Origin of the sequence: Gracilibacillus salinarum (genome assembly GCF_022919575.1) — a bacterium.
GTDB lineage: Bacteria > Bacillota > Bacilli > Bacillales > Amphibacillaceae > Gracilibacillus > Gracilibacillus salinarum.
Genome location: NZ_CP095071.1, coordinates 2,422,202 through 2,479,872, shown reverse-complemented (window position 1 = coordinate 2,479,872; position 57,671 = coordinate 2,422,202). Strand labels below are relative to the sequence as shown.

The following is a 57,671-nucleotide window of genomic DNA, read 5'->3' as shown; positions in this document are numbered from 1 at the left end:
TTCCATTACTCTGACTTTTGGGCAGATCCAGCTAAGCAACAAGCGCCGAAGGCATGGACTTCCTTAAACTTGGATGAGAAGAAAACGGCATTACATGATTATACCAAAAACAGTTTGCAGGCGATTCTTGAAGCAGGTATTGATGTCGGTATGGTGCAAATCGGAAACGAAACCAATAATGGTATAGCAGGTGAAAAGGACTGGACGAATATGGCTCAATTGTTTGATGCCGGCAGCCAGGCAGTTCGAGAGATCGACAGCGAGATTTTAGTTGCCTTACATTTTACCAATCCAGAAAAAGGTACGTATCAAGGCTATGCACAGACATTAGCGGATAATCAAGTTGATTATGATGTATTTGCCAGTTCTTATTATCCATTCTGGCATGGCACATTAGCTAATTTAACCACGGAACTTAAAAATGTAGCAGACACGTTTGATAAACAGGTAATGGTCGCAGAGACTTCCTATACGTATACAGAAGCGGATGGAGATGGCCACGGTAATACGGCACCGAAGGACTCTGGTCAAACATTGAATTATCCGGTCTCTGTTCAAGGACAAGCTACAGCAGTCCGTGATGTATTTCAAGCAGTTGCAGATGTTGGGGAAGCAGGTATTGGTGTGTTTTACTGGGAGCCAGCCTGGATTCCGGTTGGTAATCCTGATGATATAGAATTGCAACAGAACAAGCAATTATGGGAACAATATGGGTCAGGATGGGCGACAAGCTATGCAGCGGAATATGATCCTGAGGATGCTGGTCAATGGTACGGCGGAAGCGCAGTGGATAATCAAGGCTTATTTGATTTTAATGGACACCCGTTAGCGTCGCTGAATCTATTCAACTATATTGATACGGGTGCTGTGGCGCCTTTGGAAGTAGATCAGATCCAGAATGTAGTGTTAACCGTAACATTAGGTGAAGAGGTTGTATTACCTGAAACGGTAACTGCTACCTATAACGACGGCAGTGAACAGGATGTAGCTGTTACGTGGGACGAAAATCAAATTAATGATGCGGTAGCGTCAGGAGAAGGTACGTATCAAATTGATGGCCAAACCAAGGACGGAAGCAAGGTGACGGCAACTTTGACCATTGCACCGCAAAATTTTGTTATGAATCCAAGCTTTGAAAATAGCGATATAAGCATGTGGAATCTCACTTTTCCGGACGGATCGGGGCCGCATGCTGAGGTAAAACAAAACAAATCCAACTCTAAATCAGGAGAGTATTCCTTGGATTTCTGGAATGATCAGCCGGTGAATTTCGAAATATCACAAACGATTACAGGTCTGGAGACGGGTTATTATCAATTGTCGATGTTCATTCAAGGTGGTGATGCCGAGGATGCTAACATGGAATTATTTGCGGAGACAGCGGATCAATCTAATGCAGCAGAAACGTCCGTCGATGGCTGGGTCAACTGGCAGCAGCCGGAGATTGATCAAATTTTGGTTACCGATGGCAAGCTTACGATTGGTGCGAGTGTTAAGGCGCCAGAGAATGCCTGGGGAACATTGGATGATTTTTATTTGAAACGAGTTGGCGATTATGAGGAACCCAATACTAAGCCAGAACCAGAGCCAGAAGATCCTGATCCAAATCCAGATCCAAAACCGGATGAAAAAGAGCCAGATATGTCTGCCTTACAAGAAGTAGGAGATCAAGTTTATTTGCTAAAGAGTGAGACACGCGATATTTCAGTGAAACAAGCGGTGATCGATCACTTGTCAGACGAAGCTATACTTATCTTTTCATGGCAGGGCATACGGGTGGAAATGCCAGTCTCGATTTTGAAAGGGAAAGGAGATATCTCTTTCCACTTCGGTGAAGTAGCAGATGCTGTTGAACATAAGCATGAAAATCGATTAAGTGATGTGATTGATTTTACTTTGAAGGGGAATAATGAACCAATTATTTTTGAGCATGCTATCAACGTTACATTCCCGATTGATACCGATCGTGTGCAGGATTGGGATCATATTATCGTCCATTATATAGATGAAAATGGAGAGATTCAAGAGCAATTAGAGCCGAATTTTTATAACAAGGAAGCTGGAGAAGTGACAGCCGCAGTCAATCATTTCAGCATATACGGAGTCTTTGAACAACTGGCTGCGGAGGAATCAGAATCATCAACAGATGAATCAAATCCGTTACCAGATACGGCGACGAACCAATATGATTACCTCATTGCAGGACTGCTCTTTCTTGTTCTCGGATCTGTGTCTATGTGGTACGTAAGAAGGAAAAAATACCAATAAATAACGAAGCCACTTAGTCGAACTAGACTAAGTGGCTTTTGTCAGTCAAGAAAGTATAATAGTGCAGTCACAGCAGTGAACATATTAAACATGAAGTGGAGTTCCTGTAATATGGATTATGTAATGCTAGCCATCACTAGCCGAGCATGCATATTGAGATATTTAATGTGCTGGGATACCGCTCCGGCCAACCACTTCCTGCGGGGCACGGCTGAAGCTAGGCTACTACTCGAGCTACTTCTTTGCTGCCTTGCACCGAGGAAGCCTACTTCGAAGCATTACTAGTAGACACAGGTGCAGACGTTGTGGATCTTCAGCGCCTGCCTGTCCCGCGGGAGTCTACGTGGTTGACCTACGCTATGTACAACTTTTGTAAGAGGTAGCATATTGATCACTGTATACATAACAGGAATGGAATGAATAACATAATACCTAAAACCACTGCTTTTAGCTGTTCCATACGTTGTAGCACTTCCTTCAAGCGTAGGAAATAGGCGGAGACTCTCGTGGAATCAGCGCGAACTGAAGATCCACTTGGTCTGTGCCTGTGTCTTCTAGTATCGCTTCGAGGTAAACTTCCTCGGCACAAGGCAGCCCAGATGTTATTTCTAGTAGTAGCCTAGCTGAAGCCGTGCTCCACAGGACGCGGAGCCTTTTTCCGGAGCTATGCTAAGTAGATAAAATATATCAAAATGACCATTCTGCAATACAGCCTTTGTTGACATAATCCATATTAAAGGTAGTTGTATATTATTTGTTAGTTAGGACCGGGTGGGCTTTCCCGGTTTTTTTAGTAAGTCAAGAAAGTATAAATTTTGGGCTATATGATGTTCGCTGACAGAAACGGCCACGTCCGGCTCCAGTACCCATAGACTAGGCGACTTCGCGAAATCGCCCTACGATAAGTCATCATCGATTCGCAAGCTCACCGTGATTCCTTTATCTCAGTTGATTCGCTCCATTCGCTACGTCTCTAAACGGACGCTTGCGCCTTTGTTCTTTTTCTTATGTGAGAACATCTAACAAGATGCAACATCCGTCAATGTCTTGTTAAATAAGGGCTTAGCTTTGTTAGATCAGAAAATAGTCTGAATTATTTGTCAATAGTGTCTAATGAACATGGATTATTTATCGAAAATGACCAATGACAGTCGTCCTCATTTCACTTAAGATAATCGTAACAATAAATAACGTCTCATGTTAAATATTATTACACTATCAAAATGGAATCAGCGAAAGATAGAAATATGTCAAATATATAGGAGTTGTGAGAATGCGAGTGACAAGATATCAAGGGGAAGCATTTGAAAACCGCTTCTTACCAAGATTAACAACAGAGCAAGTCAAGCAGTTATCCAAGGAGGATGCGCTCGTCGTGTTGCCTGTAGGTGCAGTAGAACAGCATGGACCGCATATGCCAATCTATACCGATACGTTAATTGCAGAGGGAATCTTAACAGAGGCATTTGAGCATTTTTCTGAGAGAGATAATATCTGGTTATTGCCACCAATACCATACGGCAAAAGTACCGAACATCTAAAGATGGCTGGAACGATGACTTTGTCAGCTTCAACCTTGCAGGCAGTCGTCATGGACATCGCCAGAAGTGTCAGTGAAAGTGGTTTTAAACGACTTGTCTTGTTTAACTCACATGGAGGAAATCACGATTTGTTAAATATGATTTCTCGGGAGATAAGAATTGAGACGGGCATGATGGTCTTTCGTTTGAATTCTTCAGATGGAGGCTTGATCACGGATTTGGTGTCAGAGAAAGAGCGAGTGTTTGGTATCCATGGAGGTGACGTAGAAACCTCGATGGTGCTGGACATGAAAGAGAACTGGGTGCACCCCGCATTAAGTCCCAAAGAGTTTCTTGGATTACCTGAAGATAACAAGCATTTATATTTGAAGGGCAGCTGTTATTTTGCATGGGTCATCAATGACATATCTGAAACAGGAATGGCTGGAGACGCCACGCAGGCAACATTAGAAAAAGGAGAAGAGATTAATCGCAGATCCGCTCAGTATGTGGCAGAAGCCTTGGTTGAAATGAGTAAGTTTAATATCGATCAATTACAAAAAGGGGGATCCTAATGAATACAACATTAGCAGAAGATACGGTGAAGCAGCAAGCAATCGAAAATGTAGTGAGAATGTCTGGTGTCAGCAAGGTATTTCCAAATGGAAATGTGGCAGTCGATAATGTCAACATCGACATTGCAGAGGGAGAATTCATCTCTTTTGTCGGTCCATCAGGATGTGGAAAGTCTACTATTTTTAAAATGATATCAGGGTTGATCGATAACACGCAAGGCAGTATCGAAATCCTCGGCTCACAGATGAATCCGATGCAGCAGAAAAGAACCAATGTTGGATTTGTGTTTCAAGATTCAACGCTTCTGCCGTGGCGCTCTGTATTGGAAAACGTCATGCTGCCACTTGAGTTTCAGAAAAAGTCAAAAAAAGAAAAAATAGAAGAAGCTGCTCAAGCACTGGAATTAGTAGGGTTAAAAGATTATACAAAATCATTACCACGACAATTATCAGGTGGGATGAAAATGAGAGTATCGATTGCAAGAGCGTTAGTAGCGAAACCAAAATTATTGTTAATGGACGAACCTTTTGGAGCGCTTGATGAAATAACAAGACAAAGCTTGCAATCGGAATTATTACGAATCTGGGAATCGCAAAAAATGACCGTTCTATTTATCACTCATAATGTGTTTGAGGCAGTCTATCTATCTACCAGAGTAGCGGTGATGACTCCTAGCCCTGGTAAAGTTGCTTCTGCATTAGACGTCAGACTTCCTTTTCCTCGTAATGATGAAGTACGTACAACCCATGAATTCAGTGATATCGTTGCACAAGTTTCGCGCGATCTAAAATTTTAATGAGGTGATCATAATGTGGAAAGACAGGCTGATGCAGTTGATAGGTGAAGAGAATGTCATTGTGAAAGAAGCGGCGGTCGATCGGTTATCGAAAGATTTCTACTGGTATTCCCCGGTACTACAGGAGCAATTGCGAGATAAGGTTGCAGATTGTGCAGTAGCCCCAAAAACAATCGAAGAACTAAAAACGCTTGTACGATTTGCGGTGGAAAACCGTATTCCATTGACGCCAAGGGGAGCGGGAACTGGTAATTACGGTCAAGGTGTGCCGTTGTTTGGTGGGATTGTGCTTGATCTGACTAAGTTAAATCAGATTGTGGAAGTGAATGATACTAAGGTTAGGACCCAAGCTGGAGTCAAAATGGGAATGTTAGAGAAAACATTGCGACAAGAAGAGAAAGAGCTTCGAATCTTTCCGAGTACGTTTATGAAGTCGACGGTAGGAGGCTTTCTTTGCGGGGGATCAGGAGGGATTGGTTCGATTCGCTGGGGGAACTTGTGGGATGGCAACGTCTCGGAAGTTACGATCATGACCATAGAAGAAGAACCGCGAATCCTTACTGTTTCAGGTGAAGAAATGCATGATTATATCCACAATTATGGAACGACAGGTATATTGGTTGAAGCGGTTCTCCCGGTAGAGTCGAAGACAGAGTGGTCGCAATTTATCGTTTCTTTCACGACTTTTCAGCAGGCAGTTCTCTTCTGTGACGAACTAGCACATGATGAAGCGATCACCAAAAGGCTCGTATCTGTCTGTGAGTGGCCAATTCCAGCCCATTTTCAACAACTTAAAAAACATCTAACAGAAGATAAATCAATCGCTATGCTGGAAATAGCAGAACCATCTGTTCCGCTTTTACATGAACTGATTGATAAATATAAAGGGGATGTGAGCTTCACGATTCCAGCTGATAAGTATCATAAAGGCTTGAAGGTGTCAGACTTCACTTGGAATCACGCCACATTGTGGGCGCACAAACATGGAGAAAACATCACATATTTACAAGCAAGGTTCGATCCGAAGAGAGTATTCGAACAAATGCGTCTGATCAGGGAAAAGTTTGAATATGAGGTGCAATTTCACTTTGAATTTATGAAAATCAAGGGGGAGGTAACACCTGGTTCCTTGCCGATTGTGGAATATAAGTCGAAAGAGCGGTTGTATGAGATTATCGACTTTTTTCAAGAGAATGGTGTCAGTGTTAACGACCCCCATACGTATCTACTCGGATCTGGCGGTTATGATCTGCGAATGAAAGAAATTGAAACATTGAAAAGGCAAAATGATCCATATGATCTGTTGAACAAAGGAAAGATTCCAAAAGATGAAAAAATGGAACTTATGAACTGAGGAGGCTCAATATGGAGAATGCACAAACAAAACAATTAGAAGTGAAAAGTGAAACGGTTAAAGCAAAGAAAGTAAATTTGCAGTTTCTTCAGACCTGGCTGCCCCCGATTATTGCGCTGGTTCTCTTTATCGCTATTTGGCAATTTGGTGCGCTATTGATGCAAATACCTCCGTACATTTTGCCGAAACCAACTGACGTACTATCCGCAACAGTAGAGAATTGGGACAGATTATGGGCATCAGCATCCACTACGATTCTTGAATCAGTGCTCGGATTTGTCTTTAGTGTCTTCATTGGGGTATCAGCGGCGATTGTGATGGCAAGTTCCAAAATATTAGAAAGAAGTTTATACCCTTATGCGATTCTGTTGCAGACGATTCCGATTGTTGCTATTGCGCCGATCATTGTGATCTGGTTCGGTTCGGGGATGAATGCAATCGTTATTATCGCATTTACCATCGGCTTCTTCCCGATGCTGTCGAATACATTGATTGGTCTAAATGCGACAGATCGAGGAATGATGGATTTAATGAGTCTGTATCATGCATCTAAATGGCAAATCATGTGGAAAATTCGCATTCCGGCAGCATTGCCATATATTATTGCCGGTTTGAAAATATCCTGTACGTTAGCGATTATTGGCGCTATTGTTGGTGAATATATAGCAGGTATTGGGGGAGGTGATGGTGGTCTGGGCTATGCGATCACCGTAGCATCAACAACGATGGAAATTCCATATTTATTTGCTTGCGGGATAGCAGCATCCTTGCTGGGAATTATATTTTTCTTATTGGTCAACCTGCTTTCCAAAATGTTATTGGGTTCATGGCATGAGTCTGAAATGAAGAAGGATAGTTAATAAAGGGGGAAAAGGGATGGGTAAACGAAATTGGAACAAACTGTTTTTCGTGTTTATGATAATGGTTCTTTCGTTGCTGGCGGCTTGTGGAGAGGATGAAAGTTCAGAAGCAGAAGCAGATACAGAGCCTGCTGAGGAGACGGTAGATACTGTGGAGGAAGAGACTAGTGACTTAGGGGAAGCGTCTTTAGTAACGAACTGGTTTGCTCAGCCTGAACATGGCGGTAATTATGCCGCATTAGAAGAAGGGTTCTATGCAGAAGAAGGAATCGATATGACCATTGAACCGGGTGGTCCACAGATTTCGGCAACACAGCTGGTATCCTCAGGCAAAATGGATTTCGGTTATACATCTGGTGAAGATATTCTGAACGCTCGCGACAAAGGCATTCCGTTAGTAGCAATCGGAGCTATTTTTCAAGTCAGTCCATACGTACTTATTTCACATGCGGATGCTGGCGTAGAAGATTTCGAAGATCTAGAAGGAATGACGACGATTACCGCTCCAGGAGTTGGCTACTGGGAGTATATAAAAAAATCATATGAACTGGAAGAAGTGAAGGAATTGTCTTATACCGGACAATTGAGTACTTTTATCGAAGATCCTGATGCTGTAACGCAAGGCTACATCACTTCAGAGCCTTATGTATTAGACCAGCAAGGGGTAGAAAATAATTATTTACGTATTCATGATTCCGGATTCCAGCCGTATTCCAATGTTATTTTTACGACAGAGGATGTTATCGAAGAAAAGCCAGAGCTGGTTAAAGCGTTTATGGCTGCGACGGTCAAAGGCTGGGAAGCATATCGTGACGATCCCGCAGCATACAAAGAAATATTAAAAGAATATAACCCTGATTTAACGGAGGGATTAATGGATTTTGGTGCTAAAGAACAGGAAGAACTTATATTCGGTGGTGATGCCGAAGAACATGGATTTGGCTATATGACGGAAGAACGTTGGGCGGCTTTACAAGAACAAATGCTAGATTTAGGCATCATTACGAATGATGAAGATCCGACTAATTTCTTTACGACAGAATTCTTACCAATGGAGGAATAGGCATGAGCCAGTCGATCACTTTGTTTAATGCGTCAGTGCCATTGCGGAACAACGGACAGTTGTACAGTATAACTATTCGTGATGGCGTATATCAGCAGGTGAAAGAGCAAACAGGTTATGTGAAGTGTGAAGGCTTGTCGTTTCAGGAATTAGAAAATAATTTCTCGCAAGCGATGGATGTTGATCTAGAGGGAAGAATCGTTCTTCCCTCTTTTGTTGATATTCACACTCATTTGGATAAAGCCTACTCATTGAAAGAGGTACCTAATAAATCGGGTACATTATTGGAAGCCATCGAAAACTATCATCAAAAAGCACATACGTTTACACCGGAGATGATTAAACGTCGGGTATATCGCCAGGCGCTTGAATCATTATCATACGGAACCACTCACATTCGCACGCATGTTAATTTTGAGATGAATATAAGTCCGAAACTAGCATTGGATAAGCTTGCGGCAGTGATAGAAGTGAAAGAGGCATTGCGGGATCTGTTAACCATACAAATTGTTCCGATGTTGTCTGATGTTGCGTCTTATACAAAAGAACAATACGCAGTGATTCAACAGGCTATGGAACTAGGAATTGATGGAATTGGAGGTGCTCCACACCTGAGAGCGAATCCAGAAGAAAATATCGATGCGCTGATTCGCCTGGCTGTGGAAAATGAAAAATTTCTGGATTTGCACGTCGATGAGAATGATGATCCTGCGGTTTGTACGATTGAAACGTTGATTGAAAAGACCATTGCATACGACATGCAAGGACAGGTTACGGCAGGTCACTTGTGCTCGTTAGCGGCGATGAACCATGAAAAAGCCGCTAGATTAATAGAGGGGATGGCGGAAGCGTCGATTCACGCTGTTACATTACCTGGCGCCAACATGTATTTGCAAGGAAGGTTTGATCAGGGAGTGATTCGCAGGGGAGTAACGAGGATTAAAGAGTTAATAAATGGCGGTGTTACGATTGCCACGGCATCTGATAATGTTCATGACCCGTTTCACCCTTTTGGTCGAGGAGACCTCGTTCAAATTGGTTTGTTGACCGCTTATGCCGGGCACTTGGCGAGTGAAGCGGAGCTGTTGCATTTACTGCGCATGATGACAACGATACCTGGCAGTATTTTTGGTTTGGAGCATGAAATCAAGGAAGGGGCGGTTGCTGATTTAGTTGTAATAGATTCCGTTGATATGTATGACTTGTTTGCCAGTATGGCGCCAACGCGGTATCTCTTTACAAAGAATCGCTGGCTGAATGGTTTTAAAACTGTTCGGATGATGAATGATCCGTTTTTGCAAGAAGCATGGAGGTCTTTGACGGCGACCTCCATCAAGATTTAGTAAAGAAGGTGCTATGCTATGTTTGATAAAGTAATCAAGAATGTTCGTCTATTGGAAAAAGATGAACTAGTTAATGTTGCGATAAACGCTGGTAGATTTGCCAGCATTACAGAAGGTGAAATGACTGGGCAAATAACGTGGGATGGGCAGGGTGGTTATTTGTTACCGCCCTTTGTTGAAACACATACCCATATGGATACCGTGCTGACTGCGGGTTCCCCTCGTTTTAATCAATCGGGAACATTATATGAGGCGATTGAAGTGTGGCAGGAGCGTAAACAAGATCTGTCGATAGAAGATGTTTTCCAAAGAGCTTGTCAGGCGCTGCAGCAATTATTAGCACATGGGGTGCTGTTTGTTAGAGCAGCAGTCGATATTTCCGATCCGGAGTTAACCGCATTGCGAGCGTTGATAAAAGTGAAGAAATATTATGCCGGAAAAATTGATCTGGAAATCATCGCGTTCCCACAGGACGGGTTATTGGCATCTCCGAAAAATCAGGAGCGAATGCGAAAAGCATTAGAATGCGGTGCTGATTTAGTAAGTGCCGTCCCGCATCTGGAGCCGACAAGAGAAAAAGGAATAGCGTCCTTGCAGTTTTGTTTTCAACTAGCACAAGACTGGGATAAAGCGATTCATATTTTTTGTGATGAAGTGGATGATGAGCATTCGCGTTTCTTAGAAGTGGTAGCAGACCTGGCTATCCATATGAATAATAAAAGAGTAACAGTCAGTCATGCCAACGCATTAGCCTATTATAATGATGTCTATGCCGATAAAGTGATCCGTCTGGTCCAACAAGCGAAGATATCAGTAGTGGCTTGTCCGCTTGTGAATAGTATGATGCAAGGTCGTGCTGATCCTTTTCCTAAAGGTCGAGGATTGACCAGAGTAAAGCAACTGCATGAAGCAGGTGTAAATGTCTGTCTGGCACACGATGATATACGCACACCATTCTATCCGCTCGGTACGGGCAATATTCTGCAAGCAGCCCATCTAGGCTTACATTTAGCGCATATGTCTGGACAAAAGGATCTACGCGATGTTGTGGAAATGATTACGACAAACGGAGCGACGTGTCTTGATATTCATAATCATTATGGTATCGAAGCGGGAAAGCCAGCTAACGGAATTGTGTTACCTGCTGCGAATTTAGCGGATTTACTAAGTGAGCAGCCGAAGCCAATGTATGTATTCAGAAATGGCGAGTTGCTGGCAGAGACCGCTCCCGTCGAAACAACATATCATCATGAAAAAATCACAACTTGAGCCAAATGGTCAAATGATGACCATTTGGCTGTTTAATAGAAATTATATAAAATTCATTGTTTTATAGGGTAACCCCTTTTTTTATGAGGTAAGTATGGATTATGTTAACAAAGGCTTTATTGCAAAAATAGTCATTTTGAAATAGATTATCTGCTTAGCAAAGCTCCGGAAATAGGCTCCGCGTCCTGTGGGCACGGCATCAGCTAGGCTACTACTTGAACTACTTCTATGCTGCCTTGTGCCGAGGAAGCTTACCTCGAAGCGATACTAGAAGACACATGCACAAATGAAGTGGATCTTCAGCTTGCGCTGAGGCATGAGGAGTCTCCGCCTATTTCCTACGCTTAAGGAAAGTGCTACAACGGATGTAACAGCAAAAAGCAGTGGTTATAGGTATTGTTCAATAGCTACAATATATGCATCCGATCAATATGCTAGCTCTTACAAAAATTGTAGAGTCCCAATTCTAGCGTAGGCCAACCACGGAGACTCTCGCGGGATTATGCAGGCGCTAAAGATCCACTTTGTGAAGCGCCCTTCTTCACAAAGTTAGCTTCAGCCGTGCCCCGCAGGACGCGAAGTGGTTGGACGGAGCGGTATCATACCACACATAATATTTCAAAATAACCACTAAGCTGTTAGTTGACATAATCCATATTATAGGAAGTTGTTTATTAATTAAGTCAATTGGAACCGGGCGGGTTATGCCCGGTTTTTCTAAATGACTGAAGTAAAAAGTGCAGGTTCTGTGAATGTAATTATTTATTCAAAATGTAGCTCAATTGAAACTGTCCAGTCATTTGCCCGAGACAAACTAAAGAGCTAAGCCAAGTATAAGAAAAACTACGACACTCGCTAAAAGCCGAAACAAATGCTGAGTTTTTAAGAGGGATCAGATGAAAACATGGCTAAACGGTTAGGTCATTGCTTTCTGGCTTTCTGTTGCTGATTCACGGTCTGCGACAAATTCTTCTTCGTCGTAGGAAAAGAAAGCGTCCAGTGATTGCTGGTGATGGTCTTCGAATAGCTGGTCAGCGACCGCTGCTGCCAGTTTTGGGATGGCGTAGCGCAGTCCAGATATTGCCGATGCGGAAAGCCCGCAGCTGATTAATGCCGCGTAATTAAATGAAAATAATCCGTGTAACTGTTTTTGGCCCTTCAATGCTTTACTTTGAAATGCGAATCCGGGACTAAGGTAAGGGTGCGCGTCCAGCTGTTCATTGCAGAGGTGTTGTGGTGCCTGATAATAGTCTCTCCATCTGAAAATATATGGTTCTATCAAGCGGAGTTCTGGTCGAAGTGCAGGATCTGAACGTAGTCCTGTACTAATGATAAGAAAGTCAAACGTGTAGTCTCTTTTACCGGTTGAAACGGTTACCCCGTCACCGTCTTCTTCGACCGCAAGCCATGGTTCGCCCGTATGTAACGAGAATCCTGGCCAAACACTTGCTTTTTTGAAGGTGTCGTTAGTTGGTGGTTGATTATGAGTAAAGAAATGTGCCATCACCTGATATTTTTGAGCGTCGGTAAACGTATGGAAACGATCGATCATACCGGATCCTTCCATTTGCCTGATCGGATTGATTCGAGGCATTTCGGACCGGCGGACAAAAACGTGAGCCTCTTTAACGCCTTTTTTTAGAGCGTGATTTGCATTATCAAAAGCAGATGCTCCGCCTCCAAGAATAGCAACCTTTTTATCTTTTAGTGTAGAGAAATCAATAGATTCAGAAGTGTGAGCAAATACATGTTTGGACAGGTGGTTTTTAATAAAAGAAGGCACGAACCATTGTCCGCCACCCTGAATGCCAGTAGCTAAGATAACTTTTCTTGCTATTACTGTATCTGTCTCTTCATTCGTGGTGAGGTGCAGTTGGTGCAGTTTATCTTGCTGCAGTGGTTCGATTAGCTGTAATTGTGTATTGTTTTGTACGGGTAAGTTCAAAATCTTGCGATACCAACGTAAATAATTCATCCATTCGCCTTTAGGTATTTTGTCTAGTGCATTCCATCCTGTTTCTCCGTATTGTGCTTCCCACCAGGATCGAAATGTTAAGGAAGGAATGCCGGTGTCGATAGAAGTTAAATGTTTCGGTGTTCGAAGTGTAGTCATTCTGGCATACGTATCCCAAGGTCCTTCGAAGCCTTCTGGGTTCTCATCAATGACGAGAATATTGGTGATTTTTTCACGAATTAGACCGAATGCTGCCCCCAGGCCGCTCTGTCCAGAACCGATGATGATAACATCATAGATATGTTTGCCATTATGTTTGGCAGAGGGTAACCATGTTCTTTCTGGTATATTAAGGTAGGCTAGATCCTGCTTTACCTGATTATCAAGTGCCTCTAAACTCATTCCATCTCACCTCTTCAAAAATATTGTCAGCTTATTTTACATTAAATGTTATGTTAACGATGTTATCATGTATGATATCTATATAACATAGCTGAAATAACCAAAAAATGTTTTTTGTATTAGTAATTTTAGCCAATATATTTTCTGTGAGAAATTAGTTTGATAAGTTTCTTAACAGCAATTTATGTCTTATTGGTGATAGTTGCTAATGATTGTGATGAATATATGCCAGATTGTACAATGACTTTCATTTAATAGTAGCTTAGTATATTAATAACTAAGATAACTATTGTCAGATAATATAACAAAAGTGATTCCGAGGAGGAGGAAAAGGAAAATGGATGATATTCATGAGATTTTACAAGCCATTAGTACTCATGATGTCGAAGGATCAGTCATTGCAACGATCGTGGATGTGCAAGGCTCTGCTTACAAAAAGGAAGGAGCTATGATGCTTTTTTCACCTGAAGGATTACAAACTGGCATGTTAAGCGCTGGTTGCCTGGAGGAGGATCTGGCTGAAAGAATTAAGCGTTTTGGCGTAGGAAGGCAAGCAGAATTGTTAACCTATGATATGCGAGCAGAGCATGACTTGTTGTGGGGACAGGGGTCAGGGTGTAACGGTGTCATTCAAATTTTAGTAGAACCTGTTAATCGTGCCTTGCTTTTTCATTTAAATAAAATGAAAGACCTTTTAAATAAAGGAAAGGCAATAACGGTTTGGAAGGAGCTTCCTGAAGGCGATAACCGAATGAATTACCTGTATCAATCGGGTACAGAACACTTTGGCCATGTTAAGCAGGATGACGGGTTTTTGCAAGTGATAAAAACTGCCTCGTATTTATCTGGTGAGAAAGGTGTTCATAAATTGGGAGAAATGAAGAAACGTATTTATTGTGACTGCTATAAACCGAAGCCTCGTCTTGTTATTTTTGGTGCTGGTGATGATGCAAAACCATTAGTATCACTTGCTGATCAAAGTGGCTTTAACGTTGAATTAGCAGATTGGCGTGAAGGGTTATGCAATAAACAGCGATTTCCCGAAGTTCAACAAGTCTATGTAGGATTTCCCCATGAATTACAGCAGCAGATAACACTGAATCCTTCTGATTTTGTCATATTATTAACTCACAATTTTCTGCGAGACAAAGAACTGTTAGCTTACCTTAAGAACGAACGACTGCGATATTTAGGAATATTGGGGTCGACCAAGCGAACGAAAAGATTGCTTGGCGGACATGAAGCACCAGCGAATTTGTTCTCGCCTATCGGAATATCGATTGATGCAGAAGGTCCTGACGAAATAGCCGTTAGTATAGTGGCAGAGTTAATTCAGCAAAAGAAAAAACAATGGAATGAAGAGGTAACGATTCGTGAGAGCAGTTAATGTAACGGGAATATTTTTAGCGGCAGGAAATAGTAAGCGGATGGGAGAAAGCAAGCTTCCTTTACCAATTGGCGAAAGCACAGTTGGGAGTGCATCACTCCTGAAAGCATTGTCTTCACACGTGGATTCAGTTCTTGTGGTAGTACAGGAACAGGATTGTCTTGATTGGATGACAGAAGCAGTGAAAGCGCAAGCGGATAAATTTCAAATTATACGCTGTAAGGAAGCTTTCCTTGGGCAATCCTATTCCATTAAAGCAGGTATTCGCCAGGCGAAGCGTCATCAGGCGGATGGAGCTGTAATCATGTTAGGGGATCAGCCGTTTCTGCAAGTGGAAATTATTAATGATCTGGTGGATACATTCAAGGCGAACCTAGAACGCCATTTAGATATGCAATATATTGCTGCTAGTTATGAAGATATATTGCGGCCACCTATCTTATTCCGATCCACCTTGTTTAAAAGTCTGTTAAGTATTCAAGGTGACCAAGGAGCAAGATCGATTCTAAGGGCCATACAGCATCAAGGAGATCGGATACAATATCAGGATTGGAAAAGTTTTTATGATATCGACACGAAGGATGATTATCAATGGGCAAAGAAATTGGCGGAGAAACATTAACAGAACCATCTGTAACAAAGGTATGGAAGCCGGCGACAGTCGAGGAAGCGACGATGATAAAAAATAAAAGGAAGCAAAGTGCGGCCTACATCGCCGGTGGTACGCTACTTCAATTACAAAAAGAACAAGGTACGCCGCTTCCTTCACACCTGATTCGACTAGATCAATTAACAGCATTCTCAAAAATCCAGGAAAAAGAAGACAGTGTCGAGGTCGGTGCTTTTGTAACATTGGCAGAATGTGTGCATCACCCACTGCTGGAGGGGCAAGCCAGATTGTTACAGGAAGCAGCTCTTGCTGTGGCTTCTCCAGCCGTCAGAAATAGAGGAACCATCGGTGGGAATATCGCTTATGGTATCGGTGATACGATTCCCGCTATGTTAGCACTTGACTGCGATATTACCTGGATGGACGAAGATCAAAAACTTACGACTTCTTTATGGTACTTTTTGCAGTATGCTCGGAAGGAAGAGGCGCTGATTCTCTCTATTCAGATTCCGAAGCAATTTTCCAGTGATAAACGGTATGCCTTTTATCAAAAAGTAGGTAGACGTGAATCGTTTATTCCTTCATTAGTTACTGCATCAATTGTTTGTGACAAGAATCAGCGAGGTGAGATTGATCATATCCGGATAGCGGCTGCAGGCGGAAGCAGTCAACCGGTTCGGCTAGAAAATTGTGAGGCGTTTTTAATTGGACGATCTCTTACAAACCGATGTCTGGATGAGCTTCATGAACGCATCGTCGATGAATTTTTGCCAGCATCAGATCCATTTGTGTCAAAGCAGTATAAGCAAATCGTTGCTGCTAATTTAATGACAGCAGAATTGGCCAAGTTTATAGAGAAATAGAGGTGTAAGAATGTATCAGAACAGAGACAGAATCAGACAAGATGGAAAGGGTAAAGTCACTGGAACATTAAAATATTTAACAGATTTAACATGGCCGGATATGCTATACGGAAAAATATTAAGAAGTCGTTTCCCGCATGCTAAAATTGTATCTATTTCTACAGAAAAGGCAGAGAGCTTACCAGGAGTTAAAGCAGTGATCACGCATCAAGATGTTCCAGGGTTAAACCGGTTTGGGATCGTGACGCCTGATCAGCCTGTGTTATGTGAAGATATCGTACGCTATGTCGGTGATGCAATAGCAGCGGTAGCGGCAGATTCGTTAGAGATTGCCACCGCTGCTATCGATTTAATTGAAGTAAACTATGAAGAACTGCCTGTATTAGACTCCCCGGAAAAAGCATTAGTGAATAATGCTCCTCAACTGCATCCTGATGGTAATGTATTGCACACGGCTAATTATCACGCAGGCAATATCGACCAAGGCTTTGCAAACTGTGAAGTCGTGGTGGAAGAAACCTATCAGCTTCCAAGACAGATGCATACGTATATGGAAACAGAAGGTGGCGTCATCGTGCCAGAAGATCACGGTGGTGTGACGGTATATGTCGGCACACAGCACGGTTACAAGGATCGTTTTCAATTATCAAGGATATTAAATATCGAAGAAGAAAAAATCAGAATCGTCTCAAGTCCGATGGGTGGTTCCTTTGGCGGGAAAGATGAGTTGAGTATTCAGCCGTATGGTGTCCTGTTAGCGTTGAAGGCGGGCTTGCCGGTGAAAATTCATCAAACAAGAAAAGAGTCCGTTATCTCCGGTCTTAAACGGCACCCGATGAAAATAACGATGAAAACTGGAGTAGATAAGGCTGGAAAATTGCTGGCGCACAAAGTAGATATTCTGGCAGATACAGGAGCCTATGCAACATTAGGCCCGGCTATATTGGATTTTGCTGTTGAACATGCTACCGGCCCTTACCGGTTTGAACATGTGGCCGTCGAAGGTATATCTGTTTTTACTAATAATGGTGTATCGGGTGAGTTCAGAGGGTTTGGAGGTAACCAGGTAACGTTTGCACTCGAAGGACAAATCGATCGTTTAGCGGCGAAATTACAGGTCGACCCAATCGAATTCAGAAGAATCAATATTAGAAAAACAGATGATCCAGGACCGATGGATCATCGGATTGTGGCTACAAATGGTGCATCACAGGTGCTAGAGCATATCGATGTACACAGGCAATATCACCAGAACATGATACCTGAGATCGATGATTTCAAAGTGCGAGGCATGGGAGTTGCTATATCAATGCACGGCGGTGGTCTTGGATATGGCAGACTCGATCCTTCAGGCGGTCAATTAACATTGGCAGATGATGGAAAAATAGAAATAGCATTCGGATTTGAAGAAGCCGGTCAAGGTATTATTAATGTGATTGAAACGATTGTAACCGAAGAATTGGGGATTGCAGCCGAAGATTTTCGTATTGTAATAGGCGATACCGATAAAGTGCCATCATCGGGCTCCACCACAGCTTCACGTGGCACCAGTATGGTGTGGCATGCGGTGAATCTGATGAAAAACGATTTTCGCAATGCTTTGCTCGATCAAGCAGTTGCACTAACCGGCCTATCGAAAGAGAGTTTGGAACTCGGTCCAGGTGGTGTATTTCAGTCTACGCCTCTTTATGAAAGAGTGATAGATTATCAAAAGCTTGCGAATGAAGTGTCCAAACCTGTTGCTGTTTCAACGCAATTCGATTTTCCTACCACGCCGGATGCTGTGGATGGCGGACATTACCTTTACACTTTTTCCTCTACATTTGCCCAAGTAGAGATTAATCTGTTAACAGGCAAGGTATCAGTGCTTGATTTGGATCAGGCAGTAGCTGCAGGTCCGGTTGTCAGTATGAAAGGCTATACTGGCCAGATTGAAGGCGGGGGAGTCATGTCTTTAGGTTACGCTTTGATGGAAGAAGCGGTCATGAAAGAAGGGAAATACATGACAGAGAATTTGGACGGCTACCTTATTCCGGGTATACGAGATGTTCCTTTTTCAATGGGGGTTACAGCCATTGAAGATCTGGAAAAAGGTGATCCATTCGGACCACGTGGTGTCGGTGAAATCGGAACAGTTGCCGTAGCACCTGCGATTGCCAAAGCGATCCATGATGCAATTGGTTATTTCCCGAAGAAACTGCCGATATCTTCTGAGGAAGTATTAATGGCGATTACAGCAGGGGGGAAACGAGCATGGAACGAAGCAAAGCAATTCCGGTAGAAGAGACAGGGAGCGTGAAGGAGACGGTTAGCTTCACGTTGAATCAAAAACAAGTAGCCATAGAGGTTGACGCTACCGCTCGATTGACGGATATTATCAGAAACCAGCTTAACCAGACAGGGACGAAACTGTCATGCGGAATTGGCAGATGTGGTGCCTGTTCCGTTATCATAGATAGTAAACTAGTAAACTCCTGCCTCGTCATGGCCTATCAAATAGATGGATCAACCATTTCGACAATAGAAGGAATTTGGGAGGAGGAGTCGCTTCACCCGATCCAGCAGGCCTTTCTCGAGGAAGGCGGCTTCCAATGCGGTTACTGTACACCCGGTATGATCCTGGCAACCAAAGCATTGCTAGATCAAGAACCAGATCCAACTGATGAACAGATTAAAACGGCATTGTCCGGTAATTTGTGTCGGTGTACTGGATATGGAGGAATTATTCGTGCGGTAAAGAAGGCAAGAATAATGCTTAAATAAAACATAAAAAGCAGCTGCTCTATGAGTAGTTGTTTTTTCTATATGAAGAAGCTTTGGTTTTTATAATGCGAAATATGTAAACTAGTGTTGAGATCATTTTGAAATATTGTTAGTAATATAAAACCATCTGCCAACCACTTCACGTCCTGTGGGAGTACACGTGGTTGGACTACCCTCGCTGAAAGCTTTACAACAAATGCGTCAAGTAGAATGTGGAATGTAATCAGCCGTATTTAAAAATTAAATAATATATTTTAGAACTACTGTTGTTAACTGTTTCAAACGTTGTAGCACTCTGCTATAGCGTAGGAAATATGTGGATACTTGCAGTCTACAAGTATCGTTTCGAGATACCTCACTGACACAAGACAGAGGAATAAGCACTGCTAACAGATAAAATCAATCAAAATTACCACATAGTCATATGGGAACACTTTGCTTAATCCGTATTATATGATACTGGTGATAATCAGGAATGAACGTGTTACTCATGTTATCTACACGATTGTTTTTAATTTGCCAGCTTCCTTTGTTAAAGTTTCTGAAATAGATGAAAGGTGTCTATAGTCTTCAGAGGTCTGTTGGATTTGTGTTACGCCTTGCTGTAAGTCCTTTTGAATTTGTAGTGTACCTTCTGAGATATTACGTATCTCATTCGTAATACTTTGGACGTTAGTATTTACCTCTGTTATCGAATGTTGAACTTTACTGGAAAGCTTACGAACTTCTTGTGCTACTACTGCGAAGCCTTTGCCATTTTCACCTGCATGTGCTGCTTCAATTGCTGCATTCAAGGATAACAAGTTCGTTTGTGAGGCAATGTTTTTGATTGTCTGGACAACGCCTTGTATTTCCTTTGTTTCTGCTTGAAGTCCTGTTAAAGTGTCTGTGTTTTTTGTAGAAATTATTTCTATTTGAGCTATCATTTCTTGTAACTGCTGTTGATTGACTTGTCCGTTATCTGCGCGTTCATTCAAGTGATGGGCAGTTTTTTCAAGGCGATTAACAAAATCCTGAATAGTGTTCTGTCTTTCTGTAATGTCAGTAGCAACTTTCAGCACGCTTGCTACTTTTCCTTCTTGAAAAACGGGCATATATGTAGCTTCTAGCCAAATTGAATTTCCTAGTGCATCCTTACGATTGATTTTATCTTGGTGTGTTTTTCCGATTATTAACTTTTTCCAAAAACGTTCATAGTCTAAGCTTTCTGTGAAAGATGGAAAACAGAAAGCTTCGTGATATTTACCGATCATCTCTTCTCTACTATTATACCTCATTGCCAGTTGGAATAAACGGTTCACATTAACAACTCTACGATTAATATCGAATTGAATAATGGCAAGGTTTTGATTAATAGCATTAAATATGGATCGATCTCGAATCTCTAATTGTGTTGTATGATTATTCATGCAGTTCTCCTTTTGTTAAATATGAATAAGACTTTTGTTCTATTTAATTACCCTGTTAAATTTCGTTAAAACATAATACATAAAACTTTTTTATGTGGTTTTTGTTTTTTTGTAGGCTTAAAATACTATTTATGGTCTTGATGAGAAAATGCAGGAAAATAAAAAGTAGCACACGTAAGTATCATGTTTTCTTAGGTGTGCACTTTAAAGTCACCATATTATCTTATTCAAATAAAACACCCCAATGATTACATTAGGGTGTTACAGGCATAAAATTATGTGAGGAAGCATCATAGATAATCCTTCCGTTTTGGAACGTTTGATTAATTTGGCAAGGGAAATGGTGATCCATATAAATGGAGTTGGTATGTTTAGCAAAATAATTAGCAGGGCTTACAACCGTCTCCATACTGGTATCGATAATTGTGAAATCTGCATGATAGCCTAATGCAATTTTACCTTTACCTGATAAATTAAAGCGCTCTGCCGGATGACTTGCCGTCCACGCTGCGACTCGATGAAAAGGGAGGTCATAGTCTATCGCTAATTCAAGCATGGCCAATAATGTGAACTGTCCACCACTGATTCCGCCCCAGGCACTAAATAGGTCATGATTATCTGGATCCTTTAGTGAAAATGGTGAGGGAGAATGATCAGATGCTATCATATCAAATTTATTTGCTGCCAGCAGTGCTATTAATTTCTGTCTTTCCTCTTCTTCCCGAAGTGGTGGTGCGCACTTGGCAACAGCGCCTTTCGTTTGTAAATCCTGATGAGAAAACAATAAATAGTGTGGACAGGTTTCGACGGTAACATCAAGTCCGTTTTGTTTAGCTTCCAGTATTTTTTCTACGGCACGCGCACTGCTGATATGAACGAAATGGAGGGGACAGCCTGTTAGTTCTGCGTAATACAAAGCACGCTGTACTGCTTCCACTTCTGCTATAATCGGTCTCGAGGCTAAATAGTCATCAGCTGTCCGTTTATTTTGCGTTACTTTCTCGGAAGCTAGAAAATTAGTAATGGTTTTGCTCTCTGCATGTAATGCCAGAATCTTGCCTAAACGGGCAATTTCTTTCATTCCTTCTAATAGTGTCATGTCATCGGCAGCTTCAAACTCTTTGTTGCCAGATTCGGAGATGAAGGCTTTATAACCAATCACCCCAGCTTCTGCTAACGCTTCTAAGTCATCAATGTTTCCTGGAACAAGCCCACCCCATAAGCGATAATCGATCAAGGATTTCTCTTTGGCGATGCTGTCTTTTTGGCGAAATGCGTCTAAAGTGGTGGTCGAGGGAATTCCATTTAGTGGCATATCAAAAAAAGTAGTCATACCACCGGCCGCAAGCATTTTGGATCCTGATGTGAATCCTTCCCAATCAGTTCGTCCTGGTTCATTTAGATGCACATGTACATCAATTGCGCCAGGAAATACATAGTTCCCTTGGAGATCTTCTGTTTGTGTTGCTGTACCAGAAACGGAATCGGCGATGCATACGAACTTCCCATCTTTGATCGCAATATCCTGTTTTTTTACACGGTCTGGCAGCACGACTTGACCATTTCTAAGAATGACATCATAATCCGTATTCATCTTCACTCCACCTTTTGTATCGTTTTCTGTATCAAACGGATAGAACGGTTGCAGCAGCTTGTTCTGTGTAATATTCCAGGGCAGCCACTGTTGCTTTTCCAATGTGGATTGGTGCACCGTGTTGCAGGAGTACTGCTTCTAGTGCACCAAGTAGAAATAAAATATTTTCCTTGCGGCAGCTGTAGCCCATTGTACCGATGCGCCATATTTTTCCTTCTAACGGTCCAAAGGATTTGGCGATTTCAATGCCGAATTGTTCCAACAGCATGGATCGTACGGATTCAGGGTCAATACCTTCGGGAATCTCAACACACGTAACGGTTGGTAATTTAGATTGGGCATCCCCGAATAAGGATAATCCCATCGCTTCTAGCCCTGTTATTAATGCTTTTTCGTGATACAAATGCCTAAGAAAACGTTGATCTAAACCTTCCTCCAGAATGATACGCAGGCCTTCTCTTAAGGCATACAACATGGAAGTCGCCTCAGTATGGTGGTTTAAGCGACGTGGTCCCCAATAATCCTGTAACATACTAATATCGAAATAATTACTTTTAATGTAAGGATGTTTTCTCGTTTCGTCCAATTGGTGATCTTCTTCTGTTGATATACCTCGTTCGACTTTCTTTCGTGCTTGAATAACTGCTTCAACACGGTCGTTATAAGTGATGGGTGCTAATCCGGAAGGGACTGATATACATTTCTGTGTACCGCCAATTAATGCGTCGATCATCCACTCATCAACCTTCATCTCGACCCCGCCGATCGAAGCTACAGCATCAACAATCAGCAGTGCATCGCGATCACGGCATGTTTTTCCGATCTGGTCAAGTGGCTGCATGCATCCTGTTGATGTTTCCCCGTGGACAATTGCCACTATCTTTGGTTTTATCTCGTCTATTTTTTGATTGATGGTCGTTTGTTCGAAAACAGTGCCCCATTCGCATTCGATTGTATGCACATTCGCCCCGTATCGCTCGCATATTTCGGTAAGTAAATAGCCAAAACGGCCAAAAATGGGTACTAATACCGTATCACCAGGTTCGATAACACTGCATAAGACAGCTTCAATACCAGATCTGGAAGTACCATCAACAGGAAAAGCCCACTGATTTTTGGTTTGAAAAAGGATTCTAAGCATATCCATCACTTCATTCATAATCGTAGTAAATGATGGATCGAACTGACCGACGATCGGGTTGCTCATCGCTCGCAGCACTCGAGGGTCTACTTCGACAGGGCCAGGTGTCATGATTGTACGAGTCGGTGTGGATAAGTCCGTATATTGCATGTTATTACTCCTCCTTAAGCGTAGGCTAATTCGTACAAATAATCGACTAATATTCGTACGCCATTTTCTAAATCTTCTTTTTTAGTAAATTCTTTCGGAGAATGGCTGATGCCTTTCTCGCTTGGAACAAATAATAGTGCTGTTGGACAATATTCACCAAATACTTGCGCATCATGGCCGGCACCACTGGCTAGGGAACGATAGGAAATATTATTAGTTATTGCTGTTCTCTTAGATAATAATGTCAGCTTCGGATCCATTGCGACGGGTTTTACTTCCATCCAAGGTTCCATCCTTATAGTCATGCCAAGCTCTTCCGCGCTCGATGAAAAATAAGATCGAAACTCTGTGCAAAAGTGATCGAGTACGTTGTCGTTATAATGGCGGACATCTAATGAAAATTCCACTTCTCCTGCAATGACGTTAGGCACATTTGGTTTTACTTGTAATTTACCTACCGTCACAACCAGGTCAGGATCGACACGTTTGGCAGTTTCGGTTAAGTAATGAATATACCGGGAGGCGAGACATAATGCATCTTTTCGAAAAGGCATTGGCGTTGTACCAGCATGATTACTCTCGCCGGTAATCTGCACGGTGAATCTTCTTTGACCAACGATGTGATCGACAATACCTAGTGATTGTTTACTTTCTTCCAATACAATTCCTTGTTCAATATGCATTTCAATGAACGCGTCTATATCTGTGCGGTGCGGTGATTGATAATGAAGCGGGTCGAAACCAGCTTCTTTCATCGCGGATGTGAATAAGACGCCATTTGCATCAGTAATCTGCTCAGCGTCTGTAAGGCTGTATTTTCCAGTAATACTGCCAGATCCCCAAAAGGTTAGTGGGAAACGGCTGCCTTCTTCTTCACAAAGAGATACAACCTCAATCGATTTTTTGGGCAGACCATATTTTTGATAAAGTATCTGAGTAGCGAGAAAACTGGCGATAATGCCATAGGCTCCATCATATTTTCCGCCTTCGATCACCGTGTCGATATGAGAGCCGGTTAGAATGACGTTCGGGTTATCGGATGTTCCTTTTAATTTTCCGAAGAGGTTTCCGACACTGTCGAAAGAGGTGATCAGTCCATTTGTCACCATCAATTCCTTCAGGGCGTGCTGTGCATGCTGCCATGCTTGAGAGTACAGTAAACGGTTCGTGCCCCCTTTATCTGACATGCCGAAAGAGGAAATCCATTGTACTAATGCTTCTACATCTTCTATGTTGTAATCATCTATTTCTTTTTTTGTAATCAATGAGCAACACCTCGGTTTCTGTGTAACAATTGCTTTCATGTTAAGCATAAGTTTACCAACAGAATTCCAATTCTTCATTAGCAATATTGTCATATTTATTAACAACTTTTGTGCAAATAGACTAAAACCATTGTAATATCAGTGGTATAACAAGATGGATGAGGAGATGGCTTACATGCAGGTGTCAGACGTAATCAAGGTACCTTCCTTGGAGGGTTGTACAATTATTGCAGGAGAAAGTGGCTTGAACCGGGAAGTTCTTTATGTGAACATGATGGACGCGCCCGATATAGCCCAATACTTAAAGCCGAATGAACTGCTGGTAACGACTGCTTATCATTTGAAAGATCAGCCAGCATTACTTGCAGAGCTAGTGCAACAAATGCATGAACAAGGTTGTGCAGCACTTGGTATTAAAACAAAACGATTTTTGTCAGAAATTCCACAACAAGTCCTTCAACTGGCGAGACAGTGCTCATTTCCAATTATTGAAATCCCCATGCAAAGTTCATTAGGTGATATTGTTAATCAAATCCTAAGTAAAATATTAGATAAACGGACAAATGAATTGATTTCAGCCATTGATGTACACCGGCAATTCTCAGAACAAATTATGAGCGGAAAGGGCATTGATAAATTATTAATAAGTCTGTCCAATATGGTGAATTTTCCTGTGATTCTACTTGATCAGTATTCGAAACCAATCGCAGCATCTATCTATAATCGACAGGCGAACACGATAGTAGAAAATTTGTACGTAAAGGATATTGTAGCGTCATTCCCGGATGCCAGTTTCTTTAGTTTCTCGACTGTACATGACCAGCAAACATACTCTGTTTTTATGGTCTATACCCATAACAAAAAAGCGGGCTATCTATTAATACGTGGAGAGATATTTCCTAGTGATCATGCGACCATGCTGACGATTGAGCAGGCGACGAATGTTATTTCATTTGCGTTAATGAAAGAAAATGCCTTAACACAGTATTCACGCAGAGTGAAGAATGAATTTTTTTATAATTTTACAGAAGGCATGTTTACTTCTGATGAAGAAATTATGAATCGTGCCAAAGAGTTTTCGATTGATACGAGCAAACATTATATTTGTGCCACTGGAAAAATGGAAGGCATGGACAGGATGTTTGGCAGTTATACACAGAATCAATTAGAGATGGATGAAATCTATCAATATATGGAAGAGGAGTTAGTCAGTCTGTCTTTATCAACCCACTTATTTACGCGAGGGGATACGTGTATCTTTTTATTTGGTAAAACGGATTATGATCTTGAAATTATTTCTTCCTTGGAAATGATTCAGGAGAAAGTTGAACTGCGGTTTGATCAGATTTTATCATTCGGTGTCGGCAACCTTGTCCGTGATTTCCTGCATGTGAGGGATAGCTTTAAGGAGGCAATGGATGCCCTTGAAACAGGCAGACTGTCAGGAAAAAAAGGGTTTATTCAAAGTTATAAGACAAAGGATGTATTAGAACTGATTCGAAGCATGCCAAAAGAAGATTTGCTTGAATTCTATGATAATGTGCTGCACCCGCTAGTTACCGATCAAGAAGACGATACCTTACTGCATACCATATTCGTCTATTTGGAGGCGCACTGTCAGATTTCAGAGACTGCAAAACGTCTGTTTGTTCATCGAAATACGGTAGTTTATCGTTTGGAAAAATGTGAAGAATTATTAGGAAGGAGTCTTAGTGATCCTGAAACAAGCCTGCAAATAAGACTTGCGTTACGTATTAAGAAAGTGTTAGGCATTTAAATGTTATGGAATATGCCAAAAAATAGAAGGATAATTAGAGAAGTTACACAATGACTTGTACGTTTTACCCTATTACAATATATATAACGTTTATCAAGGAAGAAGTTCACGTTGATGTCATTCAGAATACCTTGATATGATAAAGATTTTAGGGGGTATGGTCATGAATTTAGAAGAGTTGAATGCAATGGATAATGATTCGTTTGTGGAGGCATTGGGATCTATTTTTGAACATTCCCCTTGGATAGCAAAAAAAGCCGTCGATGCCAGACCGTACAGTTCGGTGCATGATCTGCATCAGCGGATGGTAGATGTAGTGAGGGAGTCAACAAAAGAAGAAAAACTGGAATTAATCAGATCTCATCCTGACCTCGGGGACCGGATCGAAATGAGCTTACATTCCGTTCATGAGCAAACAGGTGCAGGATTGAATCAATTGGATGAGAAGGAATTTAAGGAATTCCAGGCACTTAATAATCAATACAAGTCAAAATTTGCTTTCCCTTTTATTGTATCGGTGAAAGGGAAGACAAAAGATGATATATTTCATTTAATGTGTGACCGGATTGCTCTAGACCCGGCACTGGAATTTGATCGAGCATTAACAGAGATCTATCAAATAGCACGGTTGCGGTTGGAAGAGAAAATAGTGTAGAGGAGCTTCATTAACATGGCGTTAACAACTCATATTTTAGACGTAGCGAATGGTAAACCAGGTAACGGTATAGAGATCGATCTTTACCTTTGGAAAGGGGAGCAGCGTGTATTGCTTAAATCGGTTGTGACCAATCAGGATGGACGTGTTGATCAGCCGTTGCTGATGACCGAGGAATTGGAAGCAGGCCATTATGAATTTTGTTTTTATACAGGGGCTTATTTTCGGCAATCCCAGTCTGATCAGCAAGCACCACCTTTTCTAGAAACCATTCCTGTCCGGTTTTATATTCATAACACAGCCGAACACTATCACATACCATTAATTATTTCACCATGGAGTTATCAAGTATATAGAGGAAGCTGAAACAACACGGGATTATTCTCGTGTTGTTTTTTTGACTGGAATTCGGGGTAGAGTGCTATACAAAGATGGATGATTGAGGAGGAGAACGGATGAAGGATGCTTTTTCAAAAGGTATTACATTAGGATTAGGTATGGCTGCTTCGAGTAAAGAGCAGGCGGAGAAAGTAGTCAAGGAATTGCTGAAAAAAGGAGAGATCACAAGGGAAGAATCGGACCATGTTTTTGCCCAATGGAAGCAAAAAGGGGAAGAAAGTAAACAGCAGGCAGACGAGAAAATCAAACAACAACTTAAACGATGGTTAACGGAATTAGAAGTGGTGAAGAAAGAGGAAGTAACAGAATTAGAACAACGAATCATCCAATTGGAGAACAGAGTGCGTGAATTAGAAGAGGAATAATTCAAAAGGAAAGTGTAGATAAAGGGGGGATATTTATTTTTCGTAAACGAATGCGCCATTTGCAACGCTACCGTGAAATTGCTGTCGCTTTTTCACGAAATGGATTCGGCTATATTGTGAAGGGATTAGGTCTTGATCAGTTATTCACATTGCCACGCCGAGTCTTTGTCAATCGTGACCAGAATGAACAGCAAGGTAAGACGACTGGGCAACGAATACGGTCTTTTTTAGAGGAATTGGGTCCGACTTTCGTCAAAATGGGGCAAATGCTCAGCACGAGACCAGACATCATACCGAAAGATATTGTCGAGGAATTAGAGTTTTTACAAGACCAGTTGCACCCTATTCCCTTTAATGAAGTAGAAGCCGTGTTGCAAAGGGAACTAGAGGAGCCGGTAAAGAAAATTTTTATGGAAATTGATCCGGAACCTATTGGTGTCGCATCGATTGGTCAAGTACATCAGGCTGTTTTGCAATCAGGTGAACGTGTCGCCATTAAAGTACAACGTCCTGATATTGAAAAGAATATACATACGGACCTGGAGATTTTGCATGAATTAGCGGAACGAGCTGAAAAAAGACTGGCATGGGCGTCCCGTTACCAGCTCATCGATATGGTAGAAGAATTCTCTAAATCAATAAAGGCAGAATTAGATTTTGTCAGTGATGGAAGAAATGCTGATCTAATGGGTCAACAGTTTAAAGATAACTCAAACATCATTATTCCGAAGGTGTATTGGCAGTTTACTACAGAGAAAGTTCTGACGATGGAGTATATCGAAGGCAGTAAAATGAATAATGTTGAGCATTTGAAGAAAGAAGGATACCACCCTGAACAATTAGCCGAACATCTTGTCGAAGCAGTCTTTCACCAAATCTTCAAAGACGGATTCTTTCATGCAGATCCTCACAGTGGTAATTTGACAGCCTTGCCAGGTAATCGCATTGGATTCTTCGACTTTGGTATGGTGGGACGACTTTCACCGGAAATGAAGAAACATTTAGCCTCACTTGTTATTGCTTTGATCAAGCAAGATTCAGATGATATGATACGTGCCATCAAAAAAATGGGTGCCGTGCCTGAACAGGTCAACTCCCATGAATTAAAAGGGGATATTGAACAGTTTAATATTAAATACTATGGCGTACCTTTAAGTGAAATTAGTTTAGGGGAATCTGTTACGGATTTATTAACGGTTGCTAATAAACATAAAATCCGTATCCCGACAGACTTAACGATGATTGGCAAAACGTTATTGTCACTGGAAGGGATTCTAGAACAACTCGACCCAGAACTGAGCATCATGGATGCCGCTGAGCCATTTGGCAAAGAATTATTGAAAGAAAGATACCACCCGAAGCAAATCGCGGAAGAAATAATTGATCAAATGCAAGAATACGGCGAGGTTGTTCATGATATGCCGCAAATCGTTCAAGAGTTGGCCAATATAGTGAAACAGCGTAAAATGCCGATCGAGATTTCCGTTCCGGAAGCGAAATCTTTTTTCTCTAAGCTCGATCGTGTCAGTAACCGTTTATCTTTTAGTATTGTTCTGCTTTCCTTCAGTTTAATTATGGTGGGACTGATTATTGGTTCTGCGTTAGGAAGAAAGACTTCTTTATTGTGGGATATTCCGGCAATTGAAATTGGTTTTGTGATAGCGATGCTCATGTTTGCCTGGCTGATTTATTCGATATTTCGATCAGGCCGTTTCTAACAGGAGGAGTGTCCAAGTTTGTAAAATTTTACGTTTTAACATCGATGTGAATGGGAAACGTTTTCTGAGGTAAATAATATAAACTTTCCATAAGGAGGAATAGACGTTGACACATAATAACAGCAAAAAAGAGCAATTAGAACAATATACGACCGATGACCGCAAGAAGAAGATGACCACCAATCAAGGTGTGAAAGTACATGAAGATGAATTTTCGCTGAAAGCAGGTAAACGTGGACCTACCTTAATGGAAGATTTTCATTTTAGAGAGAAGATGACACACTTTGACCATGAACGAATTCCTGAGCGAATTGTACATGCTCGTGGCTTTGCCGCTCATGGCGAGTTTCAAGTATATGAATCAATGAAAGATTTTACGAAAGCTGACTTTTTACAAGACCCAAATAAGACAACTCCTGTCTTCGTTCGTTTTTCTACAGTAGCAGGCAGCAAAGGATCTGGAGAATTAGCGCGTGATGCTCGCGGCTTTGCGACTAAATTCTATACTGATGAAGGAAATTATGATCTGGTTGGTAATAATATTCCGGTATTCTTTATTCAAGATGCGATGAAGTTCCCTGACTTGATCCATGCAGTAAAGCCGGAGCCGCACAATGGTATTCCGCAAGCTGCTTCTGCCCATGATACGTTCTGGGATTTTGTCGCTAATAATCAGGAGTCTGCACATATGGTTATGTGGACGATGTCAGATCGGGCTATTCCACGAAGTTTCCGAATGATGGAGGGATTTGGTGTCCATACTTTCCGCTTTGTGAATGCTGAGGGTAAATCTCATTTTGTGAAGTTTCACTGGAAGCCAGTTCTCGGTACTCATTCAGTGGTATGGGATGAGGCACAAAAAATTAACGGGAAAGACCCGGATTTTCACCGCAGAGACTTATGGGAATCTATCGAAAACGGAGATTATCCTGAATATGAACTTGGTGTGCAGATGATAGAGGAAGAAGATGAATTTAAATTTGATTTTGATGTACTAGACCCGACAAAGCTATGGCCAGAGGAAGAAGTACCGGTGCAGTTGATTGGTAAAATGACCTTGAATCAAAATGTGGAGAATGTATTCGCTGAGACAGAACAAGTGGCCTTCCACCCGGGACATGTTGTACCCGGTATCGATTTCACGAATGATCCATTATTACAAGGACGACTGTTTTCTTATACGGATACGCAATTGATTCGTCTAGGCGGACCAAATTTCCATGAACTGCCGATTAATCGACCGGTTTGTCCGTTCCATAACAATCAGCGTGATGGTTATGGCAGACATACGATCAATCGCGGACCTGTCAGCTACCATAATAACTCAATGGCAGACAACACGCCAGAGACTTCAACGGAAGAAGAGGGTGGCTATAAGCATTATCAGGAGAAAGTAGATGGTCATAAGATTCGTGCCCGTAGTGAAAGCTTTGAGGATCATTTCACACAGGCTACGCTTTTCTGGAACAGTATGAGTGCTGCTGAGAAACAGCATTTAATCAATGCCTTCAGTTTCGAATTGGGCAAAGTAGAAAGCAAATTTATCCAGCAGCAAGTCGTTGATATGTATGCTAATGTCAGTACAGACTTAGCGCAACAAGTGGCCAAAGCGATTGGTGCCCAAATTCCTGAGGAAAAAGAAATAAATGTTACGAAATCTTCCCCTGCTCTAAGTCAACAAAATACAGTACATTCGGTTTCTACCCGAAAAGTCGGTGTTATTGTTGGAGAGGGCTTTAAAGGAAAAGAAGTACAAGAAGTAATAAATGACCTTAAGATGAATAACATTCAGGTGGAATTTATTAGTAACCAATTAGGCACAATGCAAGGAACTGACAATATTGCGTACGAAATGGATCACACATTCCTCACGGCAGATTCCGTCTTGTTTGATGCAGTACTAGTTGCTGGTGGAGACAAGGAAAATAAAGCATTTTATAAGCAGGCAGCATTGTTTGTACATGAAGCGTATTCCCACCTCAAGCCAGTTGGTGCCTTGAACATTGGTGAAGAATTACTGAAAGTAGATGATATGAAAGATAGTGACGGAGTTGTATTAGAATCTTACTGTACAGATTTCACTAAACAGTTTATGGAGGCTATTGCTGCCCATAGACATTGGAATCGTGAGGTCGTGTAAAAAACAAAAATAGAATAAGATAAACAAAAAGCGTTTGGATTGTAAATTCAAACGTTTTTTGTCTTACGCTAGGCAAGTGTATCTAATCAGTCAAGCATGAAGTTGAGTTCCTATAATATGGATTATGTTAACTAGCTGCTTAGCGGTACGGTAATTTTGAAATGTTTCATGTGCTGGGATGACGCTCCGGCCAACCACTTCGCGTCCTGCGGGGCACGGCTGAAGCTAACTTTGTGAAGAAAGATCGCTTCACAAAGTGGATCTTCAGCGCCTGCCTGTCCCGCGGGAGTCTACGTGGTTGGCCTACGCTGATGTATAGCTCCACAATTTATGCGACAGCTAGGATATGAAGTATTAGCTGCAAGATTTACACCTTAATTGATGAAATACATTGCCTAGCACGACTGCTTTTTGCTGTTACATAAGTTGTAGCACTTCCCTCAAGCGTAGGAAATAGGCGGAGACTCCCGTGGAATCAGCGCGAGCTGAAGATCCATTTAGGAAAGAAAAGAATTTTCTTTCCTAAATTAGCTGAAGCCGTGCCCACAGGACGCGGAGCCTATTTCCGGAGCTTTGCTAAGCAGATAATCTATATCAAAATGACCATTTTGGAATACAATTCCACTTAACATAATCCATTTTATAGGTAGTTGTATATTATATTGGTAGTTAAGACCGGGCGGGTTTAACCTGGTTTTTCTTATTAAGATGGAAGCAGCCTTGAACTTATGGTTAGCTTAAGGAAGGAATACGGTATTACCCATAACAAAGTAAAGACCAAATCATAGGTGATTTGGTCCGTTAAACAGTATGTTATTTAGGGCAGTGTGTGACAGAATTTTCTCTTTTTATAAAAAACATTTACGACTTCAGTTTATTTAACAAACTTACTTTTCCACTACCTTGACAGTTTGAACAAGCAAACTCACCTTCACCGCTACATGTTTCACATTTGTGAACACCGTAGTCAAACCCTTCTCCTGAACAATCCGGACAACGCTTCAATCCTTGACCATTACAGTTCTTACATTTCACAACAAAAACCTCCTTTGTCCTTTAACGGAGCTTCTGCGAGCAAGTTGCGAGTGATGTAGCCTGTTTATCGCATCACGCCCTTATTGCATTAATATTTATGGAATTTATTAATGCCTAAATAAATGGAGAATGATGTAAGCGATTTTTGGTTTGGTATTTAGTAAATGATGTTTGTGCTACATCATTCTATGAATAGCTTTATTGATACATACCACCATTTCAGTAAATTTAATCATTGATAATGAACGTTTAATAAACTGTTATGAAACTGTAATGAAACCTTAAAAGTGGAATGTAATAATACGGGTTAGGTAAGATGGAGCTGTGTGTCAATGTAGTTATTTTAATAGTCAATACATGCGTAGCAAAAATCCGAAAATATGCTCCTCGTCTTGTGGGGAACGGATTTAGCCGTGCCCCGCAGGACGAGGAATAGTTGACCGAAGCAATGTCCTGGCGCATGGATCCTTTTAATATTTCTACTAAACTGTTAGATGCATGCATTTTTTAAATACTCATGATATGGAGGATATAGTCAGTTATACTAAATACGTCGTTCGTTAAATGATCGTAATCGAACGCTGGCGTGGTGATTAATCAGAATCGACTTGATTTTATCGAATTGTTGATGAATTACCGCTTCATATAATTGTTCATTAACCTTGACGGCAGAGTAGTGACTTTGCTGCGGGTTAAGGTTATAGTTTATGACGCCGACAAGATAAGATGTTTCATGATTCTTAGCAATGAGTTGCACCATCGCACTATTATTAGCAGCTTCAATAAGGGTTTGAATAAAAAGCTGCGAATGTATGACATACAACGTATAATCATTATCAGCTTTTGCTTGCTTTTGGATCTGAAGGTGATGCTGCAGGGCTTCTGTATCGACATATAAATCATCCGGATTCCTTGTTTCGAATGTGTATACAACCATTGCATATATTAATTCCAACATTTCCAGCATGTCTTTTCTTGCTAGTTCTTTTACTAGTATTCCTTTGTTTTTAAATGAAGTGAATATTCCCTGTTCCTCCAATTTAGAAATCGCTGAACGGATTGGTGTCCGGCTCATTCCTAATTCTTTTGCTAATTGATTTTCGGAAAGCATATCGCCGGGTAAATATGCTCCTTCTACGATTTTCTGTTTTATTTTTTCGTAAGCAAGTTCAGATAATGAAGTCATAATTCGTAAACTCCTCTTATATGTTATATTAGGTTTAATAGTATAATGCTTTTTACTCTTGTTCAATAGTATTATGTAAAAAATGAATTTTACATTATCTTAACGTCCTGTTTATAGTAACTTCACAATAAGAGCTTATAATTTTACTTGTATACAACTTGAACACAATGAGTGACATAATGGAAAATTGTGAAAATAAAATGAACCATAATCGAGTTAGGAGTGAGAATTTGACAGAAGTGAAACTACCACTAGTTGAAAAGAAAAAATTAACAATTGAAGGAGCTATTAATTTTCGCGATATGGGAGGTTATCAAACAGAAGACGGCCGTACCGTTGTTGAGAGCATCTTCTTCCGCTCAGGTGATCTTTCCAAATTAACGGGTGCGGGGTTGCAGCAATTAAAACAATTAAATATCTGGAAAATATGTGATTTTCGCAGTAACAATGAAATTAGTGAAAACCCTGACCCTATCATTGAACATGCAGAACATATCCATATGCCGGTAATACCAGAGAATGAAAAGATTCTTGATCCTAAGCAACAAATGGAACACTATATGAAACTTGTGCAACAAAATCAAGGGGAACAAATGATGGTAGATCTAAATCGCACGATGGTGGAACAAAAAGATGTGTGGCGTGATCTATTACATCTATTATTAGATGATAATTCAGGTCCAATCATTATTCATTGTACGGCTGGTAAAGATCGCACTGGGGTAGGAAGTGCATTAATTTTAAAAACATTAGGCGTGTCAGAAGCAGTTATTTTAGAAGACTATGAAAAGACAAACGAAGCAATAGAACAATTAAAAAGTATAACAAAAGGTAGTATACCCGCAGAACTGGAAGATGCCATGAAAGAAAAACTTAAGGAAACTGGAACGGCGATGGTGGCAGCAAAAAGAATATATATTGAAGCATATTTTGACGAGATTAATCGACTTTATGGTTCCTTCGATCAATACTTAGAAGAAGGACTAGGTATTTCTAAGGAAATGCGCCAGAAGCTGCAAGATAAATATCTGGTACAACAAAATAACTAACGCTCCCCCGGGATCATAGGTATTAACTGCCTATGATCCTTTTTATATCAGACAAGAAAGCATAAAAGTGCAGTCACAGCAGTAATCATATTGAACATGAAGTTGAGTTCCTATAATATGGATTATGTTAACTAGCCATTCCTAGCCAAGTATCCATATTGAGATATTTAATGTGCTGGGATGCCGCTTCGGCCAACCACTCCGCGTCCTGCGGGGCACGGCTGAAGCTAACTTTGTGAAGAAGAGCGCTTCACAAAGTGGATCTTCAGCGCCTGCCTGTCCCGCGGGAGTCTCCGTGGTTGGCCTACGCTAGAATGGGGATTCTACAATTTTTGGTAGAGCTAGCATATTGATCGTATGCATAAATAATAGTTATTGAAAAATGCCTAGAACCACTGCTTTTTGCTGTTCCATGCGTTGTAGCACTTCCCTTAAGCGTAGGAAATATGCGGAGACTCCCGTGGAATCAGCGCGAGCTTCAGCTAACTTGGTAAAGAAAAGAATTTTCTTTACCAAGTTAGCTGAAGCCGTGCCCACAGGACGCGGAGCCTATTTCCGGAGCTTTGCTAAGCAGATAAACGATATCAAAATGACCATTTGGCAATACAGTCTTTGTTGACATAATCCATATTATAGGAAATTGTTTATTAATTAAGTCAAGTAGGACCGGGTGGTTTATGACCGGTTTTTCTTATGCATATACTTCCATCTGCAAAGATGCAGAAGTGATTATGCTCAAGATGTTTAAGTGTAAAAAATATGCATAGTCTTCGCACGTGGCAGCGCGAGCTATTTTAAGTAGTAGTTAAAGTAGCCGTAATTAAAGGCGCTCTTCAAAATAGAAGAAATAATGATGATTTTGAAGAAATAGTAGCAGTTAAGTGAGATTCCTCAATAACACATCGATATAAATGTCGCTTTATGGACAGTTATATTGTAAATAAATAGTAAAAGAGTCAAATGACCCATCAACTTTTTAGCTAGAAAATTTTACAAGTTCGTAACTTCAAATTTAAATCTAGTTAAACAACATTTAATAGAATAGAACTATATCACATTTACGAGGAGGAATAGCATGAATGTAAAGAAACTACTCTCTGCCACCGCTATAGCAGGTATTGTTATCGGTAGTCTATCAACCTCGACTGCAATGGTAGAAGCGAAAGGTTGGAACAATTGGAATGACTGGGATGATTGGAATGATAACAAAAAGGACAAAGTAGAGAATGTGATTTTTCTGGTCGGTGATGGGATGGGGGTATCCTACACTTCAGCTTATCGCTATTTAAAAGATTCCGAGGACACAGCAGTAACTGACGCGACTGCTTATGATCCATACCTGGTTGGTCAACAAATGACATACCCGGAAGATACTGAAGAGAATATTACCGATTCGGCAGCTGCTGCGACAGCAATGGCAGCGGGCGTGAAGACCTATAATAATGCAATTGCTGTCGATAATGATGGTACAGAGGTGAAGACGGTCCTCGAAACCGCTAAGGAACAAGGGAAATCTACTGGACTAGTGGCTACATCAGAAATCACACATGCTACACCAGCAGCTTTCGGGTCTCATGATGAAAGTCGACATAATATGAATGATATTGCAGATGATTACTATGATGAACTAATTAATGGCGAGCATAAAATTGATGTATTATTAGGTGGAGGAAAAGATTTATTTGAACGATCAGATCGAAACCTGACAGACGAATTTTCGCAGGACGGTTATAGCTATGTAACAGATAAAGAAGCATTGTTATCAGATGATAATGAACAGGTGCTTGGCTTATTTGCTGATAGAGGTATGCCGAAGATGCTCGATCGAACGGAAGAAATACCGTCGCTAAAAGATATGACGCTTTCGGCTATTGATCGGTTAAATGAAAATAAAGATGGATTTTTCTTAATGGTGGAAGGCAGTCAGATTGATTGGGCTGGCCATGATAATGATATTGTCGGTGCAATGAGTGAGATGGAGGACTTCGAAGCTGTCTTTGCTGCTGCGATTGAATTTGCCAAAAAGGATAAAAATACCCTTGTCGTTGCGACGGCTGATCACTCAACTGGCGGGTTTTCCATTGGTGCGAATGGTGACTACAATTGGTTCAGCGAGCCGATTTCAGCTGCAAAACGTACTCCGGATTTTATGGCTGAGCAAATTGTCAATGGAGCAAGTGTGGAAGAAACGTTATCTCAGTATATTGATTTAGATCTTTCCAATGAAGAAGTAGAGTCTGTCAAAGCTGCTGCAGAATCTAATGAATTAACAGATATTGATAACGCAATTGAAGCAATATTTAATACACGCACCAACACAGGCTGGACTACGGGTGGTCATACTGGTGAGGATGTACCAGTCTATGCCTATGGACCAGGTTCTGATCAATTTATCGGCCAGATTGATAATACCGATAATGCGACTATTATTTTTGATCTGCTGGATGAACGAAAAGGGCATAAAGATCACTAATCGTTATGAAGCCTTACATACCAGTTTGAATTGGTATGTAGGGCTTTAACGCCTTTTGTGAAGGAGACTATGATGAAATATTTTTATGGAATTGTCATTTTAATAATGTTATTGACAGGTTGTCAAAACGAGAATCAATCAGCTGAAGCAAATACAAACGAAGTACCCGAATATATGGCAGATTATGTGGCCAATCCACAGGTTCCTGATGATCGATTATTGCAGGAATCGGGTCAATCGATTACAGATGAAAAGGGAAAGGTTACATTAAAGAGGATGAAACAAATCAATCAAACGTACAAGATAGGGGATATGGAATTGACTATTCATGATGTGAAGCTGATCCATCTTGAACCAGATGAAAGTTTGATCGATTATTTTCACGTATTAACACATGAAAAAACATTTGATTATGTGAAGATGTTTGTAGAGATAAACAATACAGCAAAGGAAAAAAGGAAATTCGCGCCAGTGGCTCTTTTAGAAACGGATCAAGGTGAGAAAGTAAGCTGGGAGAAAGACATTTATCTCGAGGGCTTAAATGATTCACTGGAGGGTTCTCAAAGCCGTTCGGGAAACATTGGATTTATCCTGGAAGATTCAGAGCAGATCGATCAATTTCATTTCAGTACCAGTGCCGTATTTGATCAGCAGGACCAAAAAGTAGCAGAAGCGAAAACGATTGAAATAGAATGGTAGATGATAGTCTTGCTAAAAGATGTAATGAAGGTGAATGTTATATAGTTTAACAATTAAATGGAAATTTATCTGGTAATAATAGATAATCATTATTGTAATACTAGATAAAGGTGGTGCAATAATGGTAGGCGGATTGCTAGAAGGATTAGTAACATTCTTACAAGAATTATTAGGAATTTTATAAGCCATCATGACTGAAGCCAACCATGAATAGGAAAGCCTGCCATCTGGTAGGCTTTCTTTATAAGCAAAGAAAGTATATACGTACAGTCGTAGAAGTAATCATGCTGAATAGGAAGATAGGTTCCTATAATATGGATTATGTCAACTAATGCTATATGGCAAAACGGTCATATTGAAATATTTTATCTGCGTTGCAAAGCTCCGGAAATAGGCTCCGCGTCCTGTGGGCACGGCTTCAGCTAGGCTACTACTTGAACTACTTCTATGCTGCCTTGTGCCGGGGAAGCTCCCTTCGAAGCGGTACTTGCAGACGCAGGCACAAATGAAGTGGATCTTCAGCTCGCGCTGATTCCACGGGAGTCTCCGCCTATTTCCTACGCTTAATGGAAGTGCTACAACATATGGAACAGCTAAAAGCAGTGGTTCTAGGTATTATGTTATTCATTCAATTGCTGTTATATATACAGTGATCAATATGCTATCTCTTACAAAAGTTGTAGAGCCCATATCCTAGCGTAGGCCAACCACGGAGACTCCCGCGGGACAGGCAGGCGCTGAAGATCCACAACGTCTGCACCTGTGTCTACTAGTAACGCTTCGAAGTAGGCTTCCTCGGTGCAAGGCAGCAGAGAAGCAATTCTAGTAGTAGCCTAGCTTCAGCCGTGCCCCGCAGGACGCGGAGTGGTTGGACGGAGCGGTATCCCAGCACATAAATCATTTCAAAATTACCACTAAGCATAAAGTGGCTGACATAATCCATATTATAGGAAGTTGTTTATTAATGAAGTCAACTAGGACCGGGTGGTTTATGGCCGGTTTTTCTTATATAGCTGTAAAGTATAAATTTTTAGTAATGAACAAGCACGACGTTGTGAAAGGTTTGTATGTACCAAGTATAAGAAAAAACTCGACACTCGCGAATCGCGGCTGTATATTATTTTACTAGTAAAAAAACCGGGCGAATCATGCCCGGTTTCTCTTATATAATAGGGGGATAATACTCTTTTGTCTCAAAAAACGGATTGCAGTTGCTTGTTAGGAAGAAGTCCATGTTCCTCCATTAATATGAATGGCTTGTCCCGTCATATAGGAAGCTTGATCAGAGGCAAGCATAACATATGGCCAAGCGTGCTCAGAAGGCTGTCCAGGTCGCTGGATCAGTCCATCCTGTCCAAAATTCTCTACGCCATCTTCATCGAAAGACGCAGGGATTAACGGTGTCCACACAGGGCCAGGCGCTACGGAATTTGCGCGGATGTCTCTTTTGGCAAGGCTTTGAGCAATACTTCTGGTAAAGGCTGTAATCGCCCCTTTCGTAGCGGAGTAATCCATTAAAATACCATTTCCTCGATAAGCATTAATAGAAGACGTATTAATTATACTATCACCTGCTTGCATGTGAGGAACGGCAGCCTTTGTTAAATAGAATTGGGAAAAGAAATTGGTTTGGAATACTTCTTCAAACTGTTCATTAGAAATATCCTCAATATCTTCCCGAATGTATTGCACTGCTGCATTGTTTACTAAAATGTTGATGCTGCCGAATGCGTGAATGGTTTGTTTTATTAACCTTTCACATTGGTCTGGATCCTTAATATCTCCTGGCAAGAGAATACATTCAACACCTTCTGCTTCGACCAATTCTTTCGTTTCTTCTGCATCCTGATGCTCATCCAAATAAGAGATAGCAACATTTGCACCTTCTTTGGCATAGACAATAGCAACAGCTCTGCCGATCCCGCTATCACCACCAGTGATCAGTGCCGATTTACCTGTAAGTTTGTTAGAACCCTGATATTCGGTAGGCTGATGTGGTAATGGGACCATTTCGGATTCAATTCCTGGTTGTTTCATTTGCTTCTGTCTAGGTGTTGATCCTTTTTGCATTTCTGTTGGTTCCATGTTCTGCCTCCTGTTATTCTTCTTCAGTTAATTGTGTCACATCTACTTCGAATGTATCGTTAGATTCCTTCGTATAACGGATTAACGCCTTTTGTGTTTCGTCGTTTACATCCTCAATATACACGTATTTTCCGTTATATACGACATCCTGCATAACCGGATCATCTTTAATATCTTTTGCACGCATTAAATTCATTTTAGTGTGCCTCCTTTAATTTGTAACTTGCTATATAAAACGATAACCTTTGTAAGTCATCGTTAAACATTTATTTTTTAAATACGGTAGAACTGAATATAGCAGGAGCAATGAAGAAGCATAGCGTAGTGAAATTTTAAAGTGTATCAAGTATAAGATAAATGATAGCACTCGTTAAAGATCTAGAAACAGTGTAGCTACTTTAATTAAGTCAATTATGACCGAGCGGATTGTGTCCGGTTTTTCTTAATCTGAAAATCAAGCTGAACTTGCTATATATGTTATCAAACTACTTGCCAGAGTGAATTAATTTCAGTAAAGTAATGACAATCGATATGCGTTCCAGTCAATTGCGTCTGTTATCCTTTACATTTTTTGTTAAGGATGTTGGTATATAGCGTGATAAAAATTAATAAAAAAATTGAATAACATGGGTGTTTAGACCTAAAAAAGGTGTATAATAAAAATAGAGATGAATATAGTTATAAAGACATATATTATTCACAGCCGAGACACGAGTTAAAAATTTAGTACAAGGATGGAATGAAAATGGTGAAATCTAAACCAATTCTCTCAAATGATAATGTATGGGTAGAGAAGATTTTGCGTGTTTATTGGTTGTTAGTGTTGATGGTTATTGTGGGACAGACTTTAGGTTTACTGATTACCGTTTTTTATGAGCCCTCCTATGTGGAAACCTTCATCCTGCATAAACTAGTTATTCCCTCATACATTCAAACAGCGATCTTGTTGTTTGCTCACTATTTAATCAAAGTGAAAAAAGTGTACAGCTCCTATTTTATCACCACGATCGGGACACTCATTGCACTTGTTGTTGTGGCGGTCCATCCTAATGTGTCTGGCCTGAAAGTAGTATTTTTGTTAGCGATGGCTGTTATTTTAATTTATTTCGATAAAAAACTTCTTCGATTCAGCTTTGCATTCAATTTTATTACCCTCACTGCTTTATACGCTGTTCCTGACATAAGGCAATATTCAACTGTTTATGAATATTTCAGTTACCATTTTGTCTTATTGGCGGGGTTTCTAATTTATCAGATTATATTGGATAGAGGAAAGGAAGTGCTTGATTTTTTGAATCGTGCTGCTGAAAAAGAAAAAGCGCTGATTGTAAAAAGTACAGTGATGGAACGATTATCAAAAACGGATTTACTTACAGGTCTATATAATCATAAAACATTTCATGAATATTTGGATTTTTTGTATGACCAAAGTATTTCTCAAGCAATGCCATTGCAGTTAGCCTTAATTGATATCGATAATTTTAAAATGATCAATGATGATTATGGTCATGATATTGGAGACGTTGTCTTGAAACGGGTGGCACATGCAATCTCTGACCAGTTAACGGAAGATGATATTGTGGCACGATATGGAGGAGAAGAATTTGCTGTATTGTTGACGAATAAGGAATTGGAGGAAGCCTTTCAAATCGTCGAAAATATCCGATTATATATCGCATCACAATATCATGAAGAATTAAATGAACATATTACCATCAGTATCGGTTTTTGTGAATTAACGGAATCTATGTCAAAAGATGAATTTTTTAAAGAAACAGATGAATTACTTTATCGGGCAAAAGGCGGCGGCAAAAACCAAGTAATCGGAAATCAATTTATTAACATGAAAAGTTGAATTGGATTTTGACATCCGCTTCGATCTCCAGCTGACCTGGCTGTATCGGTGTAGCAGTACTTGATTCAGCGGTAGCATATGTTTTGTAAAGAACGGGAGAAGTGTTGGTTGATTGCTCTAAAACGTGGTAAGGGGCTGCGTTTAAGGTGACTTGAAAGCATTGTGCAATCGTTTGGGCAGTTGTGCAGGCATGTTGAATGGCGCGCCTTATAGCCTCCTGATAATAGTAGGATTGATTGCTCACAGTTAACGTGATATTCCGAACTTGGTTTACTCCATTCTTGGTGGCAATATCGATAACGGTACCAATCTGATTGACACTTGTCGAAACGGAAAACGTGTGGATAACCCGATATCCAGTTAATTGCTGGGTGTTATTTTGATAATCATATTGAGGTAATACTGAGTAATCAGCAGTTTGTATTTGTTCACGTGGAATTCCACTTCCAACAAGTGCTGTAATGACTTGCTGAGAGATACGAGCATTTTCCTGCTGTGCTACCAAGACATCTTTGTTTTCGGTTATGACGCTCAGGTCTATCATCGCCAGATCAGGCGTCGCTTTGACCATACCTTTTCCTGAAACAGTGATGTTGCGCCCTTGTGGGTAATCATGTGAATCGTGCATTACTATCCCCTCCTGCTAGTATTCTTCCATAAAAAATATGCAAGAGGGAGTAGAATCATGCGAGCACCTTAATGTTGTATGGGAGGAGCATCAACATATTGGTCATCATAAAGGGAGATATGCAGCTGGTTATTTGAATTTACCGATGCAAAAAATACTTCTTTTGTTTTCGTAATAGACCATTTTTGCAGTTCAGTCTCTAACCATTGTTCATTTAAATTTCTGTTATTTAACATGCTTGTGATGATCTTTCCTTCGATAATAACAGGGTACGAAATGCTGGTATCTGTATTTTCGATTTGTAAATCCTGTCTGGTCACTGCGGTTTTTTCGGTCTTTTTAAGGACACTGAGGGAACCATTTGCTTCAACCAAAGCTAGTTCAACATCAGAGACATCAAACACCTCTTTATCTCGAAGCATTTGCAGGATATTGTCGATCGAGTATCCGATTTTCTTTAAGTTTTGCGGCAGAAGCGTTCCTTGATAAACCACGACAGTTGGTTCAAAGGTTAACAGTTTACCAATCGTCCGATTTGCTAATTTTAAATGGGACACAATCTTTTGTAAAACTCCGATAGCAATAATGGCGATAGTAGTAGGGAGATGCTGAATGTTTGGATCTGCAATATCGGCACCTACTACAGAGGCGAGCGTGATAATTACTAAGAAATCAAATACAGGTAATTCACCAATCGCTCTCTTTCCCATAAACAAGGTGACTAGTAACAGTAAAGGGAGTATCGTTACAATTCTGCCGATAATCAGTAACAAATCAGAAAGCAGTGTGGGCATATTGAAACCTCCGATCTTCTCCATATCTGTTATTATTCCCTTGCATGGCGATTACATGTATAAGGATCTCTTGTGAGGTAAGAAAGCATAGTTCCTATAATATGGATTATGTTAACAAAGGCTGTATTGCAGAATGATCATTTTGATATAGAATATCTGCTTAGCAAAGCTCCGGAAATAGGGAAGTACTACATCATATGGAACAGCTAAAAGCAGTGGATCTAGGCATTATGTTATTCATTCAATTGCTGTTATATATACAGTGATCAATATGCTATCTCTTACAAAAGTTGTAGAGTCCACATCCTAGCGTAGGCCAACCACGGAGACTCCCGCGGGATTATGCAGGCGCTGAAGATCCACTTTGTGAAGCGATCTTCTTCACAAAGTTAGCTTCAGCCGTGCCCCGCAGGACGCGGAGTGGTTGGCCGAAGTGGTATCCCAGCACATTAAATATCTCAATATGGATGCTTGGCAGCGATGGCTTGTTGACATAATCCATATTATAGGTAGTTGTATATCATTTATTTCAATTAGGAGAGGGCGGGTTATGCCTGATTTTTCTAAATGCTATTAAGGTATACTACAGAGTAACACCTGTATGTCCTGGTCATTATCACTTATTTATTTTCCTTGGTTTCCGAACACAACCATTGCTTCACTCATAAATTGGGCTAGCCCTTCGCCGAATTGGTCAATATTCTTAGTGAAACGCTCATCTTCAACATACATTCTGCCAAGGCCTTGAAAAGCTTCGAGAGAATAAGTGGAGAAATGATGATTGAGAAAATCATACCATTTCTTAATCGACTCTTGAGCATGAGCGGATGCAGGGTCTTGATCACGAATGGATGCCAGTTCCCAGTAAATGTTGTTCATTTCTTGCTGTGTAGCTTCGGTCATACCTGCTGCTTTTCGATTCGCTTCATTAACCTTTTTATCTCCCCAACGTTCTCTTGCCTCTTTTTCATAAGGATTTTGACTGAAATCGAATCCTTCAAATTTTTCCTTTTTGCTCATTTTATAAGCTCCTTTCTCATTTTTAATCGTTTTGTTAATCGTTTCAAGCATTGTTTCAATGTTTTCACGTTTGCTGACAAGCATGTCCCGTTGCATTTCTAATGCCTCTAGCCTGTCGTAGTCATCGCTTGTCATAATGGTTTTAATCTTTTTTAATGGAAAATCTAATGCTCGAAAGAACAGAATTTGCTGAAGGGTGTTTAAATTTTCTTCAGTATAGATTCGATAGCCACTTTCTGCAGATTTTGCAGGTGATAGGAGGCCGATCTTATCATAATGATGTAAGGTTCGAATGCTAACCCCTGTAAGTTCAGCTACTTCTTTTACTTTCATACTTATCACCCTTTCGATATAAGAATATGCTATGACGTAACGAGAGAGTCAAGCAGAATTTGAAACTTTTTTGGCACATCTTTCGTACATTATGGTGAAAAGCAAAGAATGGAGCGTGGGCAAACATGAAGCAATATGAACAACAAGCCTATCAAGAGCTACTTGAATGGGAATTGCAACTTCTGAAAAGTAAAAGCAGATTTCAGCAATTATCCAAAAAAGCACAGAATAAAATGAATAGTTATATACCAGAGAGAGCGCATCAAGTAATGACAGAAGCGATCAAACAAATGGTGAAAACGACTCTGGTTGGTTCTGATTTTACCACAAGAAAACGATACACCGGAATATCCCTGGAAGACATGGAAAAATTGGTCGATCAGAAATTAGTTAGTTACCGTAAAACAGCAATGCTTGAAGGTGCAGGGACTGGTGCTGGTGGCATCTTACTTGGTCTCGCAGATTTTCCTTTGTTACTTTCAATAAAAATGAAATATTTATTTGAGGTGGCAGCTATTTATGGGTTTGATACGTCTTGTTATGAAGAACGTCTCTATATATTGCATGTTTTCCAGCTTGCTTTTTCAAATGACGATAAACGTAGAGAAGTTTATCATATCGTAAAGAATTGGGAAGAGGAGAAGGAGCGGATGGTTGATATGGATTGGCGGGTCTTTCAGCAGGAGTATCGGGACTATATTGATCTGGTAAAAATGCTGCAAATGATTCCCGGATTAGGCGCAATTATCGGGGCTTATGCAAACTATAACCTTCTAGATCAATTGGGGAAAGTGGCGAAGAACTGTTACCGACTCCGTGTACTGCCGGATCAGGATTTGCGATTGGAGTAAGCTTAATTTGTGGCGGGAATAATTCTGAAATTTTTTGCAGGATTTTGCCGTTTCTTCTCGAATATTAGTATAGAGAGTAAGTTACTTGAGAGAGGATGAAGAATATGAACAAAGACGATTCGAATGAGGTCGTGCATCTTTCCCGGCGAAAGGGACAATTGGCCGAATTTCATCATGGTGAATCGATGTCAGAAGAACTGCGGGATCAGTTATTAGTACATGTATATCTGAAATTTGTCAGACAAACGTACGAAGCATTTTACGAACAATTGGAGCCTGGATTTCTTGAATTTGCAAATGATTGTGATGTTCCACCGGATAAATACGAACCAATCCTCGAGAATTTGTTTTGGTGGCGCCTCCTCTATGAACAAGCTTTAGAGCCTTCCTTTACTCATTTCCATCAATTTATCACGCATAATAATGAATATTTTCAGGAATACCCTGTTTTGAAATCATGGTTTTTGAATTGGCATGAAGCTGTTCCAGCCTATTACTTTGTCGGAAATCAAATAGGCAAGAACGGATTCGTTGCAGTCGAAATTGAAACAGAGAAAACTGTAGAGATTTTCCTCCCATTACCAGCGCACCAGCCTCCAAAGCAAGGATCCATTGTAACAGGCATTCTACTTCCCTTTTGTGACAATTTATATTTTCCTATTGTTCCATTCTATGAATTTGATATCCGCACACGAGAAGATATTGCACTTCATTTAAGACATTATTTAGAGGAGCTTAGCTATGAATCCGACCGCTATCAAGTGTTTGTGCGTATTTTTTCATCTTTATTAAAAGTGGAAGGCATTTCGTTAACGAATCGAAAATAAGAAAAAAGGCTCTTATGCCTTAAGGTGGTAAGAGCCTTAACTTTGATGATTTGTTTTTTGTTTATATTTCCACATCATATAACGGTAACGAATCGTACATCCGATACAATAGCCAGCTAATGCAAGTCCTGATGCTACTGCGACTATTACACTGAAAAAATATAAGAGCCAATTCATTCCGATAGAAAAACTAATCAGAGCAAGCCCAATACAGATAGTAGCAATCCATTGATTAAACAATTGTTGTGCTTTATCTTCCGGTGGATAGGCTGTAGCTGGTTTTCTTAAAAATGGTTTTCCTAACAGAATAATCGGATTCTTTTTGGTTATTAATGTGATCACCCCTGTTACGAAAGGTAAGACTAGTACAAATGGATGAACGAATATACCAATAAGTACGGTGAAAAGAATAAATGCCTGATTGAGTTGAACGAGTGGCTTAGGAATGGACATAAGAACACCTCATTTCTTTTATTCTTATTATACATAGTAACTAACTCGGAATAAAGGGGGGCTTATAACTTTCCTACCGAAAAAAAGACACAAGTATTTGTCAAATACCAGTGTCTACCTTCGTTATTGATGTGCCAACTTAGAATTGCTTTCATTCTGACGTAGATACAGATAATAAATGCCCAGAGCTAGCACAGACAAAATTATTCCAGCTACGTAGGGCAAGATAATAGCTACCCCATACAAAAATCCGCCAAGTGGTGGTCCGATAATGCGACCTAACGAATCAAAGGAGGAGAGCATACCAGTCACTTCCCCGTAACCAGACGTCGCTTTTTTTGTCAAAAGTGATGATACACTTGGTCGAATTAAACCGTTCCCTAATCCAAAAATGGTTAGAAAAATCGCTGCTGTAAGGAAGTCTTGCACAAATAAAATGAGTGCAAATCCGATAGCAGAAACAATAACGCCGATTTGGATTACTTTTCCTTCGCCTAATCTTTTGGTCAATTGTCCGACTAATCCACCTTGTACGATAGCGCCGGCTAGCCCCATAATCATAAAGATATAGCCGAGCTCTACTGTTCCTAAGCCTGCTCGGTCAAAAGCAAAATATGCAAAGGTTGCTTCTAGCCCAGCAAGCGAAACAGACACAAACCATTGCAACACATACAAGTAAGCCATTGGTGTTTTTAATGCTTTTAGCAATGATCTCCGTTTGGCTGGTGCAGTCACTTGCTCTGCCTTTTCTGGTCTCGTTTCTCTTAATACAATCGCTACTAATGCAAAGGTAATTAAGGAAGAAATGCCAGATAAGTAAAATGGAATAGCTAGATTACCGCTGGAAAACACTCCGCCAATAGCTGGACCAAAAATAAAGCCAAGGCCAACAGCAGCACCGATTATTCCCATTCCTTTACCGCGATCTTCTTCGGTGGTGATATCTGCTACATAAGCTGTTACAGTAGGCATATTAGCAGATGACAATAACCCGCCAATAATCCGGGCAGCAAATAACATCCATAACTGATTGGCAGTTGCTAATAAGAAAAAGGATAATGCTAAACCTGCAATTCCAATTAATAATACCGGTTTTCGACCAATTTTATCAGATATCCTTCCCCACATAGGTGAAAAGAGGAATTGCATCACGGAATAGGTGGCCATTAGCAATCCTAGTGCTAATGGAGAAGCGCCTAATTCCTCTGCATAAAATGGCAGTACCGGAATGATGATCCCAAAACCGACCATTACGAAAAACATGACGAGGAATAATACGGCTAAAACTTTTTTCGACTTCATAATTATCACTCCAAAATGAAAGGGCATAATCTAAGTGGGATTATGCCACTCGCTATAAATATCATACCTGTTTCTAAAATGGTAAGAGCCAGCAATCCGTCATCATGTGGAGTACCAGCTTCTTGCAGTTTTTAAAATGCCGTTCGGATGTTCCAATACATAATCTGCTTCAATGCTAGGATGCGATGCTTTTCGCATACGGTGATTTAACCAAACTGCTTGCCAACCGGCATGCTTGGCACCAGTGATATCATGTTCAAAGGAATCACCAATGTAAATGGTTTCTTGTTTGCGTAACTTCAATTTGTTTTCGATATGTTCAAAAACCTTTGCACTTGGTTTCGAGTGGCCGATTTCTCCAGATACAAATATATGATCGTCAGGTATCCACTTGTTTAACCCTAATTGTAAGACTTTCATGCGTTGGTGGGCAGATTCACCATTCGTCAGTACGGCTAACTGCTTTTTGTGATGGAAAAGCTTGTCCAGTAATTGTTTCATCGATTCAAATAACTGAATTTCTTTCTGTTCTGCCAAGTAGGTTTCTTGAAATTGTACGGCTTGTTCGTACGATAGATTAATATCAAATTCTTCGCATGCTTTCATGATCCGGTAAGTTTGTAAATCAAGAGCAGTGATTTCTCCGTTCATATACTGTTCAAATACTTCATCACTGTATTTTCTGCTCGTTTTATATAACAACGTCATATCGTTATCAGAAAAGGATTCACTAAAATGCTGATGAACGGCTTTATGAAATGGTTGCAGTTGATCATATAAGGTATCATCTACATCGAAAATAATGGTTTGCATACTATCCTTCCTCTTTCTCGATCGTTAATCTCATCTTGTTATTCTACCACACTTTGGATAGTGAAGCTGTTACGATTTTCGTACAATTAAAAGGCAGTCCTGTGTAATACAATAAAATTAGCCTGATTTAACAAAATTTTAAGATAAATTTCAATTGAAATGTCAGGGGAATATTGTTATAATTTTCACAAATAACATGGCTATGTGTAACTGGCGAGGATACGGAATAACCGTAAGGGAGCACATAGTATCGAAGCCGCTCGCCTGGGCAAAGGTAAGGATACAGTCCTTACCTCTTTCTATTTACTATCAATTGAGGAGTGTGGTTAGATGAAACGAGTACACAATTTTTCAGCTGGTCCATCAATGTTACCATTAGCCGTATTAGAAAAAGCACAAGCAGATCTGCCAGATTATCAAGGATCTGGAATGTCAGTTATGGAGCTTAGTCATCGCTCAGGACTTTTCACAGATATTATTACTAATGCTGAAAAGCTATTGCGTGAATTAATGAATATTCCGGATCATTATAAAGTATTGTTTGTTCAAGGCGGAGCATCCCAGCAATTCGCTGCTGTACCTCTTAATTTAATGAAAAATGGTAAAGCAGATTTCGTTAACACCGGATCTTGGTCCAAAAAGGCAATTAAAGAAGCTAAGAAATACCTTGATGTTAACGTCATTGCATCGTCTGAAAATGAGAATTTCACGTATATACCGACTGTTCATAAAGATATGATTGACCCAGAAGCGGATTTTGTTCATATTACAACCAATAATACGATTGAAGGTACTGCGTATCATGAGATTCCTGATACCGGAAATGTACCATTGGTAGCGGACATGTCTTCTAATATTTTATCCGAAGAAATCGATGTTTCTAAATTCGGCGTGATTTATGCCGGGGCCCAAAAAAACATTGGTCCGGCAGGCTTAACTGTCTTAATTGTACGTGAAGATTTAATTGGGAATGCCACGCCGCAATGTCCAACCATGCTTGACTATCAAACGCATAGTGACAGTGACTCCCTGTATAATACACCGCCTACCTATGGCATTTATATTGCCAAGCTTGTTTTTGAATGGTTAAAAGATTTAGGCGGATTGCAAGCAATGCAGGCAAGAAATGAAAAGAAAGCAGCCTTGTTATATGATTATATCGCTGTTTCTGATTTCTATAGCTCTCCAGTAAAAGAAGAGAGCCGTTCCATTATGAATATTCCATTTATCATTCCTGGCCGAGATCTCGATGGCGAATTCGTGAAAGAGGCTCAACAGGAAGGGTTAGAAACATTAAAAGGACATCGCTCTGTTGGCGGTATGCGCGCAAGTATCTATAACGCAATGCCAGTAGAAGGCGTCGAGGATTTGATCGCGTTTATGAAGAAATTTGCAGAAAATCATCAGTAGTGTTTAAATTTAGTAAACAAGAATGCTCGGATTTAAAATCCGAGCATTTTCTTTATGACCATATTGCAATACAGTCCCACTTTAGATCATCCATTTTACTATACAGGTTAGCAGCTTGGGATGGAGTGGGTTTTCTTAGCTTTTATGCCTCACCGACCATTCATTCTCGAGAATACTCATTTCCCATAAGCTCCAATACTCGTCACCAATTTTTCGAGCGTCTCTTCGTAGACCCTCTTTTATAAAGCCTGCTTTTTCATAGCAGGTAATGGCCGGGTGATTAAAGGAAAAGACACCGAGGCTGACACTATGTAAATGGAGCTCAGCAAATGCTATCGAAAGAATTTCGTTGATGATTTGTTGTCCAGTTCCTCTTCCTCTGCTGCTTTGATCACCAACTAAAACTTTTCCGATTCTTGCTGATTTATTTTCTCTGTCAACGTTGCCTAACGAAATATGTCCAATGACTATTCCCGTTTCTATGTCTTTCACGCGATAAATATATGTTTGCGATTTTTCTTTGTTAGCATCTTTAAGGTAGTTATCTAGTTGTTGCTCATCGAGAGGAAAATGAAAGTGCGGACCTCCCCATTGCATTAGAAATGCTGGAGAATCGATCCAATTAATTAATTGTTGAAAATCGGAACGGTCGAAAAATTGTAATTCAATCATTTAAACCCGCCTTTTCTTTTTATCGTCTGGAATACCCCCACTTTAAGATTCGAGAGATAAATAAGTGGTGGGTAAACGAACGATAACTTCCGGATTAGTTTTCGCTAGCAATCAGTGAGGGTCAAAACCCTCGCTTATTGAAGTCTCACTTTATAATAATTTCTTTATTGCAAGAATAGTTGATTGATCTTGTTCTCATCTTTCAATTGTTTTTGCACAAAGGTCGTTACTTCTTCTTCATTGGTGAAATCACTTAATGGCTTATCGAACGCAGTTTGTAGGTCTTCCTTCGATAGTTTATATTCATCGTTTTCATCACCAAATTTAAAAGTAACCCATTCAGCATTTTCGATTAAAGCAAATAGAAAGGTAGCGTTATAAATTGCAGTTTCTTTATATTCCTTTTCGAGCTCTGTTGCTTCCAGTTCATTGTAGGTAATAGTCATTCCATACGGTTCTTCTTTTGTTTGCAGAGAAATTTCTTTGAATTCCTTGTTATGTTGTAAATGATTAATGATCGCAATAACGGCACTGTTATCACCAATTACAGAGTTGTTATATGTAAAGATGTTTGATTGACTTTGTACTTCATTATTAGAACTGCATCCAGTGAATAGAAGGGCTGTTAACAAAAAAATGAGAAGGTATTTTACAGATGTTTTCATATCCCATCACTCCTTTTTGAATGGCATCACTTGCCTTTTAGTTGAGAAACTATCTATATATTAACATAACTCAACTTTCGCAGCTAGAAAAAAGCACTCAATATAACTAGCTGCAAAGCTTATTACTGTTCAAATATGGTCATTGACAATCGAATTAGGTATAAAAAAACACCTCAACATTTGGTATAGTGTAATTGACGAGAAAACACTACCAATACAGAAGAGGTGTCTCCTATATGATAGCGAATAATGACCTAAATAAGCAACTACCAAATGAATTAAAATCAACATTTAGAGAATTGGACGTGTTTAAACATCTTAGAAAAGCTGGTATTACAAAGTCTGTAGGCTTTACTTGTGCCTATCTTTTTCAATTGATTTTTTGTTTGATCTTTGAAAATAAGAACTGGTATCAAGTACTTCAAAGTACCAAAGCGAATGATTGTCCAGAAAAGAATGCCGTCTATCGTTTTTTAAACAAGTCAACATTTGCTTGGAGAAGGTTTTTACTGTTTCTAAGTGCTCATACCATTGGAAAAGTAACCAACTTAACGAGTCATGATCGCCCGAAAGTATTGATTGTAGATGATTCTTCGTATGATCGTAATCGCAGTAAATCGGTTGAATTATTAGCGCGCTGTTTTGACCATGCATCCCAAAAAATGCGCTTCTATAAAGGGTTTCGTATGCTGACTCTTGGCTGGTCAGATGGTGCCACATTCATTCCAGTGGACTTTTCTTTATTGAGCTCGAAGAAAAGCCAAATTAATGGTATATCATCAAAAGTTGATAAGCGTAGTTCCGGTTATAAACGCAGAGTAGAAGCATTACAAACCGCACCTGAGCAACTACCAGGTATGGTTAAACGCGCAATGAATGCCGGTATTGATGCTTCCTATGTGCTGATGGACTCTTGGTTCACGTATCAGCCTCTCGTTAAGGAAATAAAAGAGCAAGGACTTGAGGTCATTGGCATGGTAAAGAACTTGAAGCAGCGTTACCTTGTGAATGGCCAACGTGTAAGCTTAAAGGAACTTTATCGTTTTGCGAAACCAACAGGTGGAAAGAAAAGCATTCTTCGTTCGATTCATACGACACAAGCGAATGGCGTGCCTATTAAAGTGGTCTTTGTGCGTAATCGAAATAAAAAAAGCGAATGGTTAGCTATTTTAAGCACCGACTGTACCCTAAGTGATCAAGAAATCATTCGTATTTATGGGATACGCTGGGACATTGAAGTTTTTTTCAAAACAACAAAGTCTCTTTTGAAACTCCAAAAAGAGTTCCAAAGTCGTTCATATGACGGCTTAATTAGTCATACGACCATCGTATTCGCACGATATATTATTCTCTCGTGGCAAAACCGATGTAGCACAGATGAGAGAACACTTGGCGGCATGTTTTATGAATTAAGTGATGAAGTTCATGATCTTGATTGGGCTGTGGCACTTCAGCAGTTGATCGAGCTTCTTGAAGATGCCTTGAAACAGAGCAACAAGAAGGTACAAAAATTAATCAAAAGTCAAGTCCAACACTGGATCGCAGGCTTACCCAACTATATCAGGGCTTACCTGCCTATTTCAGTGTGCGAAAGTTGAGAACATAAAATTACAATGGTGTTATTCATATAAAAAATTTTCAACCATGGCAATAAGCATAACTAGTATTTAATCGCTGTTTTCTACATTGCTATTTTTAGCGTGCTTTTGGTATAATACATGTTTGAATATAAATTAAAGCAGTTCGTAACCATCCTGCTTAACCAAAACTAGGGGGAATAACGATGTCAGAGAATTATTATTTACCACGTTCCGGACCGATGCCACGCCCGAGTAGTGTGGATGAAGGAAGAACAGTTTTACAGCAAGAGGCTTTTGATGCACCAAATGTACAGAATATTACATTTCGTGCTTTGGAGTTCACAGCAGTTTGTCCGAAAACGGGACAGCCTGATTTCGGTAAGGTGGAAATTTCCTATACACCACGTCATAAATGTATTGAATCCAAGTCCATGAAATTTTATTTGTGGTCGTTTCGTGATCATGGCGCATTTTGTGAATCATTAGCTGCACAAATTGCAGACGACATTATGTGGGCTATTGAAGCTGAAACCGTCAAAGTGACCGTTTATCAAACAGCTCGTGGAGGCATTGAATTAACCACTGAAGCAATAAGAGAATATCAAGGATAAAAAGAACCGGCACTTCTAAATGAAGTGCCGGTTTCTATTATGCATTACTTTGCTCTTGAGTTGGTCCCATAACTCCAGGAACTGGTAAACCAGCCTGGCGAAGCAGAACGGTCATTTGACCACGGTGATGTGTCTGATGATCAATTAATGTACGAAGCATATTGCCGCGTGTTGTCTTGCCGGCAAAGCTTTCAAATTCTTCGCTTAATTGGTCATCCGTCAACTGTGATTCTACTTGCTGTTGGATATCCTCTGCCATTTGTTTGTAAGCTGCAACGATCTCATCAGCTTTTTCTGGTACTTGCTTAGGATCGCCACCTTGTACTTTCAAACCTACAATACTCGCAAAAAATGCAGGAGAGGTTGCTAAGTGCCAACCGAGCCAGCCAAGTGTGCTATGGCCTTCTACAATCGCTTGATTGAGCTTTTCATCTGATATAGACTCTAATACTTGAACCGTTCCTTGCTGAGCATTTTTCCAATCAGCAATAAAATCTGATACTTTTCGATACATGTTTATCACTCCTGTTATAATAGTTTAAGACTTCATCAATAAGTAAACAAAATAACTTCCTCCGATTAACGAGACAATAATCCCAACTGGAATTTCTGAAGGCGAAAGAATGTTTCTCCCTATCGTATCTGCCACTAATAAGAGTAGAGCACCCAGAAGAGCTGATGTAAGCAACATGTGATGGTGTCTTGCGCCTACTAGTTTTCTTGCTAAATGGGGGATGACAAGCCCAAGAAATGCAATCGCTCCTCCAACAGCCACACTTGCGCCTGCGAGTGCGACAGCTATCACAAGTAAGAATATCCGTTCTTTTTCGACATTTGCACCAATTCCCTGTGCTGTTTCGTCTCCTAAATGCAGTGCATCTAATGTGCTGGCTTTATAAAAAGCAATTGGCAACAGAATTACAATCCAAGGAAGAAGTGCTAACGTATAGCTCCAGTCAGTGCCAGCTATGTTCCCAGTTAACCAAATTTGTGCTTTGGTAAAATCATCAGGATCCATTTTTAACTGGAAAACGATGATGAGCGCTGAAAAAGCAGCATTGATCCCAATCCCGACTAGAATTAACCGGATCGGAGATACCCCATTCTTCCATGATATCAGATAAATTAAGGCAGCTGCCAATACGGCGCCTCCAAGTGCTGCCAGTGGCAAAATGAACACAGTGGATGTAAGGCTGTTTTGTGTTAAATAGATAAACAAGACAACCGCAAATCCAGCACCACTATTAATTCCAAGGATACCAGGGTCAGCTAAATCATTGTGGGTCACACCTTGTAAGATAGCACCCGAAATAGCCATTCCTGCTCCTATCAGCAACGCAATTACGATACGAGGTAAACGGAAGTCAAACAAGACGAGTTGATTTTGATCTGTACCTTGTCCGATCATTGTCCTCCATACATCTATCGGTGAAATACTCATTGTGCCTAAGTTTAAACTAATTAAAATAGTCAGGATAAGGCCTGCCGTCAAGCCTAATAGCCAAAGGCTAGTTCTTTTTGTTCTAGATATCATTACAATCCTCTCCCTTCACGTCTGGCAAGATAGAGGAAGAAAGGAACCCCAACTAATGCTGTCATTGTACCAATGGGAGTTTCGAAAGGTGGATTGACCATACGGGAAGCTGTATCTGCCAAAACGAGCAAAAGAGCGCCCAATACGGCGGCGGCAGGTATAATCCACTGGTATTTTACTCCGACCAGAAATCGAGTAATGTGCGGGATGACAAGTCCAATGAAGCCAACGGTACCTGCTACGGATACTGCTGCACCAGTTAATAATAGTACAACAGTGGTGGCAATTATTTTGGTTAAAACGGTTCGTTGACCAAGCCCTCTTGCTACATCCTCACCTAAATTTAATACAGTGATAGATTTCGATAGTAACAATGCAAGAATAAGCCCGATAATGACAATAGGAGCTAATAATTTTACATGTATCCATTGAACACTTGCCACGCCTCCTGCATACCAAAAGCTCATATCCTTTGCAATATTAAAATGAATGGCAATCCCTGAGGAAAGCGCGCTTAACATCGAGGTAACTGCCGTCCCTGCTAATGCTAATTTTACCGGTGTAAGGCCACTTTTGGAAATCGTCCCAACGCCAAAAACGATCCCAGCGCCCAAACCAGCACCTGCAAAAGCCCAGATGGCAAGGGAAATAGTGGTAACCTGTGACGATATCGCCATTGCCACTGCAATCATGAAGCTCGCCCCTGCTGTTACTCCCATAATAGAGGGAGAGGCTAATGCATTTCTGGTCATACCTTGCATGATAGCACCTGAAACGGCGAGTGCTGCGCCAACAAGTGCTGCTGCTAAGCCACGAGGGATACGTAAATTTCGAATAATCTGATGTGCAGTCTGGGAAGGGTCGAATTGTGTAAGACTTTGCCATATGGTAGGCAAGTCAATATCTGCTGCACCATATATGATCGATAGAATCATAGCTGCCATAAGTAGTATAATTCCACCAAAAATGATCAATAATGCTAGTAAAGGTCTAGATTGCATGTTGTTATCTGTACGAATTGCCATCGAATAATACTCCTTACAAATTAGTGAGAACTGTTATCATTCTAGTATAAGGGAAAAAGATAAGGAATGGTAGTAGAAGATTATGCATATATTTTTAAAATTTATCTTGTAATTGAAAATGAAAATTGTTATCATTTAAAATAGCGTTTTATGCTAGATAGTATGAAGGGGGATTTATGTCAACATGGGAAAGCTAAAAAATAAATGGCTTGTTTTGTTAATGGCTGCTTTGTTAGTATTTTTGGCAGCGTGTGGTAGTGAAGAGGATGATAGTGCATCAGATTCATCTGGTGATAGCAATACGGAGGAATCCAATACAGAAGAATCTGAATCAGATACAAGAACAGTAACAGATGCGATGGGGCATGAAGTAGAAATTCCGGCAAATCCTGAGCGCGTTATTGCATCTTACTTAGAAGATTACTTAGTGGCACTTGGTATTACGCCTGTTGCACAATGGTCTGTAAGAGATGGATCAGATGTTCAAGGTTATTTACAAGGTGATCTGGGAGATGTGCTTACGATTCCTAGTGAGTTACCATATGAAGCTGTAACTTCTTTCGAGCCAGACTTATTAATTATGGATTCAGCAAGCATGGTAGAAGACAATAAATATGAGCAATATAGTAAAATTGCGCCAACATTTGTTGTAGGATCAGAAGAAAACAATGACTGGCGTGAAGAAATGAAAACAATCGGTACTGTGTTTGGTATGGAAGAAAAAGCAAATGAAGTTTTGGACGAGTATGAAGCAAAAGCAGCAGATGCTAAAGAACAAATCCAATCTGCTATCGGTGATGAAAGTGTTGCCGCTTTATGGTTATTTGCAGATACATTCTATATTGTAAGTGAAAACTTATCCAGTGGAGATTTATTATATAATGATCTAGGACTAACTGCTCCAGATGTAGTATCAGAGATTTCTGAGTCTACAACGGCTAACTGGTCTGAAATTTCTCTAGAGAAACTAGCAGAATTAAATGCTGATCATATCTTCTTGATTAACAGTCAGCAAGAAGAAGGATCTGCTATGTTAGAAGAGTCTATCTGGAAGAACATCCCTGCTGTAAAAAATGGTAATGTATATGAATACAGCCGGGAATCAAGCTGGTTATATACCGGACCAATTG

General features: G+C 40.4%; 49 protein-coding genes and 1 riboswitch (2 of these 50 running past the window's edge). Of the genes, 29 read left to right on the top strand and 20 right to left on the bottom strand.

Features of this window, described 5'->3' with window-relative positions; genetic code table 11:
• The 8 genes from MUN87_RS22370 to MUN87_RS11355 form a co-directional block, all read left to right on the top strand.
• Window positions 1-2,268: the 3' portion of a glycosyl hydrolase 53 family protein gene (locus MUN87_RS22370; protein ID WP_305037390.1), read on the top strand. It extends 882 nt beyond the left edge of the window; 2,268 of the gene's 3,150 nt are visible here — the last part of the coding sequence; its start codon lies beyond the left edge, outside the window; the stop codon is at window positions 2,266-2,268.
• Between the two features lie 1,273 nt (window positions 2,269-3,541).
• On the top strand, window positions 3,542-4,363 hold the full coding sequence (locus MUN87_RS11385; protein ID WP_244740207.1) for a creatininase family protein: 822 nt from the start codon (window positions 3,542-3,544) through the stop codon (window positions 4,361-4,363).
• On the top strand, window positions 4,363-5,160 hold the full coding sequence (locus MUN87_RS11380; protein WP_244740205.1) for an ABC transporter ATP-binding protein: 798 nt from the start codon (window positions 4,363-4,365) through the stop codon (window positions 5,158-5,160). The genes MUN87_RS11385 and MUN87_RS11380 overlap by 1 nt, the downstream gene beginning before the upstream one ends.
• Before the next feature lie 13 nt (window positions 5,161-5,173).
• Entirely contained in the window at window positions 5,174-6,514 is a 1,341-nt protein-coding gene (locus MUN87_RS11375) for an FAD-binding oxidoreductase (RefSeq protein ID WP_244740203.1), read from the top strand.
• A gap of 11 nt (window positions 6,515-6,525) precedes the next feature.
• Window positions 6,526-7,374 carry an ABC transporter permease gene (locus MUN87_RS11370; protein ID WP_244740201.1) on the top strand — a complete coding sequence of 283 codons (849 nt, stop codon included), beginning with the start codon at window positions 6,526-6,528 and terminating at the stop codon, window positions 7,372-7,374.
• A 16-nt stretch (window positions 7,375-7,390) separates the two neighbouring features.
• Entirely contained in the window at window positions 7,391-8,437 is a 1,047-nt protein-coding gene (locus tag MUN87_RS11365) for an ABC transporter substrate-binding protein (RefSeq protein WP_244740200.1), read from the top strand.
• A gap of 2 nt (window positions 8,438-8,439) precedes the next feature.
• Entirely contained in the window at window positions 8,440-9,780 is a 1,341-nt protein-coding gene (locus MUN87_RS11360) for an amidohydrolase family protein (protein ID WP_244740198.1), read from the top strand.
• 18 nt (window positions 9,781-9,798) lie between these two features.
• Window positions 9,799-11,049, top strand: a complete 1,251-nt coding sequence (locus MUN87_RS11355; RefSeq protein ID WP_244740197.1) for an amidohydrolase family protein — start codon at window positions 9,799-9,801, stop codon at window positions 11,047-11,049.
• Between the two features lie 916 nt (window positions 11,050-11,965).
• Here MUN87_RS11355 and MUN87_RS11350 read toward each other — a convergent pair.
• Window positions 11,966-13,405, bottom strand: a complete 1,440-nt coding sequence (locus tag MUN87_RS11350; RefSeq protein ID WP_244740195.1) for an NAD(P)-binding domain-containing protein — start codon at window positions 13,403-13,405, stop codon at window positions 11,966-11,968.
• Between the two features lie 337 nt (window positions 13,406-13,742).
• Between MUN87_RS11350 and MUN87_RS11345 the strand changes: the two genes are divergently transcribed.
• The 5 genes from MUN87_RS11345 to MUN87_RS11325 are packed head-to-tail and all read left to right on the top strand — an operon-like array spanning window position 13,743 to window position 19,028.
• Complete coding sequence (locus MUN87_RS11345; protein WP_244740193.1) at window positions 13,743-14,792, top strand: XdhC family protein; 1,050 nt, start codon at window positions 13,743-13,745, stop codon at window positions 14,790-14,792.
• Entirely contained in the window at window positions 14,779-15,414 is a 636-nt protein-coding gene (locus MUN87_RS11340; RefSeq protein WP_244740192.1) for a nucleotidyltransferase family protein, read from the top strand. Before MUN87_RS11345 ends, MUN87_RS11340 begins: the two co-directional genes overlap by 14 nt.
• Complete coding sequence (locus MUN87_RS11335; protein ID WP_244740190.1) at window positions 15,384-16,265, top strand: FAD binding domain-containing protein; 882 nt, start codon at window positions 15,384-15,386, stop codon at window positions 16,263-16,265. The genes MUN87_RS11340 and MUN87_RS11335 overlap by 31 nt, the downstream gene beginning before the upstream one ends.
• A 10-nt stretch (window positions 16,266-16,275) precedes the next feature.
• Entirely contained in the window at window positions 16,276-18,546 is a 2,271-nt protein-coding gene (gene pucD / locus MUN87_RS11330; protein ID WP_244740188.1) for a xanthine dehydrogenase subunit D, read from the top strand.
• Window positions 18,519-19,028, top strand: coding sequence for a (2Fe-2S)-binding protein (locus tag MUN87_RS11325; protein WP_244740187.1), 510 nt, complete (start codon window positions 18,519-18,521; stop codon window positions 19,026-19,028). The genes pucD and MUN87_RS11325 overlap by 28 nt, the downstream gene beginning before the upstream one ends.
• 497 nt (window positions 19,029-19,525) lie before the next feature.
• On the opposite strand, the gene MUN87_RS11320 is transcribed toward MUN87_RS11325, so the two are convergent.
• The 4 genes from MUN87_RS11320 to allC all read right to left on the bottom strand — a co-directional run bounded on the left by MUN87_RS11320 (window position 19,526) and on the right by allC (window position 24,587).
• Window positions 19,526-20,437: a methyl-accepting chemotaxis protein gene (locus MUN87_RS11320; RefSeq protein ID WP_244740185.1), complete on the bottom strand. Its 912-nt coding sequence runs from the start codon at window positions 20,435-20,437 to the stop codon at window positions 19,526-19,528.
• Window positions 20,438-20,690: 253 nt separating this feature from the next.
• A complete protein-coding gene (locus tag MUN87_RS11315) occupies window positions 20,691-22,031 on the bottom strand; it encodes an allantoinase (protein ID WP_244740183.1) in 1,341 nt (446 codons plus the stop codon).
• 31 nt (window positions 22,032-22,062) lie between these two features.
• The gene (locus MUN87_RS11310) at window positions 22,063-23,322 is read right to left on the bottom strand and encodes a pyridoxal-phosphate-dependent aminotransferase family protein (protein WP_244740182.1); all 1,260 of its coding nucleotides are present in this window, start codon (window positions 23,320-23,322) and stop codon (window positions 22,063-22,065) included.
• Between the two features lie 14 nt (window positions 23,323-23,336).
• Window positions 23,337-24,587, bottom strand: a complete 1,251-nt coding sequence (gene allC, locus MUN87_RS11305) for an allantoate deiminase (RefSeq protein ID WP_244740180.1) — start codon at window positions 24,585-24,587, stop codon at window positions 23,337-23,339.
• 175 nt (window positions 24,588-24,762) lie between these two features.
• On the opposite strand from allC, the gene MUN87_RS11300 reads away from it, so the two are divergent.
• The 6 genes from MUN87_RS11300 (at window position 24,763) to MUN87_RS11275 (ending at window position 31,641) form a co-directional block, all read left to right on the top strand.
• Complete coding sequence (locus tag MUN87_RS11300) at window positions 24,763-26,364, top strand: PucR family transcriptional regulator (protein WP_244740178.1); 1,602 nt, start codon at window positions 24,763-24,765, stop codon at window positions 26,362-26,364.
• Between the two features lie 163 nt (window positions 26,365-26,527).
• Window positions 26,528-27,019: a 2-oxo-4-hydroxy-4-carboxy-5-ureidoimidazoline decarboxylase gene (gene uraD, locus MUN87_RS11295; protein WP_244740177.1), complete on the top strand. Its 492-nt coding sequence runs from the start codon at window positions 26,528-26,530 to the stop codon at window positions 27,017-27,019.
• 15 nt (window positions 27,020-27,034) lie between these two features.
• Window positions 27,035-27,385 (top strand): hydroxyisourate hydrolase, encoded by a 351-nt coding sequence (uraH, locus tag MUN87_RS11290; protein WP_244740175.1) that lies wholly within the window; start codon window positions 27,035-27,037, stop codon window positions 27,383-27,385.
• Between the two features lie 89 nt (window positions 27,386-27,474).
• A complete protein-coding gene (locus MUN87_RS11285) occupies window positions 27,475-27,783 on the top strand; it encodes a phasin family protein (RefSeq protein WP_244740173.1) in 309 nt (102 codons plus the stop codon).
• A 50-nt stretch (window positions 27,784-27,833) separates the two neighbouring features.
• A complete protein-coding gene (locus MUN87_RS11280) occupies window positions 27,834-29,501 on the top strand; it encodes an ABC1 kinase family protein (protein ID WP_244740172.1) in 1,668 nt (555 codons plus the stop codon).
• Window positions 29,502-29,607: 106 nt separating this feature from the next.
• The gene (locus tag MUN87_RS11275) at window positions 29,608-31,641 is read left to right on the top strand and encodes a catalase (protein ID WP_244740170.1); all 2,034 of its coding nucleotides are present in this window, start codon (window positions 29,608-29,610) and stop codon (window positions 31,639-31,641) included.
• An 861-nt stretch (window positions 31,642-32,502) separates the two neighbouring features.
• On the opposite strand, the gene MUN87_RS11270 is transcribed toward MUN87_RS11275, so the two are convergent.
• A complete protein-coding gene (locus tag MUN87_RS11270) occupies window positions 32,503-32,676 on the bottom strand; it encodes a hypothetical protein (RefSeq protein WP_244740169.1) in 174 nt (57 codons plus the stop codon).
• Between the two features lie 544 nt (window positions 32,677-33,220).
• Window positions 33,221-33,862 (bottom strand): GntR family transcriptional regulator, encoded by a 642-nt coding sequence (locus MUN87_RS11265; RefSeq protein WP_244740167.1) that lies wholly within the window; start codon window positions 33,860-33,862, stop codon window positions 33,221-33,223.
• Between the two features lie 239 nt (window positions 33,863-34,101).
• Between MUN87_RS11265 and MUN87_RS11260 the strand changes: the two genes are divergently transcribed.
• The 3 genes from MUN87_RS11260 (at window position 34,102) to MUN87_RS11250 (ending at window position 38,083) form a co-directional block, all read left to right on the top strand.
• Window positions 34,102-34,911, top strand: coding sequence for a tyrosine-protein phosphatase (locus tag MUN87_RS11260; RefSeq protein ID WP_244747957.1), 810 nt, complete (start codon window positions 34,102-34,104; stop codon window positions 34,909-34,911).
• 1,075 nt (window positions 34,912-35,986) lie between these two features.
• Window positions 35,987-37,384: an alkaline phosphatase gene (locus MUN87_RS11255; RefSeq protein WP_439649624.1), complete on the top strand. Its 1,398-nt coding sequence runs from the start codon at window positions 35,987-35,989 to the stop codon at window positions 37,382-37,384.
• 69 nt (window positions 37,385-37,453) lie between these two features.
• Window positions 37,454-38,083, top strand: a complete 630-nt coding sequence (locus MUN87_RS11250; protein WP_244740166.1) for a DUF4352 domain-containing protein — start codon at window positions 37,454-37,456, stop codon at window positions 38,081-38,083.
• Window positions 38,084-39,301: 1,218 nt separating this feature from the next.
• Here MUN87_RS11250 and MUN87_RS11245 read toward each other — a convergent pair.
• Window positions 39,302-40,168 carry an SDR family oxidoreductase gene (locus tag MUN87_RS11245; RefSeq protein ID WP_244740164.1) on the bottom strand — a complete coding sequence of 289 codons (867 nt, stop codon included), beginning with the start codon at window positions 40,166-40,168 and terminating at the stop codon, window positions 39,302-39,304.
• A 13-nt stretch (window positions 40,169-40,181) separates the two neighbouring features.
• Complete coding sequence (locus tag MUN87_RS11240; RefSeq protein WP_244740162.1) at window positions 40,182-40,364, bottom strand: H-type small acid-soluble spore protein; 183 nt, start codon at window positions 40,362-40,364, stop codon at window positions 40,182-40,184.
• Window positions 40,365-40,913: 549 nt separating this feature from the next.
• Between MUN87_RS11240 and MUN87_RS11235 the strand changes: the two genes are divergently transcribed.
• Window positions 40,914-42,023 carry a GGDEF domain-containing protein gene (locus MUN87_RS11235; RefSeq protein ID WP_244740161.1) on the top strand — a complete coding sequence of 370 codons (1,110 nt, stop codon included), beginning with the start codon at window positions 40,914-40,916 and terminating at the stop codon, window positions 42,021-42,023.
• On the opposite strand, the gene MUN87_RS11230 is transcribed toward MUN87_RS11235, so the two are convergent.
• The 3 genes from MUN87_RS11230 to MUN87_RS11220 form a co-directional block, all read right to left on the bottom strand.
• Complete coding sequence (locus MUN87_RS11230) at window positions 42,007-42,651, bottom strand: SIMPL domain-containing protein (protein WP_244740159.1); 645 nt, start codon at window positions 42,649-42,651, stop codon at window positions 42,007-42,009. The two genes, MUN87_RS11235 and MUN87_RS11230, sit on opposite strands and share 17 nt — an antisense overlap.
• 68 nt (window positions 42,652-42,719) lie before the next feature.
• On the bottom strand, window positions 42,720-43,445 hold the full coding sequence (locus MUN87_RS11225) for a DUF421 domain-containing protein (protein WP_244740157.1): 726 nt from the start codon (window positions 43,443-43,445) through the stop codon (window positions 42,720-42,722).
• A 624-nt stretch (window positions 43,446-44,069) separates the two neighbouring features.
• A complete protein-coding gene (locus tag MUN87_RS11220) occupies window positions 44,070-44,798 on the bottom strand; it encodes a MerR family transcriptional regulator (RefSeq protein ID WP_439649623.1) in 729 nt (242 codons plus the stop codon).
• Window positions 44,799-44,923: 125 nt separating this feature from the next.
• On the opposite strand from MUN87_RS11220, the gene MUN87_RS11215 reads away from it, so the two are divergent.
• Both MUN87_RS11215 and MUN87_RS11210 read left to right on the top strand, forming a co-directional pair.
• Window positions 44,924-45,649 carry an EcsC family protein gene (locus MUN87_RS11215; protein WP_244740155.1) on the top strand — a complete coding sequence of 242 codons (726 nt, stop codon included), beginning with the start codon at window positions 44,924-44,926 and terminating at the stop codon, window positions 45,647-45,649.
• A 104-nt stretch (window positions 45,650-45,753) separates the two neighbouring features.
• Window positions 45,754-46,476, top strand: a complete 723-nt coding sequence (locus MUN87_RS11210; protein ID WP_244740154.1) for a hypothetical protein — start codon at window positions 45,754-45,756, stop codon at window positions 46,474-46,476.
• A 36-nt stretch (window positions 46,477-46,512) separates the two neighbouring features.
• On the opposite strand, the gene MUN87_RS11205 is transcribed toward MUN87_RS11210, so the two are convergent.
• The 3 genes from MUN87_RS11205 to MUN87_RS11195 all read right to left on the bottom strand — a co-directional run bounded on the left by MUN87_RS11205 (window position 46,513) and on the right by MUN87_RS11195 (window position 49,044).
• Entirely contained in the window at window positions 46,513-46,929 is a 417-nt protein-coding gene (locus MUN87_RS11205; protein ID WP_244740152.1) for a DUF4395 domain-containing protein, read from the bottom strand.
• 123 nt (window positions 46,930-47,052) lie between these two features.
• On the bottom strand, window positions 47,053-48,231 hold the full coding sequence (locus MUN87_RS11200) for an MFS transporter (protein WP_244740150.1): 1,179 nt from the start codon (window positions 48,229-48,231) through the stop codon (window positions 47,053-47,055).
• A 102-nt stretch (window positions 48,232-48,333) separates the two neighbouring features.
• Window positions 48,334-49,044 (bottom strand): HAD family hydrolase, encoded by a 711-nt coding sequence (locus MUN87_RS11195; protein ID WP_244740148.1) that lies wholly within the window; start codon window positions 49,042-49,044, stop codon window positions 48,334-48,336.
• A 196-nt stretch (window positions 49,045-49,240) separates the two neighbouring features.
• Window positions 49,241-49,321, top strand: a riboswitch (ZMP/ZTP riboswitch).
• Between the two features lie 53 nt (window positions 49,322-49,374).
• Here MUN87_RS11195 and serC point away from each other — a divergent pair.
• On the top strand, window positions 49,375-50,454 hold the full coding sequence (gene serC / locus MUN87_RS11190; protein WP_244740146.1) for a 3-phosphoserine/phosphohydroxythreonine transaminase: 1,080 nt from the start codon (window positions 49,375-49,377) through the stop codon (window positions 50,452-50,454).
• Between the two features lie 135 nt (window positions 50,455-50,589).
• On the opposite strand, the gene MUN87_RS11185 is transcribed toward serC, so the two are convergent.
• Window positions 50,590-51,126 carry a GNAT family N-acetyltransferase gene (locus MUN87_RS11185; protein WP_244740145.1) on the bottom strand — a complete coding sequence of 179 codons (537 nt, stop codon included), beginning with the start codon at window positions 51,124-51,126 and terminating at the stop codon, window positions 50,590-50,592.
• A gap of 164 nt (window positions 51,127-51,290) precedes the next feature.
• Window positions 51,291-51,791, bottom strand: a complete 501-nt coding sequence (locus MUN87_RS11180) for a DUF4825 domain-containing protein (RefSeq protein WP_244740143.1) — start codon at window positions 51,789-51,791, stop codon at window positions 51,291-51,293.
• 236 nt (window positions 51,792-52,027) lie between these two features.
• On the opposite strand from MUN87_RS11180, the gene MUN87_RS11175 reads away from it, so the two are divergent.
• Both MUN87_RS11175 and queF read left to right on the top strand, forming a co-directional pair.
• The gene (locus MUN87_RS11175) at window positions 52,028-53,389 is read left to right on the top strand and encodes an IS4 family transposase (protein WP_244740141.1); all 1,362 of its coding nucleotides are present in this window, start codon (window positions 52,028-52,030) and stop codon (window positions 53,387-53,389) included.
• Between the two features lie 185 nt (window positions 53,390-53,574).
• On the top strand, window positions 53,575-53,982 hold the full coding sequence (queF, locus tag MUN87_RS11170) for a preQ(1) synthase (protein ID WP_244740139.1): 408 nt from the start codon (window positions 53,575-53,577) through the stop codon (window positions 53,980-53,982).
• Between the two features lie 37 nt (window positions 53,983-54,019).
• Here the strand turns inward: queF and MUN87_RS11165 are convergent, their stop codons facing one another.
• Genes MUN87_RS11165 through MUN87_RS11155 form a run of 3 tightly spaced genes read right to left on the bottom strand, consistent with a single transcriptional unit; the run spans window position 54,020 to window position 56,541 of the window.
• Window positions 54,020-54,496, bottom strand: a complete 477-nt coding sequence (locus MUN87_RS11165) for a DinB family protein (protein ID WP_244740137.1) — start codon at window positions 54,494-54,496, stop codon at window positions 54,020-54,022.
• A gap of 24 nt (window positions 54,497-54,520) precedes the next feature.
• Complete coding sequence (locus MUN87_RS11160) at window positions 54,521-55,516, bottom strand: FecCD family ABC transporter permease (protein WP_244740135.1); 996 nt, start codon at window positions 55,514-55,516, stop codon at window positions 54,521-54,523.
• Window positions 55,516-56,541 (bottom strand): FecCD family ABC transporter permease, encoded by a 1,026-nt coding sequence (locus MUN87_RS11155; protein ID WP_244740133.1) that lies wholly within the window; start codon window positions 56,539-56,541, stop codon window positions 55,516-55,518. Before MUN87_RS11155 ends, MUN87_RS11160 begins: the two co-directional genes overlap by 1 nt.
• 184 nt (window positions 56,542-56,725) lie before the next feature.
• On the opposite strand from MUN87_RS11155, the gene MUN87_RS11150 reads away from it, so the two are divergent.
• Window positions 56,726-57,671, top strand: the 5' portion of a protein-coding gene (locus tag MUN87_RS11150) for an iron-hydroxamate ABC transporter substrate-binding protein (protein ID WP_244740131.1). It continues 47 nt past the right edge of the window; only the first 946 of its 993 coding nucleotides appear in the window; its start codon is at window positions 56,726-56,728; its stop codon lies off the right edge, out of view.

Coding starts and splice junctions, on each gene's coding strand:
- MUN87_RS11385 (WP_244740207.1), top strand. CDS start 3,542: ATGCGAGTGACAAGATATCAAGGGGAAGCATTTGAAAACCGCTTCTTA.
- MUN87_RS11380 (WP_244740205.1), top strand. CDS start 4,363: ATGAATACAACATTAGCAGAAGATACGGTGAAGCAGCAAGCAATCGAA.
- MUN87_RS11375 (WP_244740203.1), top strand. CDS start 5,174: ATGTGGAAAGACAGGCTGATGCAGTTGATAGGTGAAGAGAATGTCATT.
- MUN87_RS11370 (WP_244740201.1), top strand. CDS start 6,526: ATGGAGAATGCACAAACAAAACAATTAGAAGTGAAAAGTGAAACGGTT.
- MUN87_RS11365 (WP_244740200.1), top strand. CDS start 7,391: ATGGGTAAACGAAATTGGAACAAACTGTTTTTCGTGTTTATGATAATG.
- MUN87_RS11360 (WP_244740198.1), top strand. CDS start 8,440: ATGAGCCAGTCGATCACTTTGTTTAATGCGTCAGTGCCATTGCGGAAC.
- MUN87_RS11355 (WP_244740197.1), top strand. CDS start 9,799: ATGTTTGATAAAGTAATCAAGAATGTTCGTCTATTGGAAAAAGATGAA.
- MUN87_RS11350 (WP_244740195.1), bottom strand. CDS start 13,405: ATGAGTTTAGAGGCACTTGATAATCAGGTAAAGCAGGATCTAGCCTAC.
- MUN87_RS11345 (WP_244740193.1), top strand. CDS start 13,743: ATGGATGATATTCATGAGATTTTACAAGCCATTAGTACTCATGATGTC.
- MUN87_RS11335 (WP_244740190.1), top strand. CDS start 15,384: ATGGGCAAAGAAATTGGCGGAGAAACATTAACAGAACCATCTGTAACA.
- pucD (WP_244740188.1), top strand. CDS start 16,276: ATGTATCAGAACAGAGACAGAATCAGACAAGATGGAAAGGGTAAAGTC.
- MUN87_RS11325 (WP_244740187.1), top strand. CDS start 18,519: ATGGAACGAAGCAAAGCAATTCCGGTAGAAGAGACAGGGAGCGTGAAG.
- MUN87_RS11320 (WP_244740185.1), bottom strand. CDS start 20,437: ATGAATAATCATACAACACAATTAGAGATTCGAGATCGATCCATATTT.
- MUN87_RS11315 (WP_244740183.1), bottom strand. CDS start 22,031: ATGAATACGGATTATGATGTCATTCTTAGAAATGGTCAAGTCGTGCTG.
- MUN87_RS11310 (WP_244740182.1), bottom strand. CDS start 23,322: ATGCAATATACGGACTTATCCACACCGACTCGTACAATCATGACACCT.
- MUN87_RS11300 (WP_244740178.1), top strand. CDS start 24,763: ATGCAGGTGTCAGACGTAATCAAGGTACCTTCCTTGGAGGGTTGTACA.
- uraD (WP_244740177.1), top strand. CDS start 26,528: ATGAATTTAGAAGAGTTGAATGCAATGGATAATGATTCGTTTGTGGAG.
- uraH (WP_244740175.1), top strand. CDS start 27,035: ATGGCGTTAACAACTCATATTTTAGACGTAGCGAATGGTAAACCAGGT.
- MUN87_RS11285 (WP_244740173.1), top strand. CDS start 27,475: ATGAAGGATGCTTTTTCAAAAGGTATTACATTAGGATTAGGTATGGCT.
- MUN87_RS11280 (WP_244740172.1), top strand. CDS start 27,834: ATGCGCCATTTGCAACGCTACCGTGAAATTGCTGTCGCTTTTTCACGA.
- MUN87_RS11265 (WP_244740167.1), bottom strand. CDS start 33,862: ATGACTTCATTATCTGAACTTGCTTACGAAAAAATAAAACAGAAAATC.
- MUN87_RS11255 (WP_439649624.1), top strand. CDS start 35,987: ATGAATGTAAAGAAACTACTCTCTGCCACCGCTATAGCAGGTATTGTT.
- MUN87_RS11250 (WP_244740166.1), top strand. CDS start 37,454: ATGATGAAATATTTTTATGGAATTGTCATTTTAATAATGTTATTGACA.
- MUN87_RS11245 (WP_244740164.1), bottom strand. CDS start 40,168: ATGGAACCAACAGAAATGCAAAAAGGATCAACACCTAGACAGAAGCAA.
- MUN87_RS11240 (WP_244740162.1), bottom strand. CDS start 40,364: ATGAATTTAATGCGTGCAAAAGATATTAAAGATGATCCGGTTATGCAG.
- MUN87_RS11235 (WP_244740161.1), top strand. CDS start 40,914: ATGGTGAAATCTAAACCAATTCTCTCAAATGATAATGTATGGGTAGAG.
- MUN87_RS11230 (WP_244740159.1), bottom strand. CDS start 42,651: ATGCACGATTCACATGATTACCCACAAGGGCGCAACATCACTGTTTCA.
- MUN87_RS11225 (WP_244740157.1), bottom strand. CDS start 43,445: ATGCCCACACTGCTTTCTGATTTGTTACTGATTATCGGCAGAATTGTA.
- MUN87_RS11220 (WP_439649623.1), bottom strand. CDS start 44,798: ATGAAAGTAAAAGAAGTAGCTGAACTTACAGGGGTTAGCATTCGAACC.
- MUN87_RS11215 (WP_244740155.1), top strand. CDS start 44,924: ATGAAGCAATATGAACAACAAGCCTATCAAGAGCTACTTGAATGGGAA.
- MUN87_RS11210 (WP_244740154.1), top strand. CDS start 45,754: ATGAACAAAGACGATTCGAATGAGGTCGTGCATCTTTCCCGGCGAAAG.
- MUN87_RS11205 (WP_244740152.1), bottom strand. CDS start 46,929: ATGTCCATTCCTAAGCCACTCGTTCAACTCAATCAGGCATTTATTCTT.
- MUN87_RS11200 (WP_244740150.1), bottom strand. CDS start 48,231: ATGAAGTCGAAAAAAGTTTTAGCCGTATTATTCCTCGTCATGTTTTTC.
- MUN87_RS11195 (WP_244740148.1), bottom strand. CDS start 49,044: ATGCAAACCATTATTTTCGATGTAGATGATACCTTATATGATCAACTG.
- serC (WP_244740146.1), top strand. CDS start 49,375: ATGAAACGAGTACACAATTTTTCAGCTGGTCCATCAATGTTACCATTA.
- MUN87_RS11185 (WP_244740145.1), bottom strand. CDS start 51,126: ATGATTGAATTACAATTTTTCGACCGTTCCGATTTTCAACAATTAATT.
- MUN87_RS11180 (WP_244740143.1), bottom strand. CDS start 51,791: ATGAAAACATCTGTAAAATACCTTCTCATTTTTTTGTTAACAGCCCTT.
- MUN87_RS11175 (WP_244740141.1), top strand. CDS start 52,028: ATGATAGCGAATAATGACCTAAATAAGCAACTACCAAATGAATTAAAA.
- queF (WP_244740139.1), top strand. CDS start 53,575: ATGTCAGAGAATTATTATTTACCACGTTCCGGACCGATGCCACGCCCG.
- MUN87_RS11165 (WP_244740137.1), bottom strand. CDS start 54,496: ATGTATCGAAAAGTATCAGATTTTATTGCTGATTGGAAAAATGCTCAG.
- MUN87_RS11160 (WP_244740135.1), bottom strand. CDS start 55,516: ATGATATCTAGAACAAAAAGAACTAGCCTTTGGCTATTAGGCTTGACG.
- MUN87_RS11155 (WP_244740133.1), bottom strand. CDS start 56,541: ATGGCAATTCGTACAGATAACAACATGCAATCTAGACCTTTACTAGCA.